Origin of the sequence: Pseudomonas sp. NPDC089752 (assembly GCF_044748725.1) — a bacterium.
GTDB lineage: Bacteria > Pseudomonadota > Gammaproteobacteria > Pseudomonadales > Pseudomonadaceae > Aquipseudomonas.
Window position 1 is genome coordinate 382,229 of sequence record NZ_JBIVGP010000001.1, and the last position, 56,184, is coordinate 438,412.

Consider the following 56,184-nt stretch of genomic DNA (forward strand, 5'->3'; position numbering starts at 1 on the left):
AGATGGTGCGGGGCGGTTTGGGCTGGGCGACGTTGCCACGGCAGCTCATCCAGCGGGAGCTGGATTCGGGTGAGCTGGTCGAGCTGCAACTGCAGGCGTACCCGCACACCGACTGGCTGGTGGGCGTGGACCTGCTTTGGCATCAGCAGCGCAGGCTGGGGCCAGCGACCCGATGGTTGCGCGATTGCCTGCGGCGTACCAAGGTGTTCGAACTGGACCGGCGTGGCAGGCCCACCACGTTGTAGGCGGCGCTGCAGCGTGGCCGGTTGGCCGTCGCCTGTGGAACTTCAGCTGAATTATTTCCTGTCCTGAAAGTCAGGTTATAAGTCACCAATCCTTCCGGAGGTCCTCATGCATCCCTACACAGTGCAGTACCAACTCAATGGCCAACAAACTTCTCACACCTTTGAACTCAAGCAGCCCAGCCTCGCTCGACACGAAGCGGCGCTTCACTTGATGGTGCTGCACTTCGGTGACGGCGAAAACAGTCTGGTCATGCCGCCCGCCGATGCCACGCCTGCAGAGGTACTGGCTCAAGCCGAAGTACTTGGCTTGTCGGAAATCGAAATCGCCTGAAGGCTCGGCCTGGCCGGGTGCTGCTCCCGGCCGTCAATCCACCCACCGCCACAGTGGCTCATCCAGCAACCCGACCCCCCGCAACTGCGTCTGGCCCTGCTGCTTCTCCAGCTCCAGTACTTTGCACCCCTCACACGCCTTCAGCGCCTCGATCAGCGGCCGGCTGTGCGACACCACCCACACCTGGCTACGTTGCGAAGCACGAATGATCAGCCGTGCCAAAGCCGGCAGCAGGTCGGCATGCAGACTGGTTTCCGGTTCGTTGAGCACCATCAGCGATGGCGGTCGCGGCGTCAGCAGCGCGGCCATCAGCAGCAGATAGCGCAGGGTGCCGTCCGACAGTTCCGCGCCGCCCAGGGGGCGCAGCAGCCCGTGCTGGTACAGCTGCACGCTGAACAGTCCCCCGGGCGGTGCATTGATTTCCAGGCGGCTGCCGGGAAACGCGTCTTCCAGCGCGGCGACGAGGTCTTCAACCTCACCGATTTCGATGATGGTCTGCAGCGCCGAAGCGAGGTTGCGGCCATCGTGATGCAGCACCGGCGAACGCGTGCCCAATTGGGGTTGGCGACACGGGGCATCGCGGTCGATGCGGAAGTGATCGTAGAACCGCCAGCTGTTGATGAACGCACGCAACTGGCCAATCTCCGGTGCCTGGCGAGGGCGGCCGACGATGTTGAAAAAGCTCTCGCCGCTGTCGGCGTGTTGGTCGAGCACAGTCCAGCCGTTGCCCTCGCGGGCACGCACCATGGCGTTCTTGCGCTCCACCAGCAGGGATGAAGGGCGGTAGGCGCCAGCGCCCCAGATGGCTTCGCTCTTGATCTCGGGGTCGAGCATGAAGGCGGTCGGGTAGGGCAGGGGTATCGGCAGGCCGAGGGAGATGGCGAAGCCGAAATCCTCGGTGGCGAACCCTAGGCGCAGGCGTTTCACGTCGCTCGGGTGCTCGCCCTGGATGGGCACCTCGCCCCGTTTCATCCGCGCACTCGCTTGCGGGCCGGCCCACCAGGTCGAATCCAGCCCGCCTTCGCGCGCGAGGGCTTCGATCACGCCGCCCTGGGCGGTCTCGGCGAGCAGGCGCAGGGCTTTGTAGAGGTTGGATTTACCGCTGCCGTTGGCGCCTGTGACCAGGTTGAGTTGGCCCAGCGGGAGTACCAGGTGGTTGATCGAGCGGTAGTTGCCAATGGCGAGGGTAGTCAGCATGCGGTGCGTTCCAGCTTTAACCAGGCGACGGATTGTGGCCGAAGCGCAACGGCCTTGCCAGTTTCGACACCCAGTGCTCAACCTTCAGGAGGGGTAACCCCGCACACGAACTCATCCGACCCAAGGCGGTGCGAGCCGTACTCGACGACGTACTCAGGCCCGCGGCGCTGGGCCTCGACCCTGGCTGTTCTCTGATCGGCATACACGTCCACAAAATGCCAGGGATGCCGGTCACGCAGCACGCCCCAGCCCAGCACCCAGCCCTCCTTGTCTGGGTCTGCCGGCAGGTTTTTTGCCAGGCTGCGAATGGTCATTGCGGTTGTCCTCGCCACAGGCATGCGGCGCGTTCGCCACAGCCCAAGATAATCAATTGCGAGCCTTCAACAGCACCGCAAGTCCCACCGCCAGAGCTGCAATCAATGCCCCCACCCAGCCCAGCGATGCCAGGCCCATGTGCTCGATGGTCGCCCCGCCAATCGCCGCGCCTATTCCGATCCCGCCATTGGCTGCCGACACATTCAGGGTTCCGGCCAGCGCCTGGGCTTTGCTGCCGGCGCCCATCACCCGCACCTGGCACACCGGGAACAATGCAGTATAGGCGATGCCCCACGCGCTCAACGCCACCACCAGCAACCACAGGGTATCGATTGCCGGCGCCACGCTGGCCATGCCCGCACCCAGTACCACCAGCAGCAGCACGGTGGCCCCGAGTGGGCTGCGGTCCACCAGGCGACCGCCGATGGCATTGCCCAGCATGCCCACCGCGCCGAAGCCCATCAGCCACCAACCCACCTGGGCATTCGGTACATGTGCGAGGCGTTCAAGGATGTCGGCGAGGTAGGTGTAGGCGCTGAACATGGCGGTAAACACCAGCACCGACAGCACCACGTGAAGTATGAATGTCGGGTCCTGCAGAATCACTGACTGACGCTCACCCGCTGGCCGTTTCGGAGCATTCGGCAGCGACGGCATGAACATCCAGATCAGCAAGGCAATGACCAGGCAAAGCCCGCCGATCAGCATGAACGTGGCCCGCCAGCCGACCGCGGTGGCCGCCAGTGTGCCGAGGGGGATGCCGAACACGAACGCCGCCGTGATGCCCATGTACACCTGGGCCACCGCCTTGCCTTCATTGCCTTTACCCGCCAGCTGAGCGGCCGACTCGCTGGCCGTCCCCCAGAACACAGGAAGCAAGGCCGCTGCCAGAATGCGCGAGAACGCCATGGTCCAGAAGTCCGTGGCTACCGCAGACAGGCCATTGGATACGGCAAAGATCAGCACGATGGTCAGAAAAAGTTTTTTGCGGTCCCAATGGGAAATCGCGGCCGTGAGAAACGGGCCCACCAGCATCACCGTGAAGGCGAACACGGTCACCAGTTGGCCGGCCTTGGCAATGCTGATATCCAGCTCGCGCGCCAGTCCGGGCAAGATACCGAGGATGATGAACTCGGTGGTCAATACGGCGAAAGCGGCGATCGTGAGGATCAGTATGCTTAGGCCTGCCCGGGCATCTGCCGTTTCAGACGCGGGCGCAGAGGTGGCTTGCATGAGGGTGTACTCCAAACATCTAAAATTGAGGACGTGAGCGTACCTTGGAATAAAATGATCATCTGCGGCATTTAGGCAATAATTGACAGGAATTCAATTCCACAATAGGTGCCCAGGGTGCAGAACGAACAACGCTTGAAGGGGCTGGCGGTTTTCATTTGTGTGGCGGAGGCGGGTAGCTTTACGGCGGCTGCCGAACGCCTGCACCTGACCACCTCCGCCGTGAGCAAGAGCGTGGCGCGGCTGGAGCAACGGTTGCAGGCCAGGCTGTTCGAGCGCAGTACACGCCGCCTCGCGCTGACCGACGCCGGACGCAACTACTACCGCACCTGCAAGGGCATCATGGCCGAACTCGACGAGGCCGAGATGGAGATGCACAGCGATCAGACCGAACCGCGCGGCCGCCTGCGCATCGATCTACCCGCCTCGTATGGCAAGCTTCGCGTTCTGCCGCTGCTGATCGACTTCATCGCCGAACACACGCTGCTGTTGCCACACATCACCCTCACAGACCGCTTCGTCGATCAGGTCGAGGACGATATCGACATTCTGGTGCGTATCGGTGGCCCGGATATTTGGCCCAACGGCGTGGAGCGCCGGCTGATCGGTGTGCAGCGGCAGATTTTCTGCGCCACGCCCGCCTACCTGCAGCGGCACGGCGAGCCCCGTTCGGAAAGCGAACTGCACGAGCACGGCTGCGTGCTCTACGGCAGAACAGACGGTGGTGTCTACCCGCTGCACTTTCCCGGCGTACATGCCGAGGGCAGCGAGCAACGCGTGGTGGCGGGCCGCATAGCCATTGGCAATGCCGAGGGGCAACTGGCGATGGTGCTCGCAGGCTTGGGCATCGCGCAACTGCCGACATGGCTGGTTCAGGAGCAGCTCGACGCTGGCACACTGGTGCCTATCCTGCCAGGCCTCACCACGCGCGGGCTGCCTATCCACGTCGCCTGGCTCACCAGCCGGCAGTCGCTGCCAAAAGTGCAGGCGTTGGTCGAGGTGATCTGTAACAGCTTCGGTGCAGAAGGAAGCCCAGGCACAGCGTGTAAAGATAGGTAAAAGTGCACACCGGCCAAGCTGCTGCGGACCTAGAATCCGCACGCTGCCCAACCTGGCATCAGGCAGGCGGCAGATCTTGGCTTTTGGAGCGTTTTGATGAAGTTGAAACAGTTAGTTCGCGCAGCGCTCGTCGCCGCTTTGGTATCCACCTTGGCGGGTTGCTGGATGTTCATGCCGCCCGGTGGCGGTGGTGGTGGCGGGCATGGTGGATTCGGCATGGGTGGCCACGGCGGCGGGCCTCGCTGATCGGTCTTCCCGCCCGAGCAAGGACGCTCCATCGACACTCAGCGCTCGGTTCGCCACCCCAAACGGCACATGCACCATCGGCAAATCCCCCGCCGCCGACGTCAGGTGCGTACGCTGATCATCAAAGAACATATGCGGCTTGAGAATCGACAGCACCCGGTCCTTCTCCATCCCGCCGAGAAAGAACGACTCATCCGGCGAAACCCCCCAGTTCTTCAGCGTCGTCACTACTCGCTCATGCGAAGGCGCATTGCGCGCGGTGACGATGGCGATGCGCAGGATGCGCTTGTAGTCCGGGTATTCGGCCAGCTTGCGATCTTCGAGCTGGCGAATCAGCGAAAGCTTGCGGTACAGGTCCGCCAGCGGCCCTGGCTGGTGCGGGATGGCTTTGTGCGCATGCTCATGGGCCTGGAATTCATTCAGGTCCTGGCGCTGCTTGTACACGCTTTCCGCTTCATCATCGGCAATCACCCCATCGAAGTCGAAAGCCACCCGCAGTTCGGTGTCGATCTCGTCGTCGTAGATCTTGCTCGGCAGCACCAGGCCGGCGGGGTAGTCGGCGTCGATGGCGCGCTGCACATCGCCTTCGTGGGCGCTGAGGAACAGCGATGCGTTGAAGGCAGGGATGTATTCGTAGGGCGAGCGGCCAGACATGAACGCCGCGCGGGTGATGTCGAGCCCGTAGTGATCGATCGAGCGGAACACCCGCAGGCCAGTCTCCGGGGAGTTGCGCGAGAGCAGCACCACTTCTACCGGTAACTGGTCAGGGAAGGCTTTGTTGATGCTCAGGAAGCGGCGGATGAAGGGAAAGGCAACACCCTTGGGGAAGGGCACGTCGAGGTTGGCTTCCTGGTGCAGACGGTAGGCCTCGACCCCATGGCTTTGGTAGATGTCATCGGAGTCGGTCAGGTCGAACAGAGCGCTGGAAGCGACGCCGACCACGAGTTTCTGTTCGATGGGGTAGGGCATGACGGGCTTCCTGAAAGCGAGATGGGGAATAGCTACGGCAACAGGCTACACAAGGCGTGGCTTTTTTTCCCATATGTTCACCGCGCAACGGTAGCAGCGACACAGAATGTCGCAGCCCTGATCCAGGATGCCTCTCATCCCAATCGGATCAAGGAACTCAACCATGAAGGAACTGACCTGCTTCGCCATCGGCCTGGCCGTTGGCCTGTTGCTGATGAAAAAAAGCCAGACAGTCGATGACCTCAAGCGCGAACTTGAACGCGAGCGCGGGCGGAACACTGGCTGAAGCAAGATCCGTCATTTGCACATATGGCTTTTTGCTACTGGCGGTAAATTCCGGATAGTGCTAAAAAGCCATCAACGGACCGTTCGCCGGGTATATGACGCCAGCGAACCATCATCAAGGTTGATCGAGCACGGCTCCATGTCAGATCCCAAAGACAGGCTGTTCAGGCATTTGGCCCTGCTGCGGCTCATTCCTCGCGAACCGAAAAGCATCACCACCAGCGAATTATTCGCGCGTCTCAAGCGTGAACGCTTCGAATTCGATCCCCGTACCTTGCAACGTGACCTGGCCGGGCGTCTGGCGCTGGACTTTCCGTTGCTCTGCGATGAAAGCCGCAAGCCCTATCGTTGGAGCTTCCCCGGCGATACCCCGTACTTCGACTACCCGGCGCTGGACACACCCACTGCGCTGGCGTTCGTCCTTGCCCAGAGCCACTTGGGCAAACTGATGCCGCCCAGTGTGATGAAGCTGTTGATGCCGCACTTCGACCTGGCGCACCGCCAGCTCAAGGCGTTGCAGCACAACCACCTGGCGCAGTGGAGCGACTGTGTGCGCGCGATGCCCAATGGCAAGGCGCTGCAGCCTGCCGAAGTGGACCCCGCCATCTGGTCGCAGGTTGCGGATGCGCTGCTCGACCGGCGCCAATTGCAGGTGCAGTACCTCAGCCGCAGCAAGGGCCAGACCAAGACACTGCGTTTGCACCCGATGGGTGTCGTCTCGCGTCATGCCATCAGCTACCTGATTGCCGTGGTCGACGGCTACACCGATGCCCGCCAGTTTGCACTGCATCGTATCCAGCAGGTCACCTGCCTGGACGCTGAGGCGCGATCGGCGCAAGGCTTCGACATCGACGACTACGTGCAGGGCGGTGGTTTCAACAGCCCGGGGCCGGTAGCGCGCGTCGAGTTGATCGCAGAGGTTGCCCCGCAGATCGCCTGGCTGCTGAGCGAAACGCCGCTTGCGCCAGACCAGCGCCTGGAGCCGCTGCTGGGAACCGAGTGGCAGCGTGTCCGCGCCACTGTGCACGACGACCAGGAGACGCTGTGGTGGTTGTTCGGTCTGGGCGAAAACCTGCGCCTGCAAGCACCTCACAACTGGGTCCACGCCATTCAAACCCGGCTTGCGGAGGCGCAGGCGTTGTATGCGCAGCCGTTGGCCGAACCTGCTTCCATTGCCAACCCCATCCTCGGCAGACAGGAAAACCCACAATGAAGTCTGATGCGTCCAAGCCGTCCACCGCCCTTGACTCGAACAACCTTGACGAGATCCAGCGGGACATCATCCAGAGCGTGACGGCACTTTCCGCCAGCGAAACCGTCAGCCGCTTCGGCAGTGCCAACGCCGAGTACATCAAAGGCTTCACCGGTGTCGATAACGAGACCGGGCAGCGCTTCGCCAAGGGACTGGCCGACATCGCCAAGCACAAGGTCAACGACGACCCTTTGTACGCCAAGCAGAACATCAAGCAACAGGCCGGCTATTCAGCGGAGGTGGCCACCACCAGCCGTGACAATGCCGAGGCCATCATCAGTGGCTCGAAAGTGCGTACCTCGCGCAGTGACGACCTGGCCCAGTACGGCCGAAACCACAACGTGGTTGACCGCGTGCAGATCCTCGATGGACAGATCATCGAAGGTACGCAGTCGCAGATGAAGTTCGTGGGTAACCGAGACCAGTTGCTCGAAGACATCGCCAGCGAGAACGGCAAATTCTCCCGCTACCGTGGGGTCAAGCTGGAGCTGCCGTCCGAGCAGTTCGACGGCGCAGAGGCGCATTGCCGAGCGAAGGCACTTGCCCTGCGCGAGCAGGCCACCCAGGTCGACGCGGCAGGCAAGCCTGATGTCGCCGCCAAACTGCGCCGCGACGCTGACAACTATGACCAATTGGCAGACAACGTCAAAGACAGCGGCCTGACCACCGAAGACGCCATCTTCTACCGTGAGCACCCCGAGCTGGCCACCGCCATGGACATTACCCGCACCAGCCACCGCGCTGGGGTGGAAGGTGCCAAGTATGGAGCGATGGTCGGCGCCAGTATTTCTGCATTGCAAAATGTATTTGCGGTTGCTCAGGGCAAGCAGGACGTTGCCGAAGCAGCACTGGCGCTGGCCACCGATACTGCCAAGGCAGGCGCGCTCGGCTATGGCACGGCGTTCGTCGGCGCTGCGCTCAAGGGCGGCATGCAGCAGTCGGGCAGCGTTACCCTGCGCAATCTGGCCAATACCAACGCGCCTGCCATGGCGGTAAACGTCTGCCTGTCGCTGGGCAGCTCGATCAAGCGCTATGTCACAGGGGACATCAGCGAAGCGCAATTGCTTGCCGAAGTCGGCGAAAAAGGCTCGGGCATGCTGGCCAGCAGCATGATGGCGGCCGTCGGCCAAGTTGCCATTCCGATCCCCTTCGTCGGTGCCGCGGTGGGAGGCATGATCGGTTACACCCTCTCTTCGCTGTTCTATCAGGCTGCCCTGGACGCTGCCCGCGGTGCGGAACTATCCCGGGCGCAGCTGGAGCGCACCCGTGCGATCCAGGGCGCTGCACGTGATCGCATTGCCACAGAACAGGCGGCCCTGGATGCCTTCACCCGCCGCGAAATCCCGCAGCTGCAACAAGAAACACAGCAGCTGTTCTCGAAGATCAATGCCACCGGCAGCGTCAGTGCTGATGAGGTGGCTGCGGCAATCAACGCGTACGCCACGCTGCTGGGCAAGAATCTGCAGTTCCACACGCAGGACGAGTTTGACAGCTTCATGGACAGCGACAGCCCGCTGGTCCTTTAAACCGCTTGCCTACCTGAAGTATTCCCCAAGGAACAAGGACACCACCGTTCATGCTGATCAAGCTCCTGTCCGCACCGGACAAAAAACACCTGGTCGACCTGGCGAAGCTGCTGGCGCTTTCCGACAAACCGCTGCTCTGGGATGGAAAAACCTCCGCCCAGCTTACCTCCGACACCGATCTCAAAGAGCTGACGATCGAAGAGGGCGAGCACGAGCGCGAGCTGATTGCAGACTTGGAGCATGCAGCCGGCATTTCTTCCTCGGTATCGCCGACCCTGCGCATGTTCCTGGCCACCTGCGAGATCGGCGAACGCCTGGTCGAGGTGACCAAGACCTTCCCGATCACCCAGGCAGAGCGCCCGGAGTCCCGGGTTCAGGCGGCCAAGACCGTGCTCAAGGAATTGCTCAAGGACAAGAAATCCGAGCAACCGTCCGCACCGAAAGTGATGCTGTTCGAATTGCTGCTGGTAGCCCTGCGCGACGGCAACATCTCCAGCATCGAATGGGCGCTGCTCAAAGAGTTTCAACAACACCACAAACTTGAAGACTTCATCTTCGACGACCTCCTCGAACGCGCGGAAGTGCTGAACAAGGAAGTCAACAAAACCATCTCCATCGTGCTTGAGTAAGGATCACATCATGCCACTTCCCCTGCTTATCGGTGCCGCCGCCATTGCCGGCATCTACGGTGCAGTCAAAGGCGTCAGCGGCGCCATCGATCACAGCAATGCCAGCGACCTCAACGAAGATGCTCGCACCCTGGTCAACAAGGCCAACGAGCAGATTGAAGAGCAGCGCAAGACCACCAACAGCACGCTGGAAGATTACGGCCAGCGAAAACTGCGCGCGTTCAACGGCGTGGTAGCCGATTTCATCACCACGTTCGAACGCATCAAGAACGTCGAGCTGTCGCAGAGCCCCGAGCTGGACAAGCTCAATGCGGGTGACTTCACCAGCAAGACCCTGACCGGCCTGCGCCAGGATTACAAGGCGCTGCAGGACGCCGGTCTGGGCTTGGGCGCTGGCTTGAGCGGTGGTGCGGCACTGGCCTTCGGTGCCTACAACGGCACCATGCTGCTGGCCACCGCCAGCACCGGCACGGCGATTTCCTCGCTGGGTGGCGTGGCCGCGACCAACGCGACGCTGGCCTGGCTAGGCGGTGGTTCGCTGGCGGCTGGTGGCTATGGCATGGCAGGCGGCATGATGGTGCTCGGCGGCATCGTTGCCGGCCCTGCGCTGGCCATCTTTGGCCACGTGCTGGGCAACAAAGGCGAAGAGGCGCTGAACAAGGCGCGCAGCAACATGGAGCAGGCACGCACCATCCGCGACGAAGCCAAGTTGCTGACCGACAAACTGAGCGCCATCGCCCAGGTTACCACGCTGGCTAACAACACCTTCTCCAACGTCAGCTCGCAGCTGCGCCGCGCGGTGAACGAGCTGAAAACCGTCATCGAGCAGCAAGGTGTCGACTACCGTGCTTATTCCGACCAGAGCAAGAAGGTGGTATTCGGGTCGGTCAAGTTCGCCCAGCTGCTCAAGGCCATGATCGATACCCCGATCCTGGATACCGATGGCAACCTGGTGCTGGCCACGGAAAAACGCATCAAGGACGTGACTCTGGTTGCCAACGGCAAGAAAGCGGGCCTGGATGCCCCCGTCGCTTGATTGCGCTCAGGGAGTGATTCACACCTGAAGCTACGGTGCCCACGCGTCGCGTGGGCACTTTCTTTGCAAACCCGATCGCGTTGGGGCGCACATGTCCATGACGGCTTCACAGCGTTCCCTGTTCCCCTGCAATCAATGTGGCTTGTGCTGCCAGCGTGTTGATCAGTCTGCCGAAACCCGCGACCTGGATCGTGGCGACGGGACCTGCAAACACTACGACGCGGTGCAGAAGGGGTGCAGCATCTATGCAGAACGCCCTGATATCTGCCGGGTGGATCGTCAGTACACCCAGCGGTTTGCCCAACATTACAATTGGGAAGAATTCGTCACCCTGAACGTGGCGGTTTGCACTGCCCTGCAGAAGGAAGCCGGTCTTTCAGGGTAATCACTCATAAAGCCAAGGCTTCAACTCTTCCAGGTTCTTCACCACGATCTGCTGCGCCGACGCCTTGGCCTCCAGCTTCTTAGGGTCGATCTGATACCGCTGCAACACATAGCCAACCAACGCGCAGCGCGTCGGGATCACCAGCTCACCCTCCACCATGCCGAAGTCCACTTCGATAATCGCCTTCTGCGCAGGCTTGAGCCGCGAGTCCGGTTCGATCACCACATTGACCCGCATGTTCCAATCATCGTCCGTATCGATCAGGTTCTCGCTCATGCGCTCGTACTCGGGTGCCCCGCGGAACCGGCTCAACACGAAATCCCGGTACTTGCGGTTCTTCTCGCAGTAAGCACGCACATGCCAGCGCATGCCGGTGTAGATCAGCGTATGCGGCGAGATCAGCCGCGTTTCGGGCGTGGGGTTGGCCAGCGACACATACTCGATGGAAATCACCTCACCGTTGCGGCAGGCCCTGAGCAGCGGGCGCAGCACGTCTGGGCGGATGGTCCGGTCCGGCACTTGCAGCACCTTGGTGTGGGCATAGGCCAGCGCCAGACCTTCCACATGGGGTGCCCGCGCGTGGGTCTGGTTCAGCAGCTGCAAATAGGCATCGGCACTGTCATCGATGAACCGCGGCTTGAAGTGCTTGCCGGGTACATAGCCCTTCAGCTGCTTGTCATATGTAAGGTTTTTAGGCGCATGCTCGCTGATGTAGGTATTGATGTCCTTGGACGCCTGTTGGCGGCTGATGCCGAAGCTCTGCATCAGGTGGCCCGTGGTCAGACGGCCTTCCCACCAGGCGACGGTTTCGATCAAGCGGTAGCGAAGTGCCAGGTCCCAGCGGACCTGATTGATGTCCTGGGTGCGTTTCATGGGTCGTCCATGTGCGTGAATTGTTTACCTGTACAAGTCTACAATCTATACGTGTAAAAAATCACTACATATCCTTTGGCTGTCTTCCAAATGAATTGGCAAAAGGATTGAACATGACCACGACGGATATGATCTCGGCAGCGGCCCTTCTGATGATGGTGGTAATCGCTGTGCTGCTGATCGTGCAGTACCTCAAGACCCAGGAGGTGTGGGAGGCGATCGTCAACTGCAAGACCTCGATGCGCTGGGCACGGATCCAGGCGTCGGAAAACCGCGAGCTGCGCTCGGCGTTGCGGGCGGAGAAGGCGCATGTGGAGCAGTTGCAGAGGAAGGTGAGCTTGCTGGAGGCGTTGCTGCCCGAAGGGCAGTAGGTAATGCCCCTTGACGCTCGGCGTGGTCGAGCAGAGTGTCATGGGGTTATGCGCTGCAGTATGCGAAGAACGTCTTCAATGCGCGTGAGGGCTGCTGCCAATGCTTCTCAGCTATGGTCACCATTGGATTGGCTGACCATCCCATGCCCAGAAGGTGCCACTGTCCGCCGGCCCATGGCTGCCCACCTGCTCAAGAATGCACTGGGCTGCAAAAGCGGGTTCGAACAGTTGCTCGACCGGCACATTTGCCTGAAATGGCGCTGAAAGCCGGGTATCGGTCGTGCCAGGGTGCAGCAATAGCACCGTGGAAGCAGGGTTGAAACGTTTGAGTTCGATGCTGGCGGTCCGCATCAACTGGTTCAGGGCTGCCTTGCTTGCGCGATAGCTGTACCAGCCGCCCAGGCGGTTGTCGCCGATGGAGCCCACCCTCGCCGACAGCGCAGCGAAGATGCAGGGTTGCTTGCGTAACAACGGCAACAGGTGCTTGAGCAACAGGATCGGCGCGAACGCGTTGGTGGAAAAGGTGGCCTGCATGTGTTCCAGGTCGAGTTGCGCCAGGGCCTTTTCGGCCTTGGCGCCGTCCTGCTGCAGAATGCCCAAGGTGCTGATCACCAAATGAAGGTGTGCACACTGGCGTCCGACCTCGCGGGCGAGTTCGGCAAGCGATTGTTCGCGCCGGGCATCGCAATCGAACGCTACCAGGCGTTCTCCATGGGCTGCAGCCAGTGTGGCCAAGGCAACGCTAGCGCTGGCTTGGCGCGACACGGCCCAGACCGTTGCCACGTCATCGCGTTCCAATAGTGCTTCGCAGAGGGCCAGGCCGATGCCTTGGCTGGCGCCACAGACGAGTACATTTGCCGGGTGCTGCAGATTGGCGATCAGCGTCATCGTGAAACCGCTATCCGGGACAGAATCGAGGCTATTCGCGCGACAGCCGCTTGAGCAGCGCCGTCGCCACACCTTCCGAAGACGCCGGATTCTGCCCGGTGATCAGGTGGCCGTCTTCAACCACATGAATCGCCCAGTCCGCTGCCTTGGAATAGTCGCCACCTTGGCTCTTGAGCATGTTCTCGACCAGAAAGGGCACAACCTGGGTCAGCCCGACTGTGTCTTCCTCGCTGTTGGCGAACCCAGTCACTTTCTTGCCCTGCACCACAGGGTGGCCATCCGGGGCCTTGACGTGTTTGAACACGCCCGGTGCGTGGCAAACCGCGGCAATCGGCTTGTTGGAGGCATAGAACGCTTCCAGCAGCGTCTTGGAGTCCTTGTCTTCGGCCAAGTCCCAGAGCGGCCCGTGTCCGCCGGGGTAGAACACGGCGTCGAAATCGTAAGGGTCGATTTCGCTCAGGGGAACCGTGTCGGCCAATGCCATCTGCCCTTCGGTATCATTGCCAAAGCGCCGGGTGGCGTCGGTCTGCGCATCGTCTTCGTCGCTCTTCGGGTCCAACGGTGGCTGGCCGCCCTTGGGGGAAGCCAAGGTGACGTCGGCATTAGCGTCGATGAACACGTAGTACGGGGCAGCGAACTCTTCCAGCCAGAAGCCGGTTTTCTTGCCGGTGTCGCCCAGTCGGTCGTGGGATGTCAGCACCATCAGGATCTTTTTCATCTGAATTCGTCCTCCAAGTGAGAATGGGCAGCGTTGCGTTCGCCTTGCAGTACTGGGAGGTCGCGCGGCTTCAGACGTTCACTATGGATGATTGGCGTCAAAGGGCCAGCCCTGATGGTGCTGCACCATGAAGTCGACAAACACCCGCACCCGTGCAGGCATCGATGGGCCGCCAACGAACACGGCGTGGATCAGTTCTCGATCGCCCGGATTGTAGGCCTCCAGCAGCGGTACCAGTTCGCCGCTGCGCAGTTCATCGGCCACGCTGAAGGTGCCGATGCGTGCAATACCGGCGCCAATCCTGGCCAATTGCGCCAACGCTTCGCCGCTGCTGCATTCGATAGTGCCCGCCACCTTCAGCGAAAATGCCTGCCCATCCCGACGAAACGGCCACTCGGACACCGCGCGACGGAAGTTGAAGCGCAGGCAGTTGTGCTGCGCCAGGTCTTCAGGTTGCTCAGGTGTGCCGCAGCGTTCGAGGTAGGCGGGCGAGGCCACGACGACTTCGCCAGTGTCGCCAATCAAGCGTGCACTCAACGAGCTGTCCGGCAGGGGGCCGAAGCGCAAGGCGACATCGGCCTGGCCGCCGAGGATGTCGGTAATTTCGTCACTCAATGTCAGGTCGATCATCACGTGCGGGTACTTGGCGCTGAAGGCCGCCACCAGCGGCACTACCGTTTGCCTGCCGTGACCCAGCGCGGCGCTGACCCTCAGCCGGCCTCTCGGCACGCCCTGATCGGTGATGGCTTCTTCGACTTCTAGCATGTCGGCAAGTATGCGCCGTGCGCCGCGCAGATACGCATCGCCTTCTGCAGTCAGGGAGATCGCCCGAGTGGTGCGCAACAGCAGGCGAGTGCCCAGGCGCTGTTCGGTGCGCGCGATGATCCGGCTGACCGCCGAAGGTGTCAGCCCCAGCGCCCGCGAAGCGGCAGAGAGGCTGCCTTCGTCCACCACCCTGGCAAAGACTTCCATCTCGCCAGATCGCCCGTTGTAATCCATTTGTGCCTCTTGCGCAAAGGTGATTGCCAGAAATGCTGTCTAGTGCTTTGAAAGCCCGAATCGTAGCATTCCAGGCACAGATTAGGAGCTTTCCCATGCGTATCAATCCACCTCTCGTCGCACTCGCCGTCGGTGCCTTTGGCATCGGTGTCACCGAGTTCGCGCCCATGGGCATGTTGCCCAGTATCGCCACCGACCTCGGTGTCTCGATCCCAGCCGCCGGCCTGCTGGTCAGCGCCTACGCGATCGGCGTGTTGATCGGTGCGCCATTGATGACCCTGGCCACCGGCAGGGTCCCGCGGCGTTACCTGCTGATCGGGCTGATGGCGATTTTCACATTGGGCAACCTGATGTCGGCGCTCGCCACCGACTATCAGAGCCTGCTGATCGCCCGGGTGGTCACCTCGCTCAACCATGGCGCGTTCTTTGGCGTTGGCTCGATCGTCGCGGCCAGCCTGGTGCCGCCGGAAAAACGCGCCGGAGCCGTGGCGGCGATGTTCATGGGGCTGACGATCGCCACCATCGGCGGCGTGCCGCTGGCCACCTGGTTCGGCGAGCTGATGGGCTGGCGCACTGCGTTCTGGGGCATTGCCGGCCTTGGTCTGGTGACGATGGTCGCGCTGTGGTTCGCCTTGCCCGAACTCAAGCTGCCTGCCAGCAATGGCGCATTGGCCGAGATCCGCGTCCTGACCCGCGGGCCTGTACTGTCGGCGCTGGCGCTGACTGTAGTGGGTTCCAGCGCGATGTTCACGGTGTTCACCTATATCGCGCCGATCCTGCACAGCGAGGCCGGGGCTTCCACCACCTTCATCACCGCCATGCTCGTGCTGTTCGGCGTCGGCCTGACCTTGGGTAATGTGTGGGGTGGCAAGGCGGCGGATCGCTCGGTCGACCGTACTTTGATGGTCTCGCTGGCGGTGCTGATCGCGGTGTTGCTGGTGTTCCCACTGGTACTGGACTGGCCGCTGCCAACTGCCGTGGCCATTCTGGTCTGGGGCGCGGCCAGTTTCGCGCTGGTACCGCCGCTGCAGATGCGCGTGATGGAAGCTGCCAAGGACGCCCCCAATCTCGCGTCAGCAGTGAACATTGGCGCGTTCAACCTCGGCAACGCCATCGGCGCTGCACTGGGGGGCGCGGTGATCAATGCGGGGCTTGGCTATTCGGCGATTTCGCTGGCGGGGGCCATGATGGCCGGGGTGGGGCTGTTGATGACCGTGGTTTGGCGTGCTCGGCCGCAGCCGCTCGCCCTTTGCGGGTGAGCGCCGCTTCAGCGACTATGGCCCTTTGGCGTTCAATGAGTAGGTGAGGACTGGATTATGGCACTGACGTTAAGGCAAGCGCTCGTCACCGACATCCCTGCTATCTTCCAGGGCGAACAGGGCTACATCCGCACTTGGGAACCTACTCACGAACTGGCCTGGCAAAACGACCTGCATCGGCACCTGACGCGCTGGGTCGAGCATTTCGAGCGGCTCACGGTGGCAGAGATCGACGGTCAGTTCGCGGGCTACTCGTTGTGGATGCCTTCGCAAGACATGGCCGATCTATGCACCCTCAATGTCAGCCCGGAGTATCGGCGAAATGGCATAGGCCGGGGCCTGCTGGAGCGCTTTGGCGCTGATGCCGCCCAATCCGGTTTCAACAGGCTGGTGCTCAGCGTTCGCGCAGACAACCCAGCAAGGCTGATGTACGAGCAAGCTGAATTCGTTTGCACAGGCACCGATCACCACGGCTATCTGCGTTACGAAAAAGCCTCGCCGAAACGGCTGTAGATTGTGTCTCCACTCACTGAGAAAAGCATGGAACTGCACTGCAGTGTAAATTAGAATCACTCACATTTACGCCGCTGCAGGTCTACTCCATGATCGACGCCGCCACGCCCCCGGAGCACAGCCTGCCCACCCTGTATCGCGAGCATCGTGGCTGGCTGGAAGCCTGGCTGCGGCGGCGTATGGGCAATGCCTGGGATGCGGCCGACCTCAGCCAGGACACCTTCCTCAAAGTATTGGCCAGTGCCCAGCCATTGGCCGAGATCCGCGAGCCCCGCGCCTATCTGTTGACCGTGGGCAAGCGCCTGCTGAGCAACTTCCATAAACGCCGCAGTCTGGAGCAGGCCTATCTCGATGCGCTGGCACAATTACCCGAACAGTGTCTGCCGTCTCCGGAGCAGCGCTGGATTCTGCTGGAAACCCTGCAAGCACTCGACGAATTACTCGACGGGTTGAAAGCTCCGGTGCGCAAGGCGTTTCTCTGGAGCCAGCTGGAAGGCCTGGGTTACAGCGAAATCGCCGAACGCCTCGCTATTTCCGAGCGCACCGTCAAACGCTACATGGCGCAGGCTTACGAGCACTGCCTGCTGGCAGAGCTGTAATGCCTGCGCGTTCACCTGATGCGCGCGAAGTGGTTCGTGCTGCTGCGCGCTGGCTGACGCTGCTGGACTCCGGCAAAGCCAGCGAAGACGAGCTGCAGCGCTTGCAGCAGTGGCGCGCCAGCAGCAGCCAGCACGAAAGTGCCTGGCAAAAGGCGCTGTTGCTGCGCCAGCGTTTTGCCCAGTTGCCGGGCGGGCTGGCGATGGCCACGCTGGATCGCCCGGATGCCGGGCGTCGTGCACTGCTCAAGCAAGCGCTGGGTATAGCCGCGTTGGTCCCCGCCGCCTGGCTGCTTGTCCGGCAGCTGCCGGTGGACGCATGGACCGCCGACCTGCACACCGCTGTGGGCGAACGCAGGCGCTTGCAGTTGAGTGACGGCACGGCCTTGCAGTTGAACACCGACAGTGCTGTCAACATCGACCTGGCTGCGCGAAGGCTGACGCTGGTACGCGGTGAGCTGGCCGTCACCGTCCCCAACGGCACGCACATGGCCGTGCAGGTGCCTTTCGGTCAGGTGGCGGTCAGCGGTGCGGAGGTCTGCGTGCGTCTGTTCGATCAGGCTTGCCAGGTGTCGGTGCTCAACGGCATGGCTACCCTGAAACCGCTGCGAGGTTCTGCCTTGGCGTTGGCGGCAGGGCAGCAGGCCAACCTGCAGGCCGCAGGCATTGGCCCGATCACTGCTTTGGATGATGGGCTGCTGGGTTGGCGCGACGGGGTGTTGAGGCTCGACGATCGGCCACTGGGCGACCTGTTGAGGGAGCTGCGCAGGCACCGACCCGGGCTTTTGCGCTGGGAGCCGCACCTGGAAACCCTGCGTATCACCGGCACCTTCCGCCTTGATGACACGGATCGCGTGCTGTCGCTGCTGGCGGCCAGCTTGCCCCTGGAGGTGCATGTGCGCACCCGTTACTGGGTCACGTTGGCTGCGCGAGAAAATCGCGCGTGAGGCTGTCCCCTTTTTCCCACTCGCCGGTCATTAGCAGTAGGAAAAAATAACCGGAGCCTTATTCAATGCCTGCAGTACTGCCTTGCCGCCCACGCCCCTGGATGCACCTGGGATTCACCTTGAGCCTGCTGATGAGTTCGCCCGCCTGGGCCGATGACCTGGCCCGGCGTGCCTATCAGGTGCCCGCCGGCACCCTGGGCGCCGCGCTTACCCGGTTTGCCGACCAGGCCGGCGTCAGCCTTTCGCTCGACCCGGCGCTGCTCAGTGGTCGGCAAAGTGCTGGCTTGTCTGGCAGCTTCAGCGTAGCGGAGGGCTTCATGCAGTTACTGCAAGGCAGTGGCCTGCAGTTGCAGCAGGTAGGGGAGGGGGCCTACACCCTGGTGCCAGCGCCACAGGGCGCCGCTGCGCTGGAAATCGCCCCGACCAGCATCGTTGGCACCCAGGCGCTGGGCAGCGAAGCGCAGCCCTACGCTGGCGGTCAGGTCGCGCGCCAGGGTTCGCAAGGTTTGCTGGGTTCTCGCGACTTCATGGACACGCCGTTCAGCATGACCACCTACACCAGCGACCTGGTCAAGAACCAGCAGGCTCGCACCTTGGGCGATCTGATCGCCAGCGACCCGTCGGTGCGTGCGACCAACCCGGCAGGTGGGCGTTTCGAGCAGTTCACCATTCGCGGTTTCAGCCTGTTCAACAGCGACGTTGCCTACAACGGCCTGTACGGCATCCTGCCCACCTATTCCATTGACATCGAAATGGCCGATCGGGTCGACATCATCAAAGGGCCAAGCCAGCTGATCAACGGCATTTCGCCGCGTGGCAGCGTGGGCGGCGGCATCAACGTGGTGCCCAAACGCGCGGGCGATACGCCCATCACCGAATTCACCGGCAGCTACGCCTCGAACAACCAAGTGGGCGGTGCAGTGGACATTGGCCGACGCTTTGGCGAGGGCGGCCAGTTCGGTGTGCGCTTCAATGGCGTCAAGCAGTTCGGCGACACCGAATGGGACCACCAGCGCGTCGAGCGTGAGATGGCCGTGCTGGGCCTGGATTTTCGCGGTGAGCGCCTGCGGCTCTCGGCCGACCTAGGCCACACCGAACGCGACACCGACGCCCCGCAAGAGCGAGTGCTGGTCGGAGCCAACGCCAAGGTACCGAACGCCGACGACGTGCGCCGCAACTACGCCCAGGCCTGGAGCCAGGCACGCACCAACGACACCTTCGGCGCGTTGAACGCCGAGTATGACATCAGCGATTCGCTGCTGGCCTATGGCGCGGTCGGCGCGCGCAAGAGCAACCATGACTTTCTGCGGCACAACGTTTCGATCATCAACGATGCTGGCGACTTCACCGTCCAGCCACGCGACTTCACCCGCGACGAGAATGTGCGCACGGCCATGGCCGGGCTGCGCAACTGGTTCCATACTGGCCCGGTCAGCCATGAGCTGAACCTGGCCGCCACCTATTTCTACATGGACTTCGAAAACGGCGGCGCGCGCTATGCCTCAGCGCCCAGCAACCTCTACAACCCCGTCGCGACACCGACACCCGGCACCCCGACGCGGATCGACCCCAAGGTCTACACGGAAAACCGCTTCACCGGGCTGGCGCTGGCCGACACCCTTGGGTTCTTCGACGACCGCCTGCTGCTGACCCTCGGTGCTCGCTGGCAGCGGGTGCAGGTCGATGACTGGAGCAATGGCATCAAGGGCGACACGGCCTATGACGAGGAAAAGGTGTCGCCATCGGGCGGCGTGCTGCTCAAGGTCACCGACCAGCTCTCGCTCTACGCCAACTACATGGAAGGCCTGAGTCAGGGCAAGATCGCGCCCTCGACCTCGGTCAACGAAGATCAGATATTCCCGCCGTTCACCAGCCGCCAGGTCGAAGTCGGGGCCAAGTACGACCTGGGCCGGGTCGCCTTTACCGCCAGCGCGTTTCGCATTCGCCAACCGGCCTATGAAACCAACGCCCGCACCCGTGTGTTCGGCCCCAATGGCAAGCGCGATAACCGCGGGGTGGAGCTCAGCGTGTTCGGCGAACCGCTCGACGGCGTTCGCCTGCTGGGTGGGGTGATGTACATCGACAGTGAATTGACCGATACCGTAGGCGGCACCTTCGATGGCAACCGCGCGCCGGCTACGCCGGAGTACAACGTGAACCTTGGCGCCGAATGGGATGTGCCTGGGTTGGCAGGGCTGACGCTGACCGCGCGCGGTATTCACTCCAGTTCGCAGTATCTGGACCAGGACAACAGCAAACAGATCGAAGGTTGGGAACGCTTCGATCTGGGGGCGCGGTACGCTTTCAAGGTCGATGCAACGCAGGTTACCTTGCGGGCCAGCGTCGAGAACGTGTTAGATGATCGCTATTGGGCTTCGGCTGGAGCGTCGGATGACAGCGAGCCGGGGTTGACGTTGTCAACGCCTCGGACCTATCTGCTGTCTGCGACGGCAAGATTTTAGTCCATGTGGGCGTTTATAATCGCGTTTGCTGAATGTGCTTTTTTTTGCGTATCGCTGACCTGAGTGGCGTGTTCCGCCGGAATGGATCCGCCATGGTTTGCGTCGATGCATTTCTCATCGTTCGCTGGCGCATGTCGGTTGACTGGTCAGTGCTTGAGGATGGGATGGCCGGCGGAGGTTGACTATGTGAGGTTTCCGATACTTCGTGAAACCCGTTGATTTGGCTGATTCCCCGGCTAGGTGGAGGGGCTGAAGTTTCGCTGGGGTCGGGCGATTGAGCGCCTGTGGTCATTTGCATGCTGTTTGGATCGTGCGACGTATCATTGCTGGAAGGTAAACGGGCTCTGTAGAACTCTGGATCCCAGATGCGACGAGACATAAGCCTGCTAGTGGCCGTAACCACAAAGGCAATAATTACTCCGGCTGCACCTAGCTCGGCCCCCAAAAGTGTGCTTCCACTCATCGCTGCGGCAAAACCGATGGACATGAACATAAGGGCCAGCCCCGCGCCTATTGAGTCAACGGCCGCTACGCGTCCATCACGTTCATGCATCTGCCTGTTGAAATCGCGACCAACAGCACGCCACGAGCGGTTTTCCCTGTAGGCGGTTGCCAGCGAGTAAGCGATGGGCGTTGCATTTCGCGCCAGTCCCCACATACCAAACGAAGCGCCAACGGTAAACACGATCGCCAACCAGAGTTTCATTTGAAAGAAACTCATCATCATGTCAGCGGCAGCCTCCTCTCCCGCCAACCCTTCGTTGTCTCGATAACGCAAAGGGTTGTTGTTGACCATCCGATACAGGTTGACACCATCTACCGTTCCGCCGGGGTCCGCACTGATCCAGCGACCTTTTTCGCAGTAGCGATAGCCGTAGTAATACAGTCCGCTGGCGTCGAGTTCCTTGCCGGAATGCCTCGCGGTCCGTTGGATCATCCGATCGACCTCCGACGCTGGCTCGTCGAGGCTGGTGGTTTCGCCAAAGGGTGAGTATTCCTCCCTGGTGACCAGGGTGCCGTCGCCATCCGTTTCGCCTCCCACGCTGTCCAGGTGGTCGCTGAACCCATAGCGCAAGTGGCACTGTTTGTTCAGGCGGTCCTCCACCCACCGCACCGCATCTGCCTCAGTGATGACGATGTGCTTTTGCAGGTTAGCGTCGAGCCATCGCTGGCGTGTTTCACAGCCTCCGCCATAGGTGGTGGTAGCCGTTCGCAGGCCACTGCTGGTAGTCACCGTGTTGACTTTACGAGTTCGGGTGCCGCTGTCGGCATAGTGGTAGCGCTCGGTGTCGTCGGTCTCCCCGGCTGGACGTGAGACCAACGTGACCAGGCGCAACTGGTTGTCCGCGAGCCATTGCAAGGACCTGCCGTCAGACAGCTGTTTTTGCAGCCCGCCGGGCAGAAAACCGGTTTCCGGCGTCAGGCCATGTCCCTCAGGCAGTGCCCGGTTGCTTTGCCCAGCGACGAGCAGTGTGCGGCTACGCGAACCTGCGCCGCCGTTGTGGCTGAGCACGGTCAGGTTATCGCCATCGTCGTAGGCATACTGTTCGGTGTAAGGGCGCCAGACCTTGCCGCCCTTGAGGTCGGAGGCGGCGAACGCGGGAGCCCAGTAACCACTGACCGAAGCCCGCTCACGGCCAGTGGCAGAGACTAGGCGATAGAGCGAGTCGTAGCGGTATTCACGCAGGCCGTTGGCCTCCTGGTTGCTGTGCCACTCCGGGTCGGTGCCTTGATCATCGAGGCCGAGGATGTTGCCTGCCGGGTCGTACACATAGTGCAGGTCGCAGATTACCAGCGCCCCCAGGGGGTGACTGGATGGCCGCTCGGTGCGGTGCTGTGCCAGCCGTCGCGAACGTGGCGAGTACACGTAGGTGTCGACGACCCCATTGCCTGCCGTTTGCGAGAGCACCTTGCCGTCGGCCCGGCGCTCGATCGTTTCGAGCACCCGCGTTTCGTCTGCACCGTGACGCAGCCGGGTTTCGCTCACGGCGCCGCTGACAGCATAGGTGGTGACGGTGGTCACCCCCGCTGCATTCGTCTGCCTCAGCACGCTGCCGAGCGCATCGTGGTGCGCCATCACGATCAGGGGCTGTGTTTCCAGCTCGCGCTCGCTGTCGCCACCCCAATCGGGTTGGTCGGCCTCCGGGCGCAGCAGGCGCTGCCGGGTTTCCAGTGGCTGGTCGGTCAGGGATAACGCGCAGGTCTGCAGCCTGCCAGCATTGTCATGCATCAGGATGGCGATGCCCGCCAGGTTGCGCTGACGATGCTCTGCGTCTGCCGGTGCGTACTGTGAGCGTTCGCGAAGACGTGCAGGGCCACCGGCTGGCTGCTCCTCAGTCCCAATCGGCCGGCCGCCATCCTTGACGGCTTCATAGAGCGTGCGGGTGAGGGTGCCTTGGGCATTGCATGTCCACAGGGGGCGGTCAGCGCTGTCGATGAGCGTCAACGCCGCGTCGCCGTCGGCGGTGTGCAGTTTCACGGTCTGGCCGCCCAAACTGCGAACCGTGGTGGCGTCAGGCAACACGGGTGAGTCCGCGGCTGATCTGAGCGGACGGGCCCCGAATAGCCGCACAGTGCGCGTCAGCAGGTCGGTGCTGATGTGGGTGCTCAGCAGCCGCGCCGAAGTCCCAGGGCGAACATCATCCGGGTGGCGCAGAAGGCGCAGGACCAATGCCGGGTTCCCGGAACTGGCCTTGACCATTACCTCTGGAGTGCCTGCGTGGTGGCTGGCAGAACCGTAAATGCGCATTGGCAGTCGCGCTCTAGAAACCCTGTACAGCGGCGAGTCTATTCCCGTGCCGCAGGCTGCGCACCTGGCAGATTTGTCAGGTTACGCAGTTGCAATGCCGTGTTAGACGTCAGTGCTCAAGGCGTGCCGTTGCGCCCATGCAGGACAAACCCGGGTCGGTCCGTCAGCCGCTTGAAGTACTCGCTGACCGCCGGCAGGTGCGGGTGCTCGAAGGGCGTTTCGAACCAGCGATTGACCGAGAGGCCGATGGGAATATCGGCCAGCGTGAAATGGTCTGCGACAACGTAAGCACCGGTCGCGGCCAGTTGCTGATCAAGTATGCGCATGTAGCGCGACCACTCCGCGCACCCGGCGGCCAGGGCCTGTGCATCCTGGTGGGCAGGCGAATGCCGCACCAGCGACATGAAGGCGTAGCTCCACGAACGGTTCAGGTCCGAGGCCTGCCAGTCGATCCACTGATCGACGCGGGCCCTGGCTTTTGCCTCGGTGGGGTAGATCGCCGCCTGGCCGTAGCGTGTGGCCAGGTAGCGGATGATGGTATTGGATTCCCACAGCGTCAAATCGCCATCCTGGATAACCGGAACCATGGCGTTGGGGTTCAGTGCCAGGAATGCCGGGGCATCGGTGGCTTGAAAGCCAATGCCCCAGTCTTCGCGCTCGAAGGGAATGTCGAACTCGCTGCAGGTCCAAAGGACCTTGCGCACGTTGATGGAAGACGCCCTGCCCAATATCCGTAACATGCTGTCAGTCCTTTACCGGGAAGTGCCGATCGTCAACCACGGCACGTACGCGGTCAAGGCCCACGGCAGCAGTCAGTAACGCACCTCCAGCCCCACGTACGCACCCACCCCGTCGCCTGGCCAGAATGCCGCCGTATCTTGCCCGTTGGCGTTGTACACCGGGGTTATCGCGGTCACGTAGGCCTTGTTGGCCAGGTTCTTCAGGTCCAGCGAGACCTTCCAGTTACCCTTGGGCGCTTCATAGCCCAGGTTCGCGCCCCAGATGGTGTAAGAAGGGGCGTACAGCGTGTTGGCATAATCCACCGCCGTACGCGATGCCGACTGCACGTTGACGCCGGTGTACCAGCCACTGTGGTCCTGGTACTGCAGTTCACCCTGGTAGATGTGTTTGGGTACGCCTGGCAGCTGGTTGTCGCCAAAGGCGTCGTCATGCCGGTAGTAGAAGTCGTTGTAGGTGTACATCTGACGCCAGCGCACCAGGTCGCCCTGGGCGTTTTCCCACAGGCGGGTGTTGAGGCCGGCCTCGACGCCCTGGTGGATCGTCGGCGAGGCGTTGAAGGCCCCAGTAACCGCTGCCGCCGTGGAGGTGGCGGGGATCAGTTGCACGTTCAGCAGCTCGTCGTGGATCCACGAGCGGTACAGCGCCAGGCTGCCATCGAAGATGCCGTGCGAACCCTTGATGCCGACCTCGAAGGTGTTGGCCTTCTGTTCCACCAGCGGCCGGATGTACGGCAGGGCAGGGCCGGACCCCGAGTATTCCCACGAAGCAGGCGGGTCGATGCTGCGGCTGAAATTAGTGAACAGCTGCAGGTTGGGGTTGAACTCATAGCGCAGGCCGATGCGTGGGGCGGTGCTCCAGTTGTCGTAGTCCACGTGCTGCGGGAAGTTGGTGGTGTTGGCAGTCACCGCGTGGTCGATATCGACCTTGCGCCGCACGTTGATGAACGACACGCCGCTGGTGAGCCACAGGTGGTCGACCAGGTTGATGTCGTTGCCCAGGGCGATTACCCGGTCGAACGAGTCCTTGTAGTCGACCTTCTTCAGCGACAGCTTGTCGTCGTTGGCCGAATTCACCCCGCCGCGCAGGTGCTGGGTGGAGGTGAAGGCGATGTTGCTGCGGCTTTCATGGCCGAACAGGTAGTCGACGCGGTCGTAGCCCAGCAGCAGGCCGAGGTCGTGCCAGTCCCAGTAGCTAGGGTTGCTCGGGCTGCGCGGGCTGTTGGTGTGGCGGTAGTCGTGATACGACAGGCCGACGGTCAGACGCGCGTCGTCGTCGAAGGTGTAGGTGGTCTTGCTGCCCAGCCAGATGCTGCCCGGGCGGCGCGCACCGGCACCGCTGCTTTCGGCGGTGGCGCTGGCGCGGCGGCTGTGGTGCAGGGCGCCATCGAGCGTAGTGGCGCTGGGGTCGTTGTGGGTTTCGTCGCGGTAGCGCAGCAGCAGGCGGGTTTCCAATTTCGGGCTGAAACGGTAGCCGGCGTTGGCGACGATGCCGGAACTCTTCGACAGGCTGTAGTCGCGGTAGCCTTCGTTGCGGTAATTGTCGGCTTGCAGGTAGTAGTCCAGGTCGCCTTCGACACCGCCGTAGCTGATGCTCTGCTTCTGGTAATGGTAGCTGCCGGCCTCGGCGCGCACGCGCAGGCCGGGGGCGCTGTAGCCGCTGTGGTTGACGAAGTTGACCGCGCCACCAAGGGTCAGCGCACCGTACTGGAAAGCGTTGGCGCCGCGCAGGATCTCGGTGTAGTTGACGCCGCTGGTGTTGAGGAACTCATAGGGCGTGCCACCGGGGCCGGTCAGCGGCAAGCCGTCGAAGAGGAACTTGATGCCCTCGCGAAAGTAGCCCGGCGAAGTGTTGGCGCCGGAGCCGCGGATCGAGATCTTCGCCGCATCGTTGCCGCCGGTGGACTGCACGAACACGCCAGGCTGGTAGGCGAGGGTGTCCTGCAGGGTGGCGGTGCGGCCCTTGGCGACTTCTTCGCTGTCGACCACGCTGGTGCCGCCCGGTACTTCGGCCAGGGCGCTGGCCGCTTGCTGCACTTCGGTTTGCTTGTTGCCTTGCACGGTGACCGTGCCAAGGGCCTGGTCAGCCGCCAGTGCCGTGACCGGGGCCAGCAGGGCCGTGGCCACGGTGGCCAGGGCGGCCTGGCGGATCGCCAGGGGCAGTGGATGGGGTTGGCTCGCACGCATCGTCGTATTCCTTGGAAGTCATCGTAAGTCCTCGGCGTTCTATGGGAATAGTCAGGCCTGTCGAAACCAGTAAGAGCAGTTTTTGTGCCAGGTGGCGAAGGGCCTGATTTGGTAGCCGCTGAAAATCTGTCGGCAAGCACCCGTTGTTGTCACGGCAACACAAGGTGAACACTTTGCGTTGTCTGGCAACTTGGAATAAGGGAAATGCCACGTAAATAGGCGGTTAAAGGCGTGGCATGACAACTGCAATACCCTTTCATCGCCTAGATGGGCCAGAAAGGAAACCACCATGAGCCAATTCCCGATTACCGACGCCGAACTGGATGCGCGTTTCGAGCCCCTATATCGCCTCATCGCCGAGGGCGCGGTAACGCGCGAGCAGCAGCGTACCCTGGCCTTCGAGCCGGTGGCCTGGCTGCGCGAGGCTGGCCTCGGCGCCTTGCGCGTACCACGCAGCCACGGCGGCCTTGGCGCCAGCCTGGCGCAACTGTTACGCCAGATGGTGCGCCTGGGCCAGGCCGATTCCAACCTGCCGCAGATCTTCCGTGCCCACTTCGGCTTCGTCGAAGGGCGGCTGGCATCCAACGACGCAGCCTCGCAAGACTACTGGTTCGCCCGTGTGGTTGCCGGTGAGCTGTGGGGCGCGGCCATGGCCGAACGTACCGACAGCACCGGCAACACCGTGCAACTGAGCGACGCTGAAGACGGCTATCGCCTGGACGGCGAAAAGTACTACTGCACTGGCACCCTGTATGCCGATTGGGTAGCGGCGGTGGCTAACCACGGCGATGACTTCGTCAGCCTTGCGGTGTCCACCCGTGCAGCCGGGGTGGAGCGCTTCGACGACTGGGACGGCTTCGGTCAGCGCCTGACGGGCAGCGGCACCACCCGCTTCACCCAGGTGGCGGTGCAGCCGCAACACCTGCTGCGCCGCTTCGCCAAGGGCGAACTGCGCGCCGAGTCGTACCTTACGGCGTTCTACCAGGCGGTGCACCTGGCCACCCTGGCCGGTATCGGCCGCGCCGTGCTGGCCGATGCCGTGGCCTTCGTCCAGGGCCGCACGCGTGTGTTCGGCGTGCCGGGGCAATCGCGGCCGGCCGAGGACCCACTGGTGCAAGCAGTAGTCGGCCGCCTGGCGAGCCTGGCCTTCGCCGCCGAGGCGCAGGTCACTGCGGTGGGGCACAGCCTGCAGGCCGTGTTCGAAGCCGAACAGGCGGGCGAGGTGCCCGAACAGCTGTACACCGACGCCGAAATTCACGCCTTTCAGGCCCAGCAGATCGTGCTGCCACAGGTGCTTGAGGCCAGCACCTTGCTGTTCGAAGTCGGCGGTGCCTCGGCTACCAGCAATGCCCGTCGCCTCGACCGCCACTGGCGCAACGCCCGCACCCTGGCCTCGCACAACCCGGCGATCTACCGCGAACAGGCGCTGGGCGACTACTACCTCAACGGCATCAGCCCGGCCCAGGCGTGGCGCGCCCGCCAGGCTGCCGCCAGCGCAGGGCAGGGCAGTGGCGACGAAGCCAGCGCGGTCTGAACAGGAGCATGACCATGAGCAGCAAACCCACCCAGATGAGCCTGGGCATGAACATCCTCGGCTTCGGCTCGCATGCCGGCGCATGGCGCCAGGGCGAAGCGGCGATCGATGCCTATATCGACGTCAACTACTACCGCGACATTGCCCGGTTGTCCGAGCGTGGCTGCCTGGATGCGATCTTCCTCGCCGATGGTCCGGCGCTGCCGCCGGATGTCGCCAGCCAACCAGGCGGGCGACTGGAACCGACCGTGTTATTGACCGCAGTGGCCGCAGCCACCGAGCGCATTGGCGTGATCGCCACCTGTTCCAGCACCTACAACGAGCCGTTCAACCTGGCCCGGCGCATCGCCTCGCTGGACCACATCAGCGCAGGCCGCGCGGCCTGGAACGTCGTCACCAACGCTGGCGACGCCGCCGCGCAGAACTTCGGCCTGGCGGGTGCGCCGCTGCATGTGGACCGCTACGGGCGCGCCGAAGAGTTCGTCGATGTCACCCTGAAGCTGTGGGACAGCTGGGAGGACGATGCAGTGATCGGCGACCGTGCCGGTGGTCGCTTTGCCGACCCGCGCAAGGTGCATACCTTGGACTATCAGGGCAAGCACTTTCAGGTCAAAGGGCCGCTGAACCTGCCGCGCTCGCCTCAGGGCCGGCCGGTCCTCGTGCAGGCGGGTTCGTCCGAAGGTGGCAAGGCGCTGGGCTCGCGCTACGCCGATGCGATCTTCACCACCCAGACCACCCTGGCCGGCGGGCTGGCGTTCTACCAGGAGATGAAAGCACGGGCCAAGGCCTGGGGGCGCAACCCGCAGCACCTGAAGATCATGCCCGGCCTGTCGACGGTGATCGGCAGTACCGAAGCCGAGGCGCATGCACGCTTCGATGAACTCAATGCCTGGCACGGTGAGCACGGCCTGTTGCAGCAAGTGGCGGGACGTATCGGCATCGATGCCAGCCAGATGGACCCGGACGCGCCGTTGCCCTGGGCAAAGATTGGCGAAGTGGCGGATTTCGAGCGCGGATCGCACGGCTTCCTGGAAGCCCAGTTGAACCTGGCGCGCAGCGAAAACCTGACCATTCGCCAGCTGTCGCGGCGGATTCTGGTGGGGCACCGGTTGGCGGTGGGTACGCCGGAGCAGGTGGCCGACACGCTCGCCGAATGGTTCCTGGCCGGCGCAGGGGATGGATTCAACATCATGCCTGATGTGTTCCCTTCAGGGGCGCGGGTGTTCGTCGAGGAGGTCGTGCCGTTGCTGCAGGAACGCGGGTTGTTCCGCACCGAATACAGCGGCACGACCTTGCGCGAGCACCTGGGGTTGCCCAAGGCAGTGAATCAGTTTGCATCTCAACCCATTACCCAAGGACGCACACCATGCTCTACCGCCACCTAGGCCATACCGACCTCAAGGTCAGCCTGCTCAGCCTCGGCACCATGACCTGGGGCCATCAGAACAGCGAACAGGACGCCCACCAGCAACTGGACGCCGCCGTCGCCGCTGGCGTCAACTTCATCGACACCGCCGAGATGTACCCCACCCCCACCCACGCCGAAACCTGGACCACCACCGAGCGTTACCTCGGTAACTGGATCAAAGCCCGTGGCCAGCGCGACAAGCTGGTGTTGGCGAGCAAGGTATCAGGCCCAGCCCGCGAGCCCAAAGGCCAGTCGCACATTCGTGATGGCCTGTCGCACCACGATCGCAAGAACATCGTCGCCGCCCTGGAAGGCAGCCTGCGCCGCCTGCAGACCGACTATCTGGATCTTTATCAGCTGCACTGGCCGGACCGCAGCAGCAACTTCTTCGGCCTGCGCGAATACCCCTATGTCGACGACCACCCGCAAACCGCCGCCATTGAAGAAACCCTTGCCGTGCTCGACGAGCAGGTCAAGGCCGGCAAGGTTCGCCACATCGGCGTGTCCAATGAAACGCCGTGGGGCGTGGCGCGCTTTCTGCGCCACAGTGAGGACAAAGGGCTGGCACGCATCGCGAGCATTCAGAACCCCTACAGCCTGCTCAACCGCCTCTATGAAAACGGCCTGTCGGAGTTCAGCCACCGCGAAGGCATCAGCTTGCTGGCCTACTCGCCGCTGGCTTTCGGGACTTTGACCGGCAAGTATCTGAATGGCGCGCTGCCCGAGGGTTCACGACTGGCGTCGGTGTATCGCACGTTCAATCGTTACGGCAGCGACGAAGCCAACAGCGCCATTGCCAGCTATGTGCGGATTGCCAAAGCGTACGGGCTGACCCCGGCGCAGTTGGCTCTGGCCTTCGTCATCCGCCAGCCGTTTGTGGCCAGCGCGATCACCGGGCAGACCACGTTGGCGCAGTTGCAAGAAAACCTCAGTGCGCTTGAGGTGAAGCTCAGTGACGAGGTACTGGGCGAGATCCAGGCCATGCACCGCCGTATTCCCAACCCTTCGCCGTGAGTTGAATGGCAAGGGCTGCGCCCTTGTTCGCGGGGCAAGCCCGCTCCCACAGGTTCGAGAGCAACTCGGTATCTGTGGGAGCGGGCTTGCCCCGCGAAGAGGTAGGCACAGCCGACATAAAAAGATCTGAAATGACCGGTGTACTTCATTCTCGACCTGTGCAATCCCCTTACAACTGTTCACCCCCCAACACCCCCCCCACACTTTGCTCTCAAACCAGCATCAACCACCCGCCAAACCCCAGCAAATCAACCTATTAAACCCGGCACAACTCCTGCAACACCCCTCCCAAAGCCCAGTCCCCCGCAGGAGCGCCCTTGAACCGACCCATCCTCCCCCTGATCCCGCTCTGCGCCTCGCTGGCCCTGCTCGGTTGCGAGCGCATCGAGCAGCCCTCGGCACAACCCACCCAGCCGCTCCACGGCGGCACGCTGGTCTACGCCACCGACCGCGAACCCACCTGCCTCGACCCGCACGTGGCCGGCGACATGCCGCAGGTGTTCGTCGCCCAGCAGTACCTCGACTCGCTGGTGTCGATGGACAGCAACGGCCAGATCGGTCCCTGGCTGGCCTCCAGCTGGGAAGTCTCCGCCGACGGCCTGCGCTACACCTTCCACCTGCGCCGCGATGTGCACTTCACCGATGGCACGCCGTTCAATGCCGATGCGGTCAAGGCCAACCTCGACCACATGGCCAACCCCAAGACCCAGTCCAGCACCGCTGGCGGCTACATCCGCCAATACCGCCGCACCCAGGTGCTCGACGCCTACACCGCCGAGGTCACCCTGGCCACGCCTTATGCCGCCTTCCTCGAAGTGCTGGCCCAGGGGTTCCTCGGCATCCAGTCGCCTACGGCGCTGGCCCGCAGCCGCGATGAGAACTGCGAAAGCCCGGTCGGCAGCGGGCCGTTCAAGGTCGTGCGCTGGGACCGGCAGAACCAAGTGGAGCTGGTGCGCAACCCGGACTACAACTGGGCGCCGCCGACCGCGCAGCATCAGGGGCCGGCCTACCTCGACCGCATCCTCTGGAAGTTCATCCAGGAGCCGTCGGTGCGTTTCGCTTCCTTGCAAGCCGGTGAAGTCGATGTGATCGAAGCGCTGCCGCCAGAATCGCACGAAGCGGCGCGGCGCAACCCGGACGTTGACCTGATCATCGCCCAACGCCCCGGCAACCCCACCAACGGCACCTTCAACCTGCGCCGTGCGCCGTTCGACGACATCCGCGTGCGCGAGGCACTGGTGCGCAGCGCCGATGTCGAGGGCGCGCTCAAGAGTGTGTACTTCGGCGAGTTCCCCCGTGCCGGCGGGCCGCTCAGCGCTGCCACGCCGTTCTACAGCGGTGACTTCGAGCGCAGCCAGGACTACGACCCGGCGCGTGCCGCACAACTGCTGGACGAAGCCGGCTGGACCGGCCGCGACAGCGAGGGCTACCGGACCAAGGCCGGCCAGCGTCTGCGCGCGGTGGTGCTGATCGGCGCGCGTACGCCGCCATCGGAACTGACCCTGTGGGAACAGGTACAAGCCACCACGCGCCAGGTCGGCATCGAGCTGGTGCTCGACCAGATGAGCGATGCCCAGGTCACCAGCCGCCAGGCCGCCTGGGACTACGACATCCGCATCGGCTACTGGAACACCAACACCCCCGACGTGCTGCGCATCATCTTCAGCAGCGCGTTCGTGCAGCCGGCGGGGGTCGGTGGCTATCACCAGAACTCGTCCGGCTATGCCGACCCAGGCTTCGATGCCTTGCTCGACAGCGCCCTGGCTACTCAGGACGCCGAGCAGCGTCGCGAGCACTACCTACAGGCCCAGCAACAGGCGGCGGTGCAGTACCTGCAACTCACCACCTACCCGCAAAGCACGCGCCTCGGCATCTACAAGACCGCCCACGGCGTGCGCCTGGAACCTTCGCTGGCGGTGACCTACCTCTATGACGCATGGGTGAACAAATGAGCCTGACAACCCTCGCCGTGACCGACCCCCGTCGCGAACGGCTGGCCGCCCTTGGCCGCCGCGCCGCGATCCGCCTGGCAGGTGGCGCACTGGTGCTGTGGGCGGTGGCGACGCTGACCTTCTTCGCCTTGCGCCTGATGCCGGGCGACCCGGTGCTGGCCATCCTCGGCGGCGCCAGCGGCAACCCTTCCCCGGAGGCCATCGAGGCCGCACGCCAGGAGTTCGGCCTCGACAAGCCGCTGGCGGTGCAATACCTGCTCTACCTCGGGCGCCTGTTGCAAGGCGATCTGGGCATGTCCTACTCGCAGCACCTGCCGGTTACGCGGGTGCTGGCGGAGCAGGGCGGCGCCACCTTCGAGCTGACCGTGGCGGCGTTGATGCTGGCCTGGCTGTTGGTGTTGTTGCTGACCGTGGCCACCGCCGGCCGTGGCCGATTGGTCGGTGGTGTGGCCTCGTTGCTGGAAACGCTCAGCGCATCGTTGCCGCACTTCTGGCTCGGCGTGGTGCTGCTGGCGGTGTTCGCCTTCGGCCTGCGCTGGTTCCCACCGGCCGGCAGTGACAGCTTCGCCAGCCTGGTGCTGCCGGCGTTTTCCCTGGCCATTCCGTTGGCAGGTTTCATCGCCCAGGTCACCCGCGAATCGCTGGAGCTGACCCTGGAACAACCCTTCGTGCTCACCGCCCGAACCCGCGGCCTCAGTGACTTGGCGGTGCGCTTCAGGCATGCCCTGCGCCACGCGTTGTTGCCGGGCGTGGCGCTGTCGGGTTGGGCCATCGGCGCGCTGATCAGCGGCGCTGTGGTGTGCGAGGTGATCTTTTCCCGCAAGGGCATCGGCCGCCAGCTGTACCAGGCCGTGCAACTGCAGGACCTGCCGCTGGTGATCGGCATCAGCCTGGTGGTAGCGGCCGGCTACGTGCTGGCGAATATTCTGGTCGACCTGCTGTACCAGTGGATCGACCCTCGGCAACAGGAGGCCGCAGCATGACTGATCTGACCCTGGACCAAACCTTATTGCCCGTGCGCAGGCAGCGACGCCTGAGCCTGCCACCGCTGGGCGCCAGCCTGGCGATCCTGTTCCTGCTCGCGCTGCTGTTGGCGGCCTTGGCACCGGGCCTGTATACCCGCGTCGACCCGCTGGCGATCGTGCCGCGCGAGGCGTTCCAGCCGCCGAGCTGGGCGCATTGGTTGGGCACCGACCAGTCAGGGCGCGACATCTTTGCGCGGATCATCCACGGCGCCCGCCAGAGCCTGCTGATCGGCGTGGCCGCCACGGCCATCTCGATGGCCATCGCCATCACCCTCGGGCTGCTGAGCGGCCTGGGCGGTGCGCACCTGGACCGGGCCGTGGGTTGGCTGCTGGAAGTGCTGTTCGCCTTCCCCAGCCTGGTGCTGGCGCTGCTGTTCGTGGCGGTGTTCGGCAGCGGCGTCGGCCCGCTGATCGTCGCCACCGGGCTGGGCGGCGCACCAGGCTATGCACGCATGGTGCGCGGCCAGGTACTGGCGGTGCGCAACGCCGGCTACATCGAGGCGGCGCGGGCGTTGGGGCATCCAACGTCACGTATCGTCCTGCGCCAGTTGTTGCCCAATGCCATGCGCCCGTTGGTGGTAACGCTGACCATGGGCGTCGGCCAGGCCATCGTCTGGGCTTCGGCGCTGAGCTTCCTCGGCCTGGGCGCACGGCCGCCGGCGCCGGAGTGGGGGACCATGCTGTCCATGGGCCGCGACTTCATCGCCAATGCCTGGTGGCTGACCTTCTTCCCCGGGCTGTTCATCGTCCTTACCACACTGGCTACAACGGTGACCGGCCGCCATATCCAACAACGCCTGGAGGGCCGCCTGCCATGAGCGACAAGACCTTGATCGTCGAGGGGCTGAGCGTGGCCTTTGACGGACTTAGCGTGGTGCGCGATTTGTCCTTCACCTTGCAACCGGGCCGCTGCGTGGCGCTGGTGGGTGAGTCGGGCTCGGGCAAGAGCGTCAGTGCCCGCAGCCTGGTCGGCCTGGCCGGGCCGCGTGCACAGGTGAGTGCCCGCCAGCTGAGCTTCGGCGGGCATGACCTGCTCGACCTGAGCGAGCGCCAGTGGCGCGCGGTGCGTGGCAAGGACATCGGGTTCGTGCTGCAGGATGCGCTGGTGTCGCTCGACCCGCTGCGGCCGGTGGGCAAGGAGATTCTCGAAGTGCTGCAGACCCACCAGTACGGCGACCGGCAAACGCGCGCGGCGCGGGTGCATGAGTTGCTGGAACGAGTAGGCGTGCCAGATGTTGCCTTGCGCGCTCGACAGCGCTCGGGGCAATTGTCCGGTGGCCTGCGCCAGCGCGCGTTGATTGCCAGTGCATTGGCACTGGACCCTGCACTGGTGATCGCCGACGAGCCGACCACCGCGCTGGATGCGACGGTGCAGGCGCAGATTCTCGACGTGTTCCAGCAGATCAAGGCCCGTGGCGCTTCGCTGCTGATCATAAGCCACGACTTGGCGGTGGTCGCGCAGCTGGCCGATGAGGTGGTGGTACTGCGCCACGGCGAGGTGGTCGAGCAGGGCCCGATGCAGCAGGTGTTGCGTCAGCCGCAACATCCCTACACCCAGGCGCTGCTGGCGGCAGTGCCGGCCGAGCACCCGCGCGGTAGTCGGCTGTCGCCGGAGCGCGCGGGCGTTAAGCGTGAGCCGAAGCCTCGGCTGAAAAGCGACGTGTTGCTGGAAGGGCGCGGCCTGGGCAAGCGCTACCTCGGCCCGGACGGCCTGTTGCGCCAAGTGGTGACAGGCGTGGATTTTACCCTGCGCGCCGGGCGCACGCTGGGCATCGTCGGCGAGTCGGGCTCGGGCAAGACCACCGTGGCGCGGATCGCCCTTGGCCTGCTGCAGCCCGACGAAGGTGAAGTGCTGTATCGCGGCCAGCCCTGGAATCGCGCTGGCAACGCCGTGAGCGAAGTGCTGCGCAGGCCGTTGCGCCGAGACATCAGCGTGATCTATCAAGACCCGCTGGGTTCGTTCGACCCGCGCTGGAGCGTGGCGCAGATCCTCGACGACGCCTTGCAGGTCGCGGGCATTCACGCTGCGCAACGGCCCGCGCGTATCGCCATGTTGCTCAACCAGGTGCGCCTGCCGGCCGACCTCGCCCAGCGCCGGCCGTTGCAGTTGTCCGGTGGCCAGCGTCAGCGAGTCGCCATTGCCCGGGCGATCGCCAGCGAACCGAAGCTGATCATCTGCGACGAGCCGGTCTCAGCCCTGGACGTGTCGGTGCAGGCCCAGGTGCTCGACCTGCTCGCCGACTTGCAGGACGAGCTGGGCCTGGCCTACCTGTTCATATCCCACGACCTCGGGGTGATTCGCCATGTCAGCGATGACGTGCTGGTGATGCGCCACGGCCAGGTGGTGGAGTACGCACCGGTCGAGCAGTTGTTCGAGCACCCGGCCCATGAATACACCCGACGGTTGCTGGGCGCGGTACCGCGATTGCCCGGCAGTGGCAGCGCTCTGGTGGTGCCACCACTGGACCTGGAGCACGAAGCCTTCGACCTGTTCGACGAATCACGCCTCTGGAAAATCGCGGTGTGACCTGAATCTTGAGCAATGCACATCCCCTGTGGGAGCGGCTTTAGCCGCGAAGCAAGCGACGCGGTGGATGGCACCGGCTTCGCCGGTGTTCGCGGCTGAAGCCGCTCCCACTGGGGCCGCGTAGAATCTAACAAGGACTGAACCATGACGACTTTCCAACATTTTCCAACCCAGGCACCTGCCGGCGATATCGCAACCCTCAGAACGCGCATAGTGGCCCTGCTGCCAGCCATCGCCGCCGGCGCCGCCCAGCGCGAACGTGACCGCCAGTTGCCTTTTGAAGCCATCGCCCAACTGGCTGCCGCTGGCCTTTACACCGTGCGCATCCCAACCAAGTACGGCGGCCCCGGCGGCACGGTCGGCGATGTGATCGCGCTGCTGCTGCAGGTGGCCGCCGCCGATTCCAACGTCGCCCAGGCCTTGCGCCCCGGTTTTGCTTTTGTCGAAGGATTGCTGGTGTCGCGTGCGGAAGGGGCCGAGCAAGAGCGCGCGCGCTGGTTCGCCCGCTACCTGGACGGCGCGGTGATCGGCAACGCCGGCTGGGAACTGGGCGGCGCGAACGGCGCCATTGCGGCGCGACTGGTGCGCGAGGGCGCGCACTATCGCGCCAACGGCAGCAAGTTCTACAGCACCGGCGCGCTGTTTGCCGACTACGTCAGTGCAGTGGCCCTGGACGAGGACGAACAGCCGGTGTCGTTCATCCTGCCGCGTGATCGCGAGGGCCTGGAGCTGGTCGATGATTTCGACGCCATGGGCCAGCGCCTGACCGCCAGCGGCACCACGCACCTGCGCAACGTGAAGGTCGAGGCCAGTGACATCCGCACGCGCACCGTGGAGGAGGGCAGGCGCACGCTGGTCACGCCGTTCCTGCAGCTGTTCCTTGGCACGGTGCTGGCCGGCATTGCCCGCAATGCCCTGAACGATGCCAGCCAGTTCGCCCGTGAACACGCTCGCCCGATCAAGCACAGCACGGCCAGCCGGTCGGTGGATGACCCGTATGTGGAGCTTTCGGTAGGCGATATCGCCGCCCGTGCCTATGGTGCCGAAGCACTGGTACTCAAGGCGGCCGCGACTATCGACAAGGCGTGGGCCGCGCAGTTGGACGAGGCTGCCGTGGAGCAGGCGGCCATCGAGGTGGCGCAGGCGCAGTATCTGGTTGCCGAGCTGGCGCTCAAGGCCGCCGAAACACTGTTCGATGTCGGTGGCGCCTCCACCACCGGCCGCCAGCACAACCTCGACCGGCACTGGCGCAATGCCCGCACGGTGGCCAACCACAACCCGCGTCAGTGGAAGGCGGCGGTGGTCGGCGCGTGGCAACTCAAAGGTACTCGGCCGCCTGTCTCGGGATTGTTTTGACCGCCCAACCGGGCTTGCTGGATGGCACGGGCTTCGCCCGTGTTCGCGGGACAAGCCCGCTCCCACAGAGGTCTGAGCTGCAAATTGGAGGAGCAGTGCACCCTGTGGGAGCGGGCTTGTCCCGCGAAGAGGCCGGTACAGGCACAATGTATCTCAGATCGACAACCGCACCAGCCGGTTGTCCACCACCTGCGGCTCCTGCCCCCGTCGCTTGTTCACCACCAGCTCACCAATCGCAATCAACCGCGTACGCGTGACGTTGCGCGACAACCCCAGCAACTGCGCGGTATGCACCTGGTTGTAATGGCAGAAGTGATACGCCGAGCGCAGCAGCGCGTTCTCGACCTTCTCGTACAAGTCCCCAGGCTGTTCTTCGTACAGCCTGCTGAACGCCTGTTGCAGCAGATCTTCCACGGCATTGCGTGCCGGTTCTTCTTCCTGGCGCTCCAGCCGCAGGTTGGACAGGCGCAGGTCCTGGGCCTGCACCAGCCCGTCGCCGCAGGTCAGCAAGCTGTGGTGAATCACGTTCTCCAGCTCGCGAATGTTGCCCGGCCAACTGTACTCGACCAGCTTGGCCTGCGCCTTGGGGCTCAACTCCACTGGCCCGTAGCCCAGGCGCTCGCTGTAGGTGCGGATGAAGTGCCGGGTCAGTGGCAGGATATCGCCAGGCCGATCACGCAGCGGGTGCAATTGCAGGGTCACCACATTCAGGCGGTAGTACAGGTCTTCGCGAAAGTGGCCGGCATTGATGGCCTTCTCCAACTGCACGTTGGTCGCCGCCAGCACCCGCACGTTGATCGGGATGCTTTTGCGCGAGCCCAGGCGTACCACCTCGCGCTCCTGCAGCACGCGCAGCAGCTTGACCTGGATCGGCAGCGGCAAGTCGCCGATTTCGTCGAGGAACAGCGTGCCGCCGTTGGCCTCCTCGAACCAGCCAGCCTTGGCCGCCAGGGCGCCGGTAAAGGCGCCTTTTTCATGGCCGAACAGTTCGGCCTCGACCAGCGATTCGGAAAACGCGCCGCAGTTGACCGCGATGAATGGGCCGTTGCGCCGGCCGCTGAGGTTGTGGATATGGCGCGCGACCAACTCCTTGCCCGTGCCGGTTTCGCCGATGATCAGGACGCTGGCCTCACTGGGGGCGACCTGTTGCAGGTGGGCGAGCAGCGCCTGCGATCTGGGGTCTTCGAAGACCTGTGCGGTCGCCCTGATCGAGGTAGCCAGTGTCGGTGACGGGGGGAGTGTCAGCAGTTGCATGGGCGATCCTTAGGAATAGAAGGATGGGGCGGGGCGCTTGCCGCTGAGGGCCCACTCGCCGAGCTCGTGGATGCGATAGTCCACCGGGTCGTGCAGGGTTTGTGTCCTCAGGTTGCGCCAGTGGCGATCGAAGCGCAGCGAGGCGTGGGTGGCGCGGGCGCCGGTCACCTCGAACAGGCGGTTGCAGATGTCCAGGCCGTGGCGGGTGGCCGCGACCTTGGCGGTACCAATGGCCAGGGCCAGGTCACCGCGTTCCTCGGCCGTCAGCGCGTGCTCCTTGGCCCAGGCGCTATCGAGCTGGTGGGTGGCGCGCTCGATCAACAGCCGCACGCTTTCCAGGCCGACCCAGAACTCGCCGTAGTGGCGCAGCACGTAAGGGTCCTCGGCGGTAGTGGTGGCGCTGGAACGGAACCACGGCCGGCTCTCCTTGAGGGTGTACTGGCGTGCTTCGTCGAAAGCGCCTTCGGCAATGCCGAGGAACAGGTTGGCGAAATGCAGCTGGGCGATCAGCGGGCGCAGGGCCGCGAACGGGGTGCTCAGTGGGCCGGGGTCGAGCAACAGTTCGTCATGCTCGACCCGCACCCGCTCGAAGGTGGCGCTGCCGCTGTCGGTCTGGCGCTGGCCGATGTTGTTCCAGTCGTTGTGCAGGGTGATGCCGGTGCGCCCGCTGGGGATCGCGGCGATCAGCAGCTTGCCGCCGGCACGTTCGTCCAGCGCCGAGGCAATCAGCATTTCCGAGTCGCTGGCGCCGGAGCAGAAACTCTTCTTGCCAGAGAACTCGCACCAGCCATCGAAGTGCCTGACCAGCGTGCGGGTGTCCAGCGGGTTGAGGGCATTGCCCCAGAACCAGTGCTTGCGCGCGGTTTGTTCGAACCACGGCTGCCACTGATCGGGGCGCGAGAACAGACGCACGGTGGCCAGCATCAGGTGATGAAAGCCGAACACGTGGGCGATGGAGCTGTCGACGCGGGCAAACTCGCGTACCACCTCGAAGGTAGCGTGCCAACTGGCGCCCTGGCCGCCGAAGGCTTGGGGGATCGCCAGCGACAGCAGGCCGCTGTCGCGCAGCGCATCCCGCTCGGCCTTGGGGCTGCCGCCGCGCTCGTCACGTTCGACGGCGCTCTGGGCGAACTGCCCGGCCAGTTCGCGGGCGATGGCCAGGGCAGGGCGTTGGAGGGGGGTAACGGATGCATTCATGGCCGCTCCTCAGGCGCTCTTGCGTAGCGCATGGTGGGCGCCGAACAGGGGCACGGCGCGTTCGGCGGCCAGGCGGATGCGCGCGCTCAGGGCGTCGCTGGAGACCTGGTAGTCGGCGAGTTCCGCTTGGCTGGCGTACACGCCAATGGGCAGCGTCAAAGCCTGCAGGAAGCTGAACAGCGGGCGCAGCTGGTGATCGAGCACCAGCGCGTGACGTTCGCTGCCGCCGGTGGCGGCCAGCAGCACGGGAGTGTCGACCAGCGCGTCCTGGCCGATCAGGTCGAACAGGTGCTTGAAGTGGCCTGGGAAGCTGCCACGGTAGACCGGTGTGGTCACCACCAGCAAATCGGCCTTTTCCACCAGGCGCAGCTGTTGTTCGACGCTGTCGGGCAGTTCGCTACGCCACAGGGCACCACCCAAGGGGCGGGCGATGTCACCCAGCTCGATCAGGTGCGATCGGATGTTCAGGTGTTGGCTCAGCTCGGCGAGGATCGCCTCGGTCAGGGCAAGGGTGCGCGAAGGGCGGGCAGTGCCGCCAGACAAGGCGACGACGTTCAGGGGGGCGCTCATGGCAAGTCTCCGGTTGATTAAGCGGGACTTTGCTGGAGCAATCGTCATGCCGTTTTTAAATTTCGTTTTGGATCAACAGGTTGCCGATATTTTTCGGCGGCGACCGGTGTTGCCTTGTGGGCGTTGAATGTTGATCAGGTGTTGCGCTGCAGACAGTTGGCCAGGTGTTGGCGGCTGTACAGTGGGTTCCGTTATAAAGGTTAATTGACTACTTAAAAAGGAATAAGAATTTATATTCTTATTCCTTGATGGTTCTGCTGTTACAGGTTGGCCTCCACCTTCGCCGCGACCTCGGCAGGAAGCCAGGCTTTCCAGACGTCCGGGTTGCTGCGCATGAATGCCTTGGCGGCTGCATCGGGGTCCTGACGTTCCTCGCTCATCTTGGCCAAGGCCTTGTTCAGCATTCCAATCGGGAGGTCGACCTTCTCGAACACGGCCACCAGTTCGGGATAGTCCTGTTTGAACGCTTTGGAGACGCCAATCGACAATTTCGCTGGCAATGACTGGCTTCCCTTGGGCTCTTTGTTACTCGGGTCGGTCAGCGTGGCCCAGGCCTGGGCGTCGAATGACGGCTCCTGCAGCCGCACCAGCTCATGGCGACCGATCAGTGGGGTAGGGCTCCAGTAGTAGAACAGCACGGGCTTCTTGCGGCGGATGGCCGAGTCGATTTCAGCATCCAGAGCGGCGCCCGAGCCGGTGCGGAAGTTGGTATACAGGCCATCCAGGCCGTAGGCCTTGAGCTTCTGGCTGTTGACGATTTCCGAAGTCCAGCCGCTGGGGCTGTTGAGGAAGCGTCCCTTGGCGGGTTCTTCAGGGTCCTTGAACACCGACGCGTAGCGTTTGAGGTCCTCGACACTGCGCAGGTCAGGTGCTGGCGCTTTGTCGCCCTTGACCACGTAGGCAGGCACCCACCAGCCTTCTTCAGCGTTTTTCACCGTGTCGCCCAAGGCGAACACTTCACCCGCCTGTTCGGCCTTGACCCAGGCGGGACTGCGCCCGGCCCATTCCTCGGCGACCACTTGCAGGTCATTGCGCGCCAGCGCCACTTCCAGGCCTACGGTGCTGCCGGGGAGGGTGTCGGTGGGGTAGCCGTACCCTTTTTCGACGATCAGGCGCAGGATTTCGGTGGTCAGCGCGCCGCTTTCCCAGGTCAGGGCGCCGAAGTGAATGGGCTTGCGCGCCTCTGACGATGCCGCGCTGTCGGTGCTGGCCAGGCCCACGGTGAGCAGCAGGCCGGCCAGCAACGTTGGAATTTTCTTCATCTGGACCTCGAAGGTTGTCATTTCCGTGTGCTGCGCAAGTGTAGTCCACAGCGCAGGAACGGCTTCTGCCTGCACACGGCGGACATCGGCTGTAAAGCTTGGCGCCTCGCTCGAAGTACCGGGCCGAATGAAATGAAAGGACTAAAGGATGAATTTGAATCTGGACTTCGTGTACTACCGCAACTTCACCTTCGATGGGCATATACATGTGCGCTGCGGTGGTGATGACTTGCCCAAGGTCAAGTCCATTCACTACCAGCTGGAGCGCATGGAGGCCGACGGTGTGACCCCCCTCGACAGCCTTACCGTGCCTTCGCAGGTGACCAGCGGCAGCGTCGCCAACCATGGCTGCCCCGCCACCCTGAGCTGTGATCCGCAGGCGGGCAGCTACAGGATCCGGCCCCAGGTCACCCTGGTGGACAGCGAAATCCTCAAGCTGGACTTGGGCCCCGATGCAGACGCGACCTATCGTCCAGGGCCGCTGACCCTGGACATCAGCCATGGCGAGTTGACTCGGCGCCTGCTCGTCGATGTGCCGCTGGCTGCGGGAGGCACGCGACGCAAGCGATCGGTCCGCGCAGCGAGCGCGTTCCCTTATCGGCCTGAAGGCCAGCGTTATCCTGCGTTGATCGTGACGTTCAGTGATGATGGTTACGCGCGATTCACGGCTGATCTGCAGCCTGATTCCGCTTCGGTGCTGGCCAGGTACTGGCCTGGCCTTCAGAACGTGATCGAGCCACAGCCGTTTCTGGAGCCACAGGAGCGGGAGGATCCGCACTTGCAGATACTCGCCAACCATTACTGGATCGAGCAGCCTCAGAGCATGCTCAACGACACCTTCGTCGCCTTCATCCAGACCCTGGAGGCACTGGATTACATAGAAGCCACAGCGTTTGTTCCGCCCCAACTGGACCAGGGCAATCTGCTGCTGGCCGGTGCGGCGATCATTGCGACACTGCTGACGGGTACGGCTTATGTGCTCGGCACCGATGCCAATGAAGAGGCCAAACCCACGCCGAACCTGGAAGCACACCAACGTTACTTGAATGCACCCGGAGCCAGGGACAAAGGCCTGAATATTCGCAAGGCCTGGGAGGCCGGTGTAAAGGGCAGGGGCGCGCGGGTGCATTTCTCGGATGGTGGTCTGCGCGCCAACCATGAAGACCTGCGTGGCAACCCGAAGTTGAAAGTCATTCCACCCCTGGTGGGCAACAATCCCGATCACGGTACGGCGTCGGTTGGCGTGTTGTTGGCCCGTGACGATGGCGTTGGCATGACTGGCGTCTGTCATGCGGCAGAACTCTTCTTGTACGAAAATCGGGCCGTCGATGCCCGAGGTTACTCGCAAACGCTGAAAAAACTGCTCGCCTACACGCGGGCTGGCGATATCGTTGCCATCAATCGGCAGACGGCCAATATCAATGCGTTAGGGACCCTTTTGCCCTCCCTGCACGATAAGCTCTGGTGGGATGTCTGCCGTGCGCTGACCGAGCGCGGCGCTGTGGTGCTCAATGCGGCATGCAATGGTACTACCCGCTCTGCCCCCGAGGCGGGCACCCTCAAGGACTATGGAGTCGATCTGTCACAGTGGCGCTTGTTCGACGACCACGGGGATGCCGGCGCGATTCTGGTGGGCGCCTGTCATTCCTGGGATGGCAAAGCGCACCAGTACTCCAACTACAACTACCGCTACCGCATGCTCAATGCCTGGGGTGACAGCGTGGCTACGCTGGGCAAAGGTACGCTGCAGAACAAGGACGACGACAACCGCGACTACCGCGACGACTACAGCGGCACCTCCAGCGCGACGCCGTTGGTGACCGGCGCCATGGCGCTGATTCAGTCGTACGCCATGGAGCAGCACCACCTCTATCTGAATGCCGACCAGATGCACTTGCTGCTGATGCAGTCGGGATACAAGGACGCCACGCTGCCTGATACCGAACGCTTGCCGATGGGCGCCCGTCCCAACGTCCTGGGCGCCCTGATGTTGCTCGACAGCATTCTCCTGGCTGGCCGTTTCCACCTGCCGGATGATGGGGCCTGTGGCGACGAGTGCGCCGCGCAAGATTAAACCCTGAACTGGTCCATCAACGCCTGCTGCTGGTTGGCCAGGCTGTTCAACGACTGGCTGACCCGTGCCGATTCGTTGGCCTGACCCGACAACGATTCGGTCACATCGCGGATGGTCGCGACGTTGCTGTTGATCTCTTCGGCCACCGCGCTCTGTTCCTCGGCGGCCGAAGCGATCTGCAGGTTCATGTCGGAAATCACGGTCACGGCCTGGCCGATGCGCTGCAGTGCGGTGACCGCCTGGCCGACGTGTTCCACGCCACCTTGGGCCTGGCGGTGACTGTTGTCCATGGCGCCGACCACTTCGCGGGTACCCGCTTGCAAGGCTTCGATGACTTGGCGGGTTTCTTCCACCGACTCCTGGGTGCGTTGGGCCAGGTTGCGCACCTCGTCGGCGACCACGGCGAAACCACGCCCGGCCTCGCCGGCACGGGCCGCTTCGATGGCGGCGTTGAGCGCCAGCAGGTTGGTCTGCTCGGCGATCGAGCGAATCACCTCGAGCACCGAGCCGATCTTCTCGCTGTTCTGCGCCAGGCCTTCGACTTCGGCCATGGCGCTGCTCATGTCGGCGGCCAGGGCATCGATGCTGCGGGTGGTGCGGTCGATCACCGCGAGGCCTTCGCGGGTGGCCTGGTCGGCATCGCGTGCAGCCTGGGCGGCCTGCGAGGCGCTACGGGCGACGTCCTGGGCGGTGGCGCTCATTTCGTGGGAGGCGGTGGCCACCTGGTCGACCTGGCGGTACTGCTGCTCCATGCCTGCGCTGGTTTGCGTGGCAATCGCCGAAGACTGATCGGCGGTGCCGCGTGCGGCCTGTACCGAGCGTTTGACCTCGGCGATGGTCGGTTGCAGTTTGTCCAGGAAGCGGTTGAACCAGCCGGCCAATTCGCCGAGTTCGTCGCGTTTGTCATAGGTCAGGCGGCGGGTCAGATCGCCATCGCCGCTGGCGATGTCCTTGAGCATCGCTGCCACGCCGAGGATTGGCCGGGTCACGCCACGAGCCATCAGCCACACCAGCAACAGGCCGACGATGGCTGCGGCCAGGCCCAGGCCCAGCTCCAGCAGGGTGCCGCTGGTGTTGAGGGCATCCAGCTCCTGTTTCAGTGCCTCGGCCGGCCCGGTCAGGGCGTTTTCCGGCACGTCCAGCAGCACGCCCCAGGGTTGCGCGCCGGGGATCGGCTGGAAGGCGGCGAGCACCTTCAGGCGTTGCTGGTCATGGTGCACGCTCAATTTGCCTTCGGCCAGGGTGCGAATCAGTTCGGCGCCCTTGGACGGGTCGACCTGGTCGAAGCGCTGGGCCAGCTTGCTGGCGTCGGCGCTGTAGCCGGCCAACAGGCCGACGGGGCTGAGAATACCCACCGTGGTGCGGCCCTCGTACAGGCTGCGGCTGGCGTCCTGGCTCAGGGCCTGCAGGCTGTTGAGGTTGATGTCGATGGACAGCGTGGCGATGATCTTGCCGTTGACCGCCAGCGGGAACACGATGCTGGTCATCAGCACGCGCTGGCCGTCGATGTCATAGAAGTACGGCTCTACCACGCAGACTTTGCCGCTGCTGCGCGGGCACACCCACCAGGTGTTGGCGGGCTGGCCGCTGGGGCCGATCTCGGTATTGGCCATGTCGTGCTCGGGCAGGGCCATGGCCGTCAGCTGGCCGGCGCGTGGTTGCGACCAATACAGGGCGAAGCGCCCGGTTTCGTTGCTGCCCAGTTCTGCCTGGCCGGTGAACAGGCTGTCCTTGCTGTCCAGTGCATTGGGCTCGAACACCAGCGACAGGCCCAGCAGGTCGGGGTTGGCCTGCAGGGCGGCGCGGACCTGGCGGGTCATGTCTTCACGCAGGTCGAACGCGTCCAGGTAGCGTTTTTCCGCCTGTTCGCGCAGGAACAGCACCTGGCGGGCGAAGCCTGCGCCGTACTGGTAAGCATCCATGAACTGACGGCGGATGTTCAGCGCCTGAACCTCGCCTTGCGACTCGATGCGCGCCTGCGCTGCCTCGCTGAGCATCTGCATGCTGCTGGCCTTGACCAGGTCTGAGCTGTGGTCCATGCGGTACAGGGAAAGGCCGACGAGCAGGCTGACGATGCCGGCCAGGCACAAACCGGCGAGCAGGGTGATCTTCCACTGGATGGAGAGTTGGCGCAAAGGCATGAGGGGGAATCCCTTTTTCTGGCGGTAAGGGTTTGGCTTTTTTTGGGGGCTTGGCTTTGGGTTTCACCGATGGGGAGCAGTCCACCCTGTAGGAGCGGATTCATCCGCGATGCGCCGCGCGGGCGGCGCTCGATCTCAAACGCCCTACAAATCTCAAGCCAAGCGCCCTTGAGCCACCGCTATATCGGCCCCGCCCTTTTTTTCTTTATTCAAACATTCAATTTAAATTTCCTGTCTGCGTAATCCGCCGCACCCTGGCGCTTTTGACATCTGCCCGCGTCTGCTGCAGAGTGCGCGGTTTTTGTCCGCAGCTACTAGAGGTAAGCCAATCCATGAATGCAGTGATTGCCGCAGTCGGCATCATGCTGATACTCAGCCTGTCGCGGGTGCACGTGGTCATCGCCCTGATCATCGGTGCCCTGGTCGGTGGCCTGGTCGGTGGCTTGGGCATCGAAGGCACGCTCAAAGCCTTCAACGGCGGCCTGGGTGGCGGTGCCACGGTGGCGTTGTCGTACGCCTTGCTCGGCGCCTTCGCCGTGGCCATCGCCAAGTCTGGCCTGGCTCACGCATTGGCCGACCGTGCGCTGGCCATGATCGACCGCCAGGGCCACGCCAATGGCGGCAAGGTCAAATGGCTGCTGATCGGCCTGATGCTGGTAGTGGCGGTGTCGTCGCAGAATATCCTGCCCATCCACATCGCCTTCATCCCGCTGCTGGTGCCGCCGCTGCTGTACGTGCTGACCCGCCTGCGCATCGACCGGCGGCTGATCGCCTGCGTGATCACCTTTGGCCTGATCACGCCGTACATGTTCTTGCCGGTGGGCTTTGGCAACATTTTCCTCAACGAAATCCTGCTGGCCAACGTCGCCCGCGCGGGCGTCGACATCAGTGGCGTCAACGTCACCCACGCCATGGCCATTCCGGCCGCCGGCATGCTGGCCGGGCTGTTGCTGGCGGTGTTCGTCAGCTATCGCAAGAAGCGTGACTACGACCTGGCGCGCATCGAACAGGTCGAGCAGGTGAGCGTGCAGTACAACCCGCTGACCCTGCTGGTGGCGGGGCTGGCGATCGCCTCGGCATTCATCGTCCAGCTATGGCTGGATTCGATGATCATCGGCGCGATGGTCGGGTTCCTGATCTTCTCGCTGTCGGGCATCGTGCGTTGGAAAGACACTGACGATCTGTTCACCGAAGGCATGAAGATGATGGCCATGATCGGCTTCATCATGATCGCCGCTTCGGGTTTTGCCGACGTGATGAAAGCCACTGGCGAGGTCCAGAGCCTGGTGGAAACATCAGCGCAATGGATCGACCACAGCAAGGGCATCGGTGCCTTGCTGATGCTGTTGGTGGGGTTGCTGGTGACCATGGGCATCGGTTCGTCGTTTTCGACAGTGCCGATCCTGGCGGCGATCTTCGTGCCGCTGTGCGTGCAACTGGGCTTCGACCCGGTAGCCACGGTGTGCATCGTCGGCACCGCTGGCGCCTTGGGCGACGCAGGGTCGCCAGCATCGGACTCGACCTTGGGGCCCACCTCGGGGCTCAATGTCGATGGTCAGCATCACCACATCTGGGACACCGTGGTACCGACCTTCATCCACTACAACCTGCCGTTGCTGGCCTTCGGCTGGTTGGCAGCGATGACACTCTAAAGCGTCAGCCCTTTTCGGGCGGCGGCGAGATGCGGTTGAGGACGGTGCTGCCGTCCTTGCTGCGGGTCAGGTAGACGGGCAACACCTTGGGCAGGTTGTCCACCAGGCGCGCGACTTCCCGCGTGTTGTAGATGCCGCTGAGGCGGATGCGCCCGGTGCTGGCATCGGCCAGCAGCAGGGGGGCATCGAGGTAGCGGTTGATCACCGGCAGGGCCTGGTCGAGGCTGAGGTTGTCGAGCACCAGCTTGCCACTGCGCCAGGCCAGGCTATTGGCGTAATCGTCGCTTTCGGCCAGGTGCGGCTCGAAGTCGCCGAGGCCATAACTGGCCTGCATGCCCGGGCCGAGGCGATAACCGCCACTGTTGCCATTGCTGCTGACCAGTACCGAACCTTGCACCAACGTGACCTTGACCTGGTCCTGGTACTTCCACACGTTGAATTGGGTGCCGGTAACGCGGGTCTGGCCGTGGCCTGCGCGGACGATGAACGGGTGCTCGCTGTCGTGCTCGACCTTGAAGAACGCTTCGCCTCGCTTGAGCGTGACCTGGCGTTGGTCCTTGTAGTTGAGGTAGGTCAATTCGGTGTTGAGGTTGAGCTCCACCGAGCTGCCGTCGCTCAACTGCACGGTCTGCACCCGGTCACCTGCCTCGAAGTGCTGGTAGTGGTTCGGCAGCCAGCCCTGCTCCCAGCCCACCCAGCCTGCCAGCGGCGCTGCCAGCAGGGCAATGGCCGCAGCGACGGCGTGCGGCCGCCACTGGCGTCGCCGAGCGGGAGCGCGCACCGGTGGGTTGAAATCAATGACCGCGGCGTTGCGTGGCAGCAAGTCGGCGGTTTGCCAGATCTCCAGCATTGCCTGGTATTCATCGCCATGCCGCTTGTCCGCTGCCAGCCAACGGGCGAACGCCTCGCGCTCGTACGCCGTGCAATCGTCGGCGTGCAGGCGCATGCACCAATGCGCAGCGGCGTCGGTGATGGCATCGTCTGGGGTGGGGTCGAGGCGGTCTTGGTTCATTGCGGCTCCAGGTTTTGCACATTCTACCTTTGCAAAGGCCTCCAGAGAACCGAGGTAATGGCGAATGACTATCAGTTATGTAGCTTTTTCGTCAGTTACTCGAGCAATTTTCCACGTTTGAGAACCCTTCGCGCCGCGATTATTCATGAAAATTTGCGTAGCCACCTAATGAAAGCTTTGACATTTACTGCCTAGGCAGTAATATTTTTACACAATTGCCCGAGCCGACGCCGATGTCTCACTTCACCCCGGAAAACTTCCAGTCCTGCGCCATCGGCATGTTGCTCGGCCGCGCGGCGATCCTCAAGGACCGCATTCTCGACTGGCATCTTGAATCCGAGGGCGTCACCGCCGCGCAGTTCAAGGTGCTGATCATCGTCACTCAGTATCAGGTGGATACCCCGGCCGAACTGTGCCGCTACCTGGGCCTGGACAGCGGATCGATGACCCGCATGCTCGACCGCCTCGAGCAGAAGGGATTGATTCTGCGCAACCGCTGCGCCGATGACCGCCGCCAAGTACGACTGGCCCTGACCGCCGATGGTCAGCGCCTGGCCGATCGGTTGCCGGAGATTGGCGCAGCGGCGATGAACGAATTGGTCGGCGTGCTCCAGCCCGACGAACTGAAGACCCTCGAAGGCCTGCTGGCCAAGGTTCTGCTCGCTGCCGGCGACCCCCTGACGATCCGCCGCTTCGGCGATCGTTGAACCCTGTTACGCATTTTCCAAGGTATTGTCATGGCCACTCCCGCAGACACCACAACTCCCCCCGAAACACAGCAGTCGTCGCGCAAGCGCAAGGTCTGGCTGCTCGGCCTGCTGCTGTTGGTGCTGCTCGCCGGTGCTGGCGCGTGGGCCTGGTACAGCCTGATCGGGCGCTGGCATGAAAGCACCGACGATGCCTATGTCAACGGCAACGTGGTGGAAATCACCCCACTGGTGACCGGCACCGTCACCAGCATCGGTGCCGATGACGGCGACCTGGTGCACGCCGGCCAGGTGTTGCTGCAGTTCGACCCGGCCGACAGCGAGGTGGCCCTTCAGGCCGCCGAAGCCAAGCTTGCCAGGACCGTGCGCCAGGTGCGCGGGCTGTACAGCAACGTCGACTCGCTCAAGGCTCAACTGCAGACGCGCCAGGCCGAGCTGCAGAAAGCCCAGCAGAACTACAACCGGCGCAAGGTGCTGGCCGACAGCGGCGCGATTGCCGCAGAAGAAATTTCCCATGCCCGCGATGACCTGACCGTGGCCCAGGCCGCCGTCAACAGCGCCCGCCAGCAGCTCAACACCAGCAGCGCGCTGGTCGACGACACCGTGGTTTCTTCGCACCCCGAAGTCATGGCCGCTGCCGCCGACCTGCGCCAGGCCTACCTCGACCACGCCCGTACCACCCTGGTGGCGCCGGTCACCGGTTACGTTGCCAAACGTACTGTGCAGCTCGGCCAGCGCCTGCAGCCGGGCACCGCGACCATGGCGGTGATCCCGCTGGACGAGGTGTGGATCGACGCCAACTTCAAGGAAACCCAGCTGCGCGACATGCGCATCGGCCAGCCGGTGGACATCAGCGCCGACCTGTACGGCAGCGAAGTCAAATACAGCGGCACGGTCGACAGCCTTGGCGCCGGTACCGGCAGCGCGTTCGCCTTGCTACCGGCACAGAATGCCACCGGCAACTGGATCAAGATCGTCCAGCGCGTACCGGTGCGTATCCACCTCAGCGCCGACCAGCTCAAGGACCACCCGCTGCGCATCGGCCTGTCCACTGTGGTCGAGGTCGACTTGCATGACCAGAGCGGCCCGGCCCTGGCCCAGCAGCCGCCGCAACAGGCCAGTTACACCACCCAGGTGTACGACCGCCAGCTGGTCGAGGCTGACGACCTGATCGCACGGTTGATCCATCAGAACAGCGCCAGCGGCAAGACGGCGCAACGATGAGCAACAACGCTGCGGCGCAGTTCACCCCGCCGAGCCTGCTGCTGACCACCATCGGCCTGTCGCTGGCGACCTTCATGCAGGTGCTGGACACCACCATCGCCAACGTGGCATTGCCAACCATCTCCGGCAACCTGGGGGTGAGCTACGAGCAGGGCACCTGGGTGATCACCTCGTTCGCGGTGAGCAACGCCATCGCCTTGCCGTTGACCGGCTGGTTGAGCCGGCGTTTCGGTGAGGTCAAGCTGTTCATCTGGGCCACGCTGCTGTTCGTGCTGGCGTCGTTCCTGTGCGGCATCGCCCAGTCGATGCCCGAGCTGGTCGGTTTCCGCATCCTGCAGGGCGTGGTGGCCGGGCCGTTGTACCCGATGACCCAGACCTTGCTGATTGCAGTGTATCCCCCGGCCAAACGGGGGATGGCGCTGGCCTTGCTGGCGATGGTCACGGTGGTGGCGCCGATTGCCGGGCCGATCCTCGGTGGCTGGATCACCGACAGCTACAGCTGGCCGTGGATCTTTTTCATCAACGTGCCGATCGGCCTGTTCGCGGCTGCCGTGGTGCGCCAGCAGATGCGCGCGCGGCCTGTGGTCACCAGCCGCCAGCCGATGGACTATATCGGCCTGTTGACCTTGATCGTGGGCGTCGGTGCATTGCAGGTGGTGCTCGACAAAGGCAATGACCTGGACTGGTTCGAATCGTCGTTCATCATCATTGGCAGCCTGATTTCAGTGGTGTTCCTGGCGATCTTCATCATCTGGGAACTGACCGACCGTCACCCGGTGGTCAACCTGCGGCTGTTCGCGCACCGTAATTTCCGCATCGGCACGATCGTGTTGGTGGGCGGTTATGCCGGGTTCTTCGGCATCAACCTGATCCTGCCGCAGTGGTTGCAGACGCAAATGGGCTACACCGCTACCTGGGCGGGCCTGGCGGTGGCGCCAATCGGCCTGCTGCCGGTGATCATGTCGCCGTTCGTGGGCAAGTATGCCCATCGCTTCGACTTGCGGGTGTTGGCGGGGCTGGCGTTTCTGGCGATCGGCACAAGCTGCTTCATGCGGGCGGGTTTCACCAACGAGGTGGACTTCCAGCACATTGCTCTGGTGCAGCTGTTCATGGGCATCGGCGTGGCGCTGTTCTTCATGCCGACCTTGAGCATACTGCTGTCGGACTTGCCGCCGCAGCAGATTGCCGATGGCTCGGGGCTTGCGACCTTCCTGCGGACTTTGGGTGGCAGTTTCGCGGCGTCGCTGACTACGTGGATCTGGATTCGCCGGGCCGAGCAGCACCATGCCTATCTGAGCGAGCACATCAGCCCGTTCGACCCTGCTACCCGGCACACGCTGGAACAACTGGGTGGGGCGAGCCCGCAGAGCTATGCCCAGCTGGAGCAGATACTCAATGGGCAGGCCTACATGATGTCGACGGTCGACTATTTCACCTTGATGGGTTGGGTGTTTGCCGGGTTGATCCTGCTGGTGTGGCTGGCCAAGCCGCCGTTTACCGCCAAGGCGGGGCCGGCGTCGGCGGGGCATTGAGGGTGTTGCCGGGCTAGTCGTCGGGTTGATGGCGCCCATGAAATCGAGCGCCGCGCGGGCGGCGCTCGGTCTCAATAGCACCAAAAGGGTCAAGACGAGCACCCGGCCCCCCTTAAAACCGCGCCGTACTCACCGTGATATACCCCTTGTCCCCAAGCCCAATGCGGATCACCGTCTCATCAGCCGCTGCCTTGCGCTTCTCCTTGATACACACCCCTTCGACCGCAACCGCGCGCATGCGCTGGGCGATGGCGCGGCCACAGGGGTCGAAGAACACTTCACTGGCCAGCAACTCGATGCGCTCGACCAACTGCCGCGTGCGTTCGTCGGTGGCGCAAAAAAACAGCACCCCCGACAGGTGTGGATCTTCGTCCGGATTGCTGACTTCATGGGTCAACAATTCACGCAGCGTGCTGCGCAGTTCGGCAGTGGAGCGGGTGTGTGGTTGCATGAGCAGCGTCCTCTGAATCGCGAATGCCGATCATGTTTTCGCTGGCTGAGCACTACAAGTAAGACGTTTCCGAGCGCGCAAGTAGGAAGTTTCTGAAAATACGAAATTAGCCGTGATGCAGCGTGGCGCTGTCGTTCAAGGCAGCCTCGACGATTTCGATCCAATGCCGCACCGGCGTGCGCCCGGCACCGGCAAGGTGCGCCTGGCAGCCGATATTGGCGGTGGCGATGACTTGCGGCTTGCCACTTTCCAACGCGTTGAGGCGGTTGTCGCGCAGTTGCCGCGACAGCTCGGGTTGAGTCAGCGAATAAGTCCCGGCCGAGCCGCAGCACAAATGCCCATCGGCGACCGGTGTCAGGGTGAAGCCCAGGCGGGTCAGCAGCTTCTCGACCTGGCCACCGAGCTTGAGCGCGTGCTGCAGGGTGCACGGGCAATGAAAGGCCAGACGCTGTTCGGCGCACAGGCCCAGCTGCTCGACCGGCTCGTCGCGCAGCACTTCCACCAGATCACGCGACAGCGCGCTGACCCGGGCGGCCTTGGCGGCGTAATGCGGATCCTTTTCCAGCAAGTGGCCGTAATCACGGACGAACGCGCCGCAGCCGCTGGCGGTTTGCACGATGGCTTCGGCGCCCGCCTCGATGGCCGGCCACCAGGCATCGATGTTGCGTCGGGCGCGTTCAAGCCCACGCGTTTGAGCATTGAGGTGATAGTCCACCGCGCCGCAGCAACCGGCTTCGTTCGCCGGCTGCACGCTGATTCCCAGCCGGTCGAGCAAGCGTGCGGCGGCGGCGTTGGTGTTGGGCGACAGCGCCGGCTGCACGCAACCTTCGAGCAGCAGCACGCGGCGTGCGTGGCGCAGCGCAGGACGTTCGCCTGGGGAGGCCGTCTGGGCCGGCAACTTGCTTTCGAGCGTTGCCGGCAGCATCGGTCGGAGGGCCTGGCCGCTGCGGATCAACGCCTTGAACAGCGCTGGGCGCGGCACCACTGCGCGTAGGCCCAGGCGCAACAGGCGCTGGCCAAGCGGGCGGGGCACCTGTTGCTCGACCACAGCGCGGCCGATGTCCAGCAGGTCATGGTATTTCACCCCGGACGGGCAGGTGGTTTCGCAGTTGCGGCAGGTCAGGCAGCGGTCCAGGTGCAACTGGGTGCTGGCAGTGACCGGCTCGCCCTCCAGCACCTGCTTGATCAGGTAAATACGCCCACGCGGGCCGTCCAGTTCATCGCCGAGCAGCTGGTAGGTAGGGCAGGTGGCGGTGCAGAAGCCGCAGTGCACGCATGAGCGCAAGATGCTTTCGGCCTCTTCGGCGCGGGCCAGGCGTTTGGCGGCGTCGCTCAGATTGGTTTGCATGGCGTGGCCTCACAGGTCCGGGTACAGCCGGCCAGGGTTGAACACGCCCTGGGGGTCGAGTTGCTGCTTGAGGGCGCGGTGGTAGCGCATCAGCGGGGCGGGCAGCGGGGCGGTACTGGCATCGCCTGGGGCATATCCGGTGACATGGCCGCCGGCCTTGGTCGCCTGCTCGCGGATCTGCCGTGCGGGGGCGGTCGACTTCAGCCAGCGCTGGGCGCCGCCCCAGTCGATGAGTTGGCGGCCTGGCAGGTCGAGTTCACCTGCCGCAATTGGCACTGACACGCGCCACAGGGGTTCAGGCCCCTTGAAGAAGGCCAGGCGCTGCTCGCGCAGGTCGATCCAGAAACCGCTCTCGAGCACCTCGCCGCCCAAGCGCTGGCGGGCCGACTGTACCGAGCCTTCACCGCCTTCCAGGCGAAGGCAGAGGGCATCGCCATCATGGCACGCAGCGCTGATCGGCAGCGGCTGCTGGCCCCATTCGGTCAGTTCGGCCAGCGCCTGGTGGCGGTCCATCGGCAGGCGCAGGCTCAAGGATTCACGCGGGCGTGGCAGCACCTTCAGCGATACTTCGGTGAGCACACCCAGGCAGCCAAAGCTGCCGGCCATCAGCCGCGACACGTCGTAGCCGGCAACGTTCTTCATCACTTCGCCACCAAAGCGCAGCAGCTTGCCATGGCCCGTGATGACCCGAGTACCGAGCACATAGTCGCGAACCGATCCGGCCCAGGGCCGGCGCGGCCCGGACAACCCGGCCGCGACCATGCCGCCGAGCGTGGCTTCGGGGCCCAGGTGCGGTGGTTCGCACGGCAGCATCTGCCCGGCCTCGAACAGCGCGGCCTCGATTTCCAGCAGCGGTGTGCCGGCGCGGGCGGTGAGCACCAGTTCGGTCGGGTCGTAGCTGACTATGCCGCGATGGCCGCGGGTATCGACGATATCCCCGGCCACGGGCCTGCCAAGCATCGCTTTGCTGTTGCCCCCCTGGATGCGCAGTGGGGTGTTCAGGTGCAAAGCCTGGTTGACCTGCTGCAGCAGGTCCTGGCTGATGTCGCGATCCGTGCTCATCAAAAGCGCTCCAGGTCGGGGAAAGGCAGTTGCCCGTGGTGCACATGCAGCGCGCCGAATTCGGCGCAGCGGTGCAGGGTGGGAATGTTCTTGCCGGGGTTGAGCAACCCTCGTGGGTCGAACGCCGCCTTGAGCGCATGGAACAGGGTGATTTCGTCGCTGTTGAACTGCGCGCACATCTGGTTGATCTTCTCCCGGCCGACACCGTGCTCGCCGGTGATGCTGCCGCCCACCGCCACGCACAGTTCGAGGATGCGCCCGCCGATCGCTTCGGCGCGCTCCAGTTCACCGGGCAGGTTGGCGTCGAACAGGATCAGCGGGTGCATGTTGCCGTCGCCGGCATGGAACACATTGGCCACCCGCAGGCCATATTCTTCGGACAGCTTGCTGATGCCCTTGAGCACGCCCGGCAGCTCGCGGCGCGGGATGGTGCCGTCCATGCAGTAATAGTCCGGCGAAATACGTCCAACGGCTGGGAAGGCGTTCTTGCGCCCGGCCCAGAAACGCACGCGCTCGGCCTCGTCGCAGGCCAGGCGCACTTCGCGCGCACCAGCTTGCTGCAACACGGCCGCCACCCGCTCGCAGTCGTCCTGCACATCGGCCTCGACGCCATCCAGTTCGCACAGCAGGATCGCCGCGGCGTCCACCGGGTAACCGGCGTGGATGAAGTCTTCGGCGGCGCGGATCGCCAGGTTGTCCATCATCTCCAGGCCACCGGGGATGATGCCGGCGGCGATGATGTCAGCCACGGCTCTGCCGGCGTCCTCGACACTGTCGAAACTGGCCAGAAGCACCCGCGCCACCTGGGGTTTGGGCAGCAGCTTGACGGTGACTTCGGTGACGATGCCAAGCATGCCTTCGGAGCCGGTGAACAGGGCCAGCAGGTCGAATCCTGGGCTGTCGAGGGCATCGCTGCCCAGGGTCACGCGCTCGCCTTCGACGGTAAGGATTTCGACCTTGAGCAGATTGTGCACGGTCAGGCCGTATTTCAGGCAGTGCACGCCGCCGGCATTCTCGGCGACATTGCCGCCGATGGAGCAGGCGATCTGCGAGGAGGGGTCGGGTGCGTAGTACAGGCCATGGGCGGCGGCGGCCTGGGAGATCGCCAGGTTGCGCACGCCGGGCTGGACCCGGGCAAAACGGCCTTGCGGATTGATCTCAAGGATACGGTTGAACCGTGCCATCACCAGCAGGATCCCCTTGGCCAACGGCAGTGCGCCGCCCGACAGCCCGGTTCCAGCGCCGCGCGCCACCACCGGCACGCTACGTTGATGGCAGAGTTTGAGGAGCGTTTGGACCTGCTCCAGGCGCTCGGGCAGCACCACCAGTAGCGGCACTGTACGGTAGGCCGAGAGGCCGTCGCATTCGTAGGGTATGAGGTCTTCGGCGCGGTGCAGGACTTCCAGATCGGGCAGGGCGTTGCGCAGGGCCTGCAGCAGGGCAGGCAGGTCCACGTCAGGTAGCGCGCCATCGACCCGTTCGTCGTAGAGAATGTTCATCAGGCTCACTCAGCGGCAATTTTTGTTGTTGTGGGGTTGCTCGTGCCGGCCCTTTCGCGGGGCAAGCCCGCTCCCACAGTTGCCGAGGTTTGCAAGTTGCCTGTGGGAGCGGGCTTGCCCCGCGAAGGGGCCGGTTCAGGCGCTACATCACTTAGCCAGATGCCTGATCATCGCGACAGTCAGATACAGTCGAGGCGCCACACTGGCAAGCTCGATGTATTCATCATCCCCATGCAACCCAGCCCCAACCACCCCCAAGGTCTCCAGCACCGCCGGCTTTTCGCTCCCTGGCACATAGGCATACCCGGCATCGGTACCAAACCGCATGGCAATCGGTTCGATCTTAAGCCCAACCTCGCCATACAGCTGCTGAGCG

Annotated in this window: 50 protein-coding genes and 1 pseudogene (2 of these 51 only partly in view); 28 read left to right on the forward strand and 23 right to left on the reverse strand. The window is 63.7% G+C overall.

Annotation, left to right across the window (positions count from 1 at the left end):
* Together ACIPZF_RS01725 and ACIPZF_RS01730 are read left to right on the forward strand one after the other, a co-directional pair.
* Positions 1–245: the end of a LysR family transcriptional regulator gene (locus tag ACIPZF_RS01725; RefSeq protein WP_400795013.1), read on the forward strand. 670 nt of this gene lie to the left of the window's left edge; only the last 245 of its 915 coding nucleotides appear in the window; its start codon lies beyond the left edge, outside the window; the stop codon is at positions 243–245.
* Positions 246–351: 106 nt separating this feature from the next.
* Positions 352–576: a hypothetical protein gene (locus ACIPZF_RS01730; protein ID WP_400794622.1), complete on the forward strand. Its 225-nt coding sequence runs from the start codon at positions 352–354 to the stop codon at positions 574–576.
* A 33-nt stretch (positions 577–609) separates the two neighbouring features.
* Here ACIPZF_RS01730 and ACIPZF_RS01735 read toward each other — a convergent pair whose 3' ends face one another.
* The 3 genes from ACIPZF_RS01735 to ACIPZF_RS01745 form a co-directional block, all read right to left on the reverse strand.
* Positions 610–1,773, reverse strand: a complete 1,164-nt coding sequence (locus tag ACIPZF_RS01735) for an AAA family ATPase (protein ID WP_400794624.1) — start codon at positions 1,771–1,773, stop codon at positions 610–612.
* A 77-nt stretch (positions 1,774–1,850) separates the two neighbouring features.
* Complete coding sequence (locus ACIPZF_RS01740) at positions 1,851–2,087, reverse strand: hypothetical protein (RefSeq protein WP_400794626.1); 237 nt, start codon at positions 2,085–2,087, stop codon at positions 1,851–1,853.
* A gap of 52 nt (positions 2,088–2,139) precedes the next feature.
* Positions 2,140–3,321 carry an MFS transporter gene (locus tag ACIPZF_RS01745; protein WP_400794627.1) on the reverse strand — a complete coding sequence of 394 codons (1,182 nt, stop codon included), beginning with the start codon at positions 3,319–3,321 and terminating at the stop codon, positions 2,140–2,142.
* A 117-nt stretch (positions 3,322–3,438) separates the two neighbouring features.
* On the opposite strand from ACIPZF_RS01745, the gene ACIPZF_RS01750 reads away from it, so the two are divergent.
* Positions 3,439–4,380, forward strand: a complete 942-nt coding sequence (locus ACIPZF_RS01750; protein ID WP_400794629.1) for a LysR family transcriptional regulator — start codon at positions 3,439–3,441, stop codon at positions 4,378–4,380.
* A gap of 111 nt (positions 4,381–4,491) precedes the next feature.
* Here ACIPZF_RS01750 and ACIPZF_RS01755 read toward each other — a convergent pair whose 3' ends face one another.
* Entirely contained in the window at positions 4,492–5,595 is a 1,104-nt protein-coding gene (locus tag ACIPZF_RS01755) for a 5'-nucleotidase (protein ID WP_400794631.1), read from the reverse strand.
* 163 nt (positions 5,596–5,758) lie between these two features.
* Between ACIPZF_RS01755 and ACIPZF_RS01760 the strand changes: the two genes are divergently transcribed.
* The 6 genes from ACIPZF_RS01760 (at position 5,759) to ACIPZF_RS01785 (ending at position 10,708) form a co-directional block, all read left to right on the forward strand.
* Positions 5,759–5,881, forward strand: coding sequence for a hypothetical protein (locus ACIPZF_RS01760; protein WP_400794633.1), 123 nt, complete (start codon positions 5,759–5,761; stop codon positions 5,879–5,881).
* A 138-nt stretch (positions 5,882–6,019) separates the two neighbouring features.
* On the forward strand, positions 6,020–7,093 hold the full coding sequence (locus ACIPZF_RS01765) for a helix-turn-helix transcriptional regulator (protein ID WP_400794635.1): 1,074 nt from the start codon (positions 6,020–6,022) through the stop codon (positions 7,091–7,093).
* On the forward strand, positions 7,090–8,658 hold the full coding sequence (locus ACIPZF_RS01770) for a hypothetical protein (protein WP_400794637.1): 1,569 nt from the start codon (positions 7,090–7,092) through the stop codon (positions 8,656–8,658). The genes ACIPZF_RS01765 and ACIPZF_RS01770 overlap by 4 nt, the downstream gene beginning before the upstream one ends.
* Before the next feature lie 50 nt (positions 8,659–8,708).
* Positions 8,709–9,287, forward strand: coding sequence for a hypothetical protein (locus ACIPZF_RS01775; protein WP_400794639.1), 579 nt, complete (start codon positions 8,709–8,711; stop codon positions 9,285–9,287).
* Between the two features lie 10 nt (positions 9,288–9,297).
* Entirely contained in the window at positions 9,298–10,323 is a 1,026-nt protein-coding gene (locus ACIPZF_RS01780; protein ID WP_400794641.1) for a hypothetical protein, read from the forward strand.
* A 91-nt stretch (positions 10,324–10,414) separates the two neighbouring features.
* A complete protein-coding gene (locus ACIPZF_RS01785) occupies positions 10,415–10,708 on the forward strand; it encodes a YkgJ family cysteine cluster protein (protein WP_400794643.1) in 294 nt (97 codons plus the stop codon).
* On the opposite strand, the gene ACIPZF_RS01790 is transcribed toward ACIPZF_RS01785, so the two are convergent.
* Complete coding sequence (locus tag ACIPZF_RS01790) at positions 10,709–11,581, reverse strand: helix-turn-helix transcriptional regulator (protein WP_400794644.1); 873 nt, start codon at positions 11,579–11,581, stop codon at positions 10,709–10,711.
* Between the two features lie 113 nt (positions 11,582–11,694).
* On the opposite strand from ACIPZF_RS01790, the gene ACIPZF_RS01795 reads away from it, so the two are divergent.
* On the forward strand, positions 11,695–11,952 hold the full coding sequence (locus tag ACIPZF_RS01795; protein WP_400794646.1) for a hypothetical protein: 258 nt from the start codon (positions 11,695–11,697) through the stop codon (positions 11,950–11,952).
* Positions 11,953–12,069: 117 nt separating this feature from the next.
* On the opposite strand, the gene ACIPZF_RS01800 is transcribed toward ACIPZF_RS01795, so the two are convergent.
* The 3 genes from ACIPZF_RS01800 to ACIPZF_RS01810 form a co-directional block, all read right to left on the reverse strand.
* Complete coding sequence (locus ACIPZF_RS01800) at positions 12,070–12,840, reverse strand: SDR family NAD(P)-dependent oxidoreductase (RefSeq protein WP_400794648.1); 771 nt, start codon at positions 12,838–12,840, stop codon at positions 12,070–12,072.
* A gap of 31 nt (positions 12,841–12,871) precedes the next feature.
* Positions 12,872–13,558 (reverse strand): type 1 glutamine amidotransferase domain-containing protein, encoded by a 687-nt coding sequence (locus tag ACIPZF_RS01805; RefSeq protein WP_400794650.1) that lies wholly within the window; start codon positions 13,556–13,558, stop codon positions 12,872–12,874.
* Between the two features lie 81 nt (positions 13,559–13,639).
* Positions 13,640–14,557, reverse strand: a complete 918-nt coding sequence (locus tag ACIPZF_RS01810; RefSeq protein ID WP_400794652.1) for a LysR family transcriptional regulator — start codon at positions 14,555–14,557, stop codon at positions 13,640–13,642.
* Positions 14,558–14,652: 95 nt separating this feature from the next.
* On the opposite strand from ACIPZF_RS01810, the gene ACIPZF_RS01815 reads away from it, so the two are divergent.
* The 5 genes from ACIPZF_RS01815 to ACIPZF_RS01835 all read left to right on the forward strand — a co-directional run bounded on the left by ACIPZF_RS01815 (position 14,653) and on the right by ACIPZF_RS01835 (position 20,334).
* Positions 14,653–15,816 carry an MFS transporter gene (locus ACIPZF_RS01815; RefSeq protein ID WP_400794654.1) on the forward strand — a complete coding sequence of 388 codons (1,164 nt, stop codon included), beginning with the start codon at positions 14,653–14,655 and terminating at the stop codon, positions 15,814–15,816.
* Positions 15,817–15,873: 57 nt separating this feature from the next.
* Positions 15,874–16,329, forward strand: a complete 456-nt coding sequence (locus ACIPZF_RS01820) for a GNAT family N-acetyltransferase (RefSeq protein WP_400794656.1) — start codon at positions 15,874–15,876, stop codon at positions 16,327–16,329.
* A gap of 89 nt (positions 16,330–16,418) precedes the next feature.
* A complete protein-coding gene (locus tag ACIPZF_RS01825) occupies positions 16,419–16,928 on the forward strand; it encodes a sigma-70 family RNA polymerase sigma factor (RefSeq protein WP_400794658.1) in 510 nt (169 codons plus the stop codon).
* Positions 16,928–17,872, forward strand: coding sequence for a FecR domain-containing protein (locus tag ACIPZF_RS01830; protein ID WP_400794660.1), 945 nt, complete (start codon positions 16,928–16,930; stop codon positions 17,870–17,872). The genes ACIPZF_RS01825 and ACIPZF_RS01830 overlap by 1 nt, the downstream gene beginning before the upstream one ends.
* A 65-nt stretch (positions 17,873–17,937) precedes the next feature.
* On the forward strand, positions 17,938–20,334 hold the full coding sequence (locus ACIPZF_RS01835) for a TonB-dependent siderophore receptor (protein ID WP_400794662.1): 2,397 nt from the start codon (positions 17,938–17,940) through the stop codon (positions 20,332–20,334).
* 13 nt (positions 20,335–20,347) lie between these two features.
* On the opposite strand, the gene ACIPZF_RS01840 is transcribed toward ACIPZF_RS01835, so the two are convergent.
* The 3 genes from ACIPZF_RS01840 to ACIPZF_RS01850 all read right to left on the reverse strand — a co-directional run bounded on the left by ACIPZF_RS01840 (position 20,348) and on the right by ACIPZF_RS01850 (position 26,007).
* A complete protein-coding gene (locus tag ACIPZF_RS01840; protein WP_400794663.1) occupies positions 20,348–22,858 on the reverse strand; it encodes an RHS repeat-associated core domain-containing protein in 2,511 nt (836 codons plus the stop codon).
* A gap of 341 nt (positions 22,859–23,199) precedes the next feature.
* Positions 23,200–23,823, reverse strand: a complete 624-nt coding sequence (locus ACIPZF_RS01845) for a glutathione S-transferase family protein (protein WP_400794665.1) — start codon at positions 23,821–23,823, stop codon at positions 23,200–23,202.
* 72 nt (positions 23,824–23,895) lie between these two features.
* Entirely contained in the window at positions 23,896–26,007 is a 2,112-nt protein-coding gene (locus ACIPZF_RS01850; protein ID WP_400794667.1) for a TonB-dependent receptor family protein, read from the reverse strand.
* A gap of 289 nt (positions 26,008–26,296) precedes the next feature.
* Here ACIPZF_RS01850 and ACIPZF_RS01855 point away from each other — a divergent pair, with 289 nt between their 5' ends.
* The 8 genes from ACIPZF_RS01855 (at position 26,297) to ACIPZF_RS01890 (ending at position 36,823) form a co-directional block, all read left to right on the forward strand.
* On the forward strand, positions 26,297–27,541 hold the full coding sequence (locus tag ACIPZF_RS01855) for an acyl-CoA dehydrogenase (RefSeq protein ID WP_400794669.1): 1,245 nt from the start codon (positions 26,297–26,299) through the stop codon (positions 27,539–27,541).
* Between the two features lie 14 nt (positions 27,542–27,555).
* The gene (locus ACIPZF_RS01860; protein WP_400794671.1) at positions 27,556–28,926 is read left to right on the forward strand and encodes an LLM class flavin-dependent oxidoreductase; all 1,371 of its coding nucleotides are present in this window, start codon (positions 27,556–27,558) and stop codon (positions 28,924–28,926) included.
* Entirely contained in the window at positions 28,908–29,963 is a 1,056-nt protein-coding gene (locus tag ACIPZF_RS01865) for an NADP(H)-dependent aldo-keto reductase (RefSeq protein WP_400794673.1), read from the forward strand. Before ACIPZF_RS01860 ends, ACIPZF_RS01865 begins: the two co-directional genes overlap by 19 nt.
* Before the next feature lie 359 nt (positions 29,964–30,322).
* Entirely contained in the window at positions 30,323–31,915 is a 1,593-nt protein-coding gene (locus ACIPZF_RS01870) for an ABC transporter substrate-binding protein (RefSeq protein WP_400795015.1), read from the forward strand.
* On the forward strand, positions 31,912–32,898 hold the full coding sequence (locus ACIPZF_RS01875; protein ID WP_400794675.1) for an ABC transporter permease: 987 nt from the start codon (positions 31,912–31,914) through the stop codon (positions 32,896–32,898). The genes ACIPZF_RS01870 and ACIPZF_RS01875 overlap by 4 nt, the downstream gene beginning before the upstream one ends.
* Positions 32,895–33,758 carry an ABC transporter permease gene (locus tag ACIPZF_RS01880; protein WP_400794677.1) on the forward strand — a complete coding sequence of 288 codons (864 nt, stop codon included), beginning with the start codon at positions 32,895–32,897 and terminating at the stop codon, positions 33,756–33,758. Before ACIPZF_RS01875 ends, ACIPZF_RS01880 begins: the two co-directional genes overlap by 4 nt.
* Complete coding sequence (locus ACIPZF_RS01885; protein WP_400794679.1) at positions 33,755–35,467, forward strand: dipeptide ABC transporter ATP-binding protein; 1,713 nt, start codon at positions 33,755–33,757, stop codon at positions 35,465–35,467. Before ACIPZF_RS01880 ends, ACIPZF_RS01885 begins: the two co-directional genes overlap by 4 nt.
* 144 nt (positions 35,468–35,611) lie before the next feature.
* Entirely contained in the window at positions 35,612–36,823 is a 1,212-nt protein-coding gene (locus ACIPZF_RS01890; protein WP_400794681.1) for an acyl-CoA dehydrogenase family protein, read from the forward strand.
* Between the two features lie 153 nt (positions 36,824–36,976).
* Here the strand turns inward: ACIPZF_RS01890 and sfnR are convergent, their stop codons facing one another.
* The 4 genes from sfnR to ACIPZF_RS01910 form a co-directional block, all read right to left on the reverse strand.
* The gene (gene sfnR, locus ACIPZF_RS01895) at positions 36,977–38,077 is read right to left on the reverse strand and encodes a sigma54-dependent transcriptional activator SfnR (RefSeq protein ID WP_400794682.1); all 1,101 of its coding nucleotides are present in this window, start codon (positions 38,075–38,077) and stop codon (positions 36,977–36,979) included.
* A 9-nt stretch (positions 38,078–38,086) separates the two neighbouring features.
* Positions 38,087–39,274, reverse strand: coding sequence for an acyl-CoA dehydrogenase family protein (locus ACIPZF_RS01900; protein WP_400794684.1), 1,188 nt, complete (start codon positions 39,272–39,274; stop codon positions 38,087–38,089).
* Positions 39,275–39,283: 9 nt separating this feature from the next.
* The gene (gene msuE / locus ACIPZF_RS01905) at positions 39,284–39,844 is read right to left on the reverse strand and encodes an FMN reductase (RefSeq protein ID WP_400794686.1); all 561 of its coding nucleotides are present in this window, start codon (positions 39,842–39,844) and stop codon (positions 39,284–39,286) included.
* Positions 39,845–40,104: 260 nt separating this feature from the next.
* Positions 40,105–41,106 (reverse strand): ABC transporter substrate-binding protein, encoded by a 1,002-nt coding sequence (locus ACIPZF_RS01910; protein WP_400794688.1) that lies wholly within the window; start codon positions 41,104–41,106, stop codon positions 40,105–40,107.
* Positions 41,107–41,254: 148 nt separating this feature from the next.
* Between ACIPZF_RS01910 and ACIPZF_RS01915 the strand changes: the two genes are divergently transcribed.
* Positions 41,255–43,180, forward strand: coding sequence for a S8 family serine peptidase (locus tag ACIPZF_RS01915; RefSeq protein ID WP_400794690.1), 1,926 nt, complete (start codon positions 41,255–41,257; stop codon positions 43,178–43,180).
* Here the strand turns inward: ACIPZF_RS01915 and ACIPZF_RS01920 are convergent.
* Together ACIPZF_RS01920 and ACIPZF_RS01925 are read right to left on the reverse strand one after the other, a co-directional pair.
* A complete protein-coding gene (locus ACIPZF_RS01920; RefSeq protein ID WP_400795016.1) occupies positions 43,177–43,932 on the reverse strand; it encodes a methyl-accepting chemotaxis protein in 756 nt (251 codons plus the stop codon). The two genes, ACIPZF_RS01915 and ACIPZF_RS01920, sit on opposite strands and share 4 nt — an antisense overlap.
* A gap of 102 nt (positions 43,933–44,034) precedes the next feature.
* Positions 44,035–45,321: pseudogene (locus ACIPZF_RS01925) on the reverse strand (HAMP domain-containing protein); the annotation flags it as partial.
* Positions 45,322–45,653: 332 nt separating this feature from the next.
* On the opposite strand from ACIPZF_RS01925, the gene ACIPZF_RS01930 reads away from it, so the two are divergent.
* The gene (locus ACIPZF_RS01930; protein WP_400794691.1) at positions 45,654–46,973 is read left to right on the forward strand and encodes a Na+/H+ antiporter family protein; all 1,320 of its coding nucleotides are present in this window, start codon (positions 45,654–45,656) and stop codon (positions 46,971–46,973) included.
* Positions 46,974–46,977: 4 nt separating this feature from the next.
* On the opposite strand, the gene ACIPZF_RS01935 is transcribed toward ACIPZF_RS01930, so the two are convergent.
* Entirely contained in the window at positions 46,978–47,985 is a 1,008-nt protein-coding gene (locus ACIPZF_RS01935; protein ID WP_400794693.1) for a FecR family protein, read from the reverse strand.
* 233 nt (positions 47,986–48,218) lie between these two features.
* On the opposite strand from ACIPZF_RS01935, the gene ACIPZF_RS01940 reads away from it, so the two are divergent.
* Genes ACIPZF_RS01940 through ACIPZF_RS01950 form a run of 3 tightly spaced genes read left to right on the forward strand, consistent with a single transcriptional unit; the run spans position 48,219 to position 51,448 of the window.
* Positions 48,219–48,692 (forward strand): MarR family winged helix-turn-helix transcriptional regulator, encoded by a 474-nt coding sequence (locus ACIPZF_RS01940; protein WP_400794695.1) that lies wholly within the window; start codon positions 48,219–48,221, stop codon positions 48,690–48,692.
* Between the two features lie 30 nt (positions 48,693–48,722).
* A complete protein-coding gene (locus tag ACIPZF_RS01945) occupies positions 48,723–49,916 on the forward strand; it encodes an HlyD family efflux transporter periplasmic adaptor subunit (protein ID WP_400794697.1) in 1,194 nt (397 codons plus the stop codon).
* Positions 49,913–51,448 carry a DHA2 family efflux MFS transporter permease subunit gene (locus ACIPZF_RS01950; protein WP_400794699.1) on the forward strand — a complete coding sequence of 512 codons (1,536 nt, stop codon included), beginning with the start codon at positions 49,913–49,915 and terminating at the stop codon, positions 51,446–51,448. Before ACIPZF_RS01945 ends, ACIPZF_RS01950 begins: the two co-directional genes overlap by 4 nt.
* 112 nt (positions 51,449–51,560) lie before the next feature.
* Here the strand turns inward: ACIPZF_RS01950 and ACIPZF_RS01955 are convergent, their stop codons facing one another.
* The 5 genes from ACIPZF_RS01955 to ACIPZF_RS01975 form a co-directional block, all read right to left on the reverse strand.
* Complete coding sequence (locus ACIPZF_RS01955; protein ID WP_400794700.1) at positions 51,561–51,899, reverse strand: hypothetical protein; 339 nt, start codon at positions 51,897–51,899, stop codon at positions 51,561–51,563.
* 106 nt (positions 51,900–52,005) lie between these two features.
* Positions 52,006–53,247, reverse strand: a complete 1,242-nt coding sequence (gene glcF, locus ACIPZF_RS01960) for a glycolate oxidase subunit GlcF (protein WP_400794701.1) — start codon at positions 53,245–53,247, stop codon at positions 52,006–52,008.
* 9 nt (positions 53,248–53,256) lie between these two features.
* Entirely contained in the window at positions 53,257–54,309 is a 1,053-nt protein-coding gene (gene glcE / locus ACIPZF_RS01965; RefSeq protein ID WP_400794702.1) for a glycolate oxidase subunit GlcE, read from the reverse strand.
* Positions 54,309–55,808: a glycolate oxidase subunit GlcD gene (glcD, locus tag ACIPZF_RS01970; RefSeq protein WP_400794703.1), complete on the reverse strand. Its 1,500-nt coding sequence runs from the start codon at positions 55,806–55,808 to the stop codon at positions 54,309–54,311. Before glcD ends, glcE begins: the two co-directional genes overlap by 1 nt.
* Before the next feature lie 147 nt (positions 55,809–55,955).
* Positions 55,956–56,184, reverse strand: partial view of a M20/M25/M40 family metallo-hydrolase gene (locus ACIPZF_RS01975; protein WP_400794705.1) — the 3' portion only. It continues 1,004 nt past the right edge of the window; only the last 229 of its 1,233 coding nucleotides appear in the window; the start codon falls outside the window, past its right edge — the gene reads right to left on this strand; its stop codon occupies positions 55,956–55,958.

What these genes read in the sequence shown, in the direction of transcription:
- ACIPZF_RS01730 (WP_400794622.1), top strand. Translation starts at nt 352, where the DNA reads ATGCATCCCTACACAGTGCAGTACCAACTCAATGGCCAACAAACTTCT.
- ACIPZF_RS01735 (WP_400794624.1), bottom strand. Translation starts at nt 1,773, where the DNA reads ATGCTGACTACCCTCGCCATTGGCAACTACCGCTCGATCAACCACCTG.
- ACIPZF_RS01740 (WP_400794626.1), bottom strand. Translation starts at nt 2,087, where the DNA reads ATGACCATTCGCAGCCTGGCAAAAAACCTGCCGGCAGACCCAGACAAG.
- ACIPZF_RS01745 (WP_400794627.1), bottom strand. Translation starts at nt 3,321, where the DNA reads ATGCAAGCCACCTCTGCGCCCGCGTCTGAAACGGCAGATGCCCGGGCA.
- ACIPZF_RS01755 (WP_400794631.1), bottom strand. Translation starts at nt 5,595, where the DNA reads ATGCCCTACCCCATCGAACAGAAACTCGTGGTCGGCGTCGCTTCCAGC.
- ACIPZF_RS01760 (WP_400794633.1), top strand. Translation starts at nt 5,759, where the DNA reads ATGAAGGAACTGACCTGCTTCGCCATCGGCCTGGCCGTTGGCCTGTTG.
- ACIPZF_RS01765 (WP_400794635.1), top strand. Translation starts at nt 6,020, where the DNA reads ATGTCAGATCCCAAAGACAGGCTGTTCAGGCATTTGGCCCTGCTGCGG.
- ACIPZF_RS01770 (WP_400794637.1), top strand. Translation starts at nt 7,090, where the DNA reads ATGAAGTCTGATGCGTCCAAGCCGTCCACCGCCCTTGACTCGAACAAC.
- ACIPZF_RS01775 (WP_400794639.1), top strand. Translation starts at nt 8,709, where the DNA reads ATGCTGATCAAGCTCCTGTCCGCACCGGACAAAAAACACCTGGTCGAC.
- ACIPZF_RS01780 (WP_400794641.1), top strand. Translation starts at nt 9,298, where the DNA reads ATGCCACTTCCCCTGCTTATCGGTGCCGCCGCCATTGCCGGCATCTAC.
- ACIPZF_RS01785 (WP_400794643.1), top strand. Translation starts at nt 10,415, where the DNA reads ATGTCCATGACGGCTTCACAGCGTTCCCTGTTCCCCTGCAATCAATGT.
- ACIPZF_RS01790 (WP_400794644.1), bottom strand. Translation starts at nt 11,581, where the DNA reads ATGAAACGCACCCAGGACATCAATCAGGTCCGCTGGGACCTGGCACTT.
- ACIPZF_RS01795 (WP_400794646.1), top strand. Translation starts at nt 11,695, where the DNA reads ATGACCACGACGGATATGATCTCGGCAGCGGCCCTTCTGATGATGGTG.
- ACIPZF_RS01800 (WP_400794648.1), bottom strand. Translation starts at nt 12,840, where the DNA reads ATGACGCTGATCGCCAATCTGCAGCACCCGGCAAATGTACTCGTCTGT.
- ACIPZF_RS01805 (WP_400794650.1), bottom strand. Translation starts at nt 13,558, where the DNA reads ATGAAAAAGATCCTGATGGTGCTGACATCCCACGACCGACTGGGCGAC.
- ACIPZF_RS01810 (WP_400794652.1), bottom strand. Translation starts at nt 14,557, where the DNA reads ATGGATTACAACGGGCGATCTGGCGAGATGGAAGTCTTTGCCAGGGTG.
- ACIPZF_RS01815 (WP_400794654.1), top strand. Translation starts at nt 14,653, where the DNA reads ATGCGTATCAATCCACCTCTCGTCGCACTCGCCGTCGGTGCCTTTGGC.
- ACIPZF_RS01820 (WP_400794656.1), top strand. Translation starts at nt 15,874, where the DNA reads ATGGCACTGACGTTAAGGCAAGCGCTCGTCACCGACATCCCTGCTATC.
- ACIPZF_RS01825 (WP_400794658.1), top strand. Translation starts at nt 16,419, where the DNA reads ATGATCGACGCCGCCACGCCCCCGGAGCACAGCCTGCCCACCCTGTAT.
- ACIPZF_RS01830 (WP_400794660.1), top strand. Translation starts at nt 16,928, where the DNA reads ATGCCTGCGCGTTCACCTGATGCGCGCGAAGTGGTTCGTGCTGCTGCG.
- ACIPZF_RS01835 (WP_400794662.1), top strand. Translation starts at nt 17,938, where the DNA reads ATGCCTGCAGTACTGCCTTGCCGCCCACGCCCCTGGATGCACCTGGGA.
- ACIPZF_RS01845 (WP_400794665.1), bottom strand. Translation starts at nt 23,823, where the DNA reads ATGTTACGGATATTGGGCAGGGCGTCTTCCATCAACGTGCGCAAGGTC.
- ACIPZF_RS01850 (WP_400794667.1), bottom strand. Translation starts at nt 26,007, where the DNA reads ATGCGTGCGAGCCAACCCCATCCACTGCCCCTGGCGATCCGCCAGGCC.
- ACIPZF_RS01855 (WP_400794669.1), top strand. Translation starts at nt 26,297, where the DNA reads ATGAGCCAATTCCCGATTACCGACGCCGAACTGGATGCGCGTTTCGAG.
- ACIPZF_RS01860 (WP_400794671.1), top strand. Translation starts at nt 27,556, where the DNA reads ATGAGCAGCAAACCCACCCAGATGAGCCTGGGCATGAACATCCTCGGC.
- ACIPZF_RS01865 (WP_400794673.1), top strand. Translation starts at nt 28,908, where the DNA reads ATGCTCTACCGCCACCTAGGCCATACCGACCTCAAGGTCAGCCTGCTC.
- ACIPZF_RS01875 (WP_400794675.1), top strand. Translation starts at nt 31,912, where the DNA reads ATGAGCCTGACAACCCTCGCCGTGACCGACCCCCGTCGCGAACGGCTG.
- ACIPZF_RS01880 (WP_400794677.1), top strand. Translation starts at nt 32,895, where the DNA reads ATGACTGATCTGACCCTGGACCAAACCTTATTGCCCGTGCGCAGGCAG.
- ACIPZF_RS01885 (WP_400794679.1), top strand. Translation starts at nt 33,755, where the DNA reads ATGAGCGACAAGACCTTGATCGTCGAGGGGCTGAGCGTGGCCTTTGAC.
- ACIPZF_RS01890 (WP_400794681.1), top strand. Translation starts at nt 35,612, where the DNA reads ATGACGACTTTCCAACATTTTCCAACCCAGGCACCTGCCGGCGATATC.
- sfnR (WP_400794682.1), bottom strand. Translation starts at nt 38,077, where the DNA reads ATGCAACTGCTGACACTCCCCCCGTCACCGACACTGGCTACCTCGATC.
- ACIPZF_RS01900 (WP_400794684.1), bottom strand. Translation starts at nt 39,274, where the DNA reads ATGAATGCATCCGTTACCCCCCTCCAACGCCCTGCCCTGGCCATCGCC.
- msuE (WP_400794686.1), bottom strand. Translation starts at nt 39,844, where the DNA reads ATGAGCGCCCCCCTGAACGTCGTCGCCTTGTCTGGCGGCACTGCCCGC.
- ACIPZF_RS01910 (WP_400794688.1), bottom strand. Translation starts at nt 41,106, where the DNA reads ATGAAGAAAATTCCAACGTTGCTGGCCGGCCTGCTGCTCACCGTGGGC.
- ACIPZF_RS01915 (WP_400794690.1), top strand. Translation starts at nt 41,255, where the DNA reads ATGAATTTGAATCTGGACTTCGTGTACTACCGCAACTTCACCTTCGAT.
- ACIPZF_RS01920 (WP_400795016.1), bottom strand. Translation starts at nt 43,932, where the DNA reads ATGGAGCAGCAGTACCGCCAGGTCGACCAGGTGGCCACCGCCTCCCAC.
- ACIPZF_RS01930 (WP_400794691.1), top strand. Translation starts at nt 45,654, where the DNA reads ATGAATGCAGTGATTGCCGCAGTCGGCATCATGCTGATACTCAGCCTG.
- ACIPZF_RS01935 (WP_400794693.1), bottom strand. Translation starts at nt 47,985, where the DNA reads ATGAACCAAGACCGCCTCGACCCCACCCCAGACGATGCCATCACCGAC.
- ACIPZF_RS01940 (WP_400794695.1), top strand. Translation starts at nt 48,219, where the DNA reads ATGTCTCACTTCACCCCGGAAAACTTCCAGTCCTGCGCCATCGGCATG.
- ACIPZF_RS01945 (WP_400794697.1), top strand. Translation starts at nt 48,723, where the DNA reads ATGGCCACTCCCGCAGACACCACAACTCCCCCCGAAACACAGCAGTCG.
- ACIPZF_RS01950 (WP_400794699.1), top strand. Translation starts at nt 49,913, where the DNA reads ATGAGCAACAACGCTGCGGCGCAGTTCACCCCGCCGAGCCTGCTGCTG.
- ACIPZF_RS01955 (WP_400794700.1), bottom strand. Translation starts at nt 51,899, where the DNA reads ATGCAACCACACACCCGCTCCACTGCCGAACTGCGCAGCACGCTGCGT.
- glcF (WP_400794701.1), bottom strand. Translation starts at nt 53,247, where the DNA reads ATGCAAACCAATCTGAGCGACGCCGCCAAACGCCTGGCCCGCGCCGAA.
- glcE (WP_400794702.1), bottom strand. Translation starts at nt 54,309, where the DNA reads ATGAGCACGGATCGCGACATCAGCCAGGACCTGCTGCAGCAGGTCAAC.
- glcD (WP_400794703.1), bottom strand. Translation starts at nt 55,808, where the DNA reads ATGAACATTCTCTACGACGAACGGGTCGATGGCGCGCTACCTGACGTG.